Origin of the sequence: Citrobacter sp. Cf088 (genome assembly GCF_030334295.1) — a bacterium.
In the GTDB taxonomy this organism is placed as follows: Bacteria; Pseudomonadota; Gammaproteobacteria; order Enterobacterales; family Enterobacteriaceae; genus Citrobacter; species Citrobacter freundii.
Window position 1 is genome coordinate 115,343 of the sequence record NZ_JAOWEE010000037.1, and the last position, 57,671, is coordinate 173,013.

Here is a 57,671-nt window from a genome sequence, read left to right on the forward strand (position 1 = left end):
TAGCAGCGGGTTTTGCGCTGGTGGCATGGGCTACCGGTAACATGAACTTTGCCAACTATCTGCACATTCCCTATTTACGCCATGCAGGCGAACTGGTGATCGTCTGTACGGCGATTGTCGGCGCGGGATTAGGTTTCCTGTGGTTTAACACCTATCCGGCGCAGGTCTTTATGGGTGACGTAGGTTCGCTGGCGCTGGGTGGCGCGCTGGGCATTATTGCCGTGCTGCTGCGTCAAGAGTTCCTGCTGGTAATCATGGGCGGCGTATTTGTTGTAGAAACGCTGTCGGTCATTCTGCAGGTTGGCTCCTTTAAGCTGCGCGGACAGCGCATCTTCCGTATGGCGCCGATTCACCACCACTATGAACTGAAGGGCTGGCCGGAACCGCGCGTCATTGTGCGCTTCTGGATTATTTCGCTGATGCTGGTGCTGATTGGCCTGGCAACGCTGAAGGTACGTTAATCATGGCTGATTACCAGGGTAAAAAAGTCGTCATTATCGGTCTGGGATTGACCGGGCTGTCCTGCGTGGATTTCTTTCTGGCGCGTGGCGTGACGCCGCGTGTGATGGATACCCGCACAACGCCACCTGGCCTGGATAAATTGCCGGAAGCAGTTGAGCGTCATGTTGGCAGCCTGAATGATGACTGGCTGCTGGCCGCCGATCTCATCGTCGCCAGCCCTGGTATTGCCCTGGCGCATCCTTCGCTGAGCGCCGCCGCTGATGCAGGGATCGAAATTGTCGGTGACATCGAGCTGTTCTGTCGCGAAGCACAGGCGCCGATCGTCGCGATCACCGGGTCCAACGGGAAAAGTACCGTCACTACGCTGGTCGGCGAGATGGCGAAAGCGGCCGGCGTGAACGTGGGTGTTGGCGGAAATATCGGCTTACCCGCGTTGATGCTGCTTGATGACGAACGCGAGCTGTATGTTCTCGAGCTGTCGAGCTTCCAGCTGGAGACAACCTCCAGCTTACAGGCCGTAGCCGCCACCATTTTGAACGTCACCGAAGATCATATGGACAGGTATCCGTTTGGCTTGCAGCAGTACCGTGCGGCCAAACTGCGTGTCTATGAGAATGCGAAAGTGTGTGTGGTCAATGCTGATGATGCGCTGACCATGCCGATTCGCGGGGCGGATGAGCGCTGCGTGAGCTTTGGCATCAACATGGGTGACTATCATCTCAATCGTCAGCAGGGTGAAACCTGGCTGCGGGTGAAGGGTGAAAAAGTCCTGAACGTGAAAGAGATGACGCTTACCGGCCAGCATAACTATACCAACGCCCTGGCGGCGCTGGCGCTGGCGGATGCTGCGGGTCTGCCGCGGGCGTCCAGCCTGAAAGCGCTGACTACCTTTACCGGTCTGGCGCATCGTTTCCAGTTGGTACTGAATCATAACGGTGTGCGTTGGATCAACGATTCAAAAGCCACCAACGTCGGCAGCACCGAAGCGGCACTGAATGGTCTGCACGTTGAGGGTACGCTGCACCTGCTGCTGGGCGGTGACGGGAAATCCGCCGACTTTATGCCGCTGCAACGTTACCTGACTGGCGACAACATTCGTCTGTACTGCTTTGGTCGCGATGGCGCACAGCTTGCCGCTCTGCGTCCTGAGGTTGCGGAACACACTGAAACCATGGAGCAGGCAATGCGTCTGCTCGCACCGCGTGTGAAGTCGGGTGATATGGTGCTGCTGTCGCCAGCCTGTGCCAGCCTTGACCAGTTCAAGAACTTTGAGCAACGTGGTGACGTCTTTACCCGTTTGGCGAAGGAGTTGGGTTGATGCGCTTCTCTCTCCCTCGTCTGAAAATGCCGCGCGTACCGGGACTGGGTGTCCTGGCGTGGATCTTCGCGGCACTTAAAGGCTGGGTGATGGCTTCGCGTGATAAAGACGCGGACAGCCTGATCATGTATGACCGCATGCTGCTGTGGCTGACTTTTGGTCTGGCAGCGATCGGTTTTGTGATGGTGACATCGGCATCGATGCCCGTAGGGCAACGCCTGGCAGGCGATCCCTTCCTGTTCGCTAAACGTGACGCGCTGTATATCTTCCTCGCGTTCTGTCTGGCGATGGTGACGTTACGTCTGCCGATGGAGTTCTGGCAAAAGTACAGCACGACAATGCTGATCGCCTCGATCATCATGTTGTTGATCGTTCTGGTGGTGGGGAGTTCCGTTAACGGGGCATCGCGCTGGATCGCGCTGGGTCCACTGCGTATTCAGCCTGCGGAATTCACCAAGCTGTCGCTGTTCTGTTATCTCGCCAACTACCTGGTGCGTAAAGTCGATGAAGTGCGTAACAACCTGCGCGGCTTCTTAAAACCGATGGGTGTGATTCTGGTGCTGGCAATCTTGCTGCTGGCGCAGCCTGACCTTGGTACGGTAGTGGTGCTGTTTGTCACGACGCTGGCGATGCTGTTTCTCGCTGGAGCGAAACTGTGGCAGTTCATTGCCATTATCGGTATGGGGATTTCGGCGGTAGTGCTGCTGATCCTTGCCGAACCATATCGTATTCGCCGCGTAACCTCCTTCTGGAACCCATGGGAAGATCCGTTTGGCAGCGGCTACCAGTTAACGCAATCGCTGATGGCTTTTGGTCGCGGTGAGATTTGGGGGCAGGGTTTAGGTAATTCGGTGCAAAAACTGGAGTATTTACCGGAAGCGCACACCGACTTCATCTTCGCCATCATTGGGGAAGAGCTGGGTTATATCGGTGTGGTATTGGCACTTTTAATGGTATTCTTCGTCGCTTTTCGCGCGATGTCGATTGGCCGCAAAGCGCTGGAAATTGACCACCGTTTTTCAGGCTTTTTAGCCTGCTCCATCGGGATTTGGTTTAGCTTCCAGGCGCTGGTAAACGTAGGTGCGGCAGCTGGTATGCTGCCAACCAAAGGTCTGACGTTACCGCTGATCAGTTATGGTGGTTCCAGTTTGTTGATTATGTCGACGGCCATCATGTTTTTGTTACGTATTGATTATGAAACGCGTCTGGAAAAAGCCCAGGCGTTTACACGAGGTGCACGATGAGTGGTCAACCGAAGCGGTTAATGGTGATGGCAGGCGGTACCGGCGGGCATGTGTTCCCGGGGCTGGCGGTCGCGCATCATTTAATGGCTCAGGGCTGGCAAGTTCGTTGGCTGGGCACCGCCGATCGTATGGAAGCGGACTTAGTGCCGAAGCATGGCATTGAAATTGACTTTATTCGCATCTCCGGTTTGCGTGGCAAAGGTGTCAACGCGCTGCTTGCCGCCCCCGTGCGTATTTTTAATGCCTGGCGCCAGGCGCGCGCCATCATGAAGCAGTTTAAGCCTGATGTGGTGCTGGGTATGGGCGGCTACGTGTCCGGCCCTGGCGGTCTGGCAGCCTGGTCATTAGGCATTCCGGTTGTACTGCATGAGCAGAATGGCATTGCGGGATTAACCAACAAGTGGCTGGCGAAAATTGCCACTACGGTGATGCAGGCTTTTCCTGGCGCTTTTCCGAATGCGGAAGTGGTGGGTAACCCGGTACGCACCGACGTTCTGGCGCTGCCGTCGCCCGAAGTACGTCTGGCAGGGCGTGAAGGCCCGGTTCGCGTGCTGGTCGTCGGGGGTTCTCAGGGAGCACGCGTATTGAACCAGACGATGCCGCAGGTTGCCGCAGAGCTTGGTGACGCGGTGACTATTTGGCATCAGAGCGGCAAAGGTGCGCAGCAAACCGTTGAACAGGCATATGCTGACGCGGGACAACCGCAGCACAAGGTCACTGAGTTTATTGATGATATGGCAGCCGCCTACGCGTGGGCGGATGTCGTAGTTTGTCGCTCAGGTGCGCTGACGGTAAGTGAAATTGCTGCCGCAGGTTTGCCTGCGCTGTTTGTGCCTTTCCAGCACAAAGACCGACAGCAGTACTGGAATGCGCTGCCGCTGGAGAAAGCGGGCGCCGCCAAAATTCTTGAGCAGCCGCAGTTTACTGTGGATGCCGTCGCTAACACCCTTTCCGGGTGGTCGCGAGAAACCTTATTAACCATGGCAGAACGTGCGCGCGCCGCATCCATACCGGATGCCACAGAGCGTGTTGCTAATGAAGTGAGCCGGGCTGCCCGGGCGTAATTGTGGTGATGCCTTTTGCATCGCATGAACTAAGAAGTTAATGGCTAAAGAATGAATACACAACAACTGGCAAAACTGCGTTCCATAGTGCCCGAAATGCGTCGCGTTCGGCACATTCACTTTGTCGGCATCGGTGGTGCTGGTATGGGCGGTATTGCCGAAGTTTTGGCCAACGAAGGTTATCAGATCAGCGGCTCTGACCTGGCGCCGAATCCGGTGACTCAGCAGTTGACGAATCTGGGCGCCACGATTTTCTTCAACCATCGCCCGGAAAACGTGCGTGATGCGAGCGTGGTGGTGGTATCCAGCGCCATTTCTGCGGATAACCCGGAAATTGTTGCGGCGCATGAAGCACGTATTCCGGTGATCCGTCGTGCTGAAATGTTGGCTGAATTAATGCGTTTTCGTCACGGTATCGCCATTGCCGGGACGCACGGTAAAACCACGACCACAGCGATGGTCTCCAGTATCTACGCGGAAGCGGGGCTGGATCCGACGTTTGTCAACGGCGGTCTGGTGAAGGCTGCAGGCGTCCATGCGCGTCTGGGTCATAGCCGTTATTTAATTGCGGAGGCAGATGAGAGCGATGCGTCGTTCCTACATTTGCAGCCGATGGTGGCGATTGTTACCAATATCGAAGCCGATCATATGGATACCTACCATGGCGACTTCGAAAATTTAAAGCAGACGTTTATTAATTTCCTGCATAACTTACCGTTTTATGGTCGTGCGGTGATGTGCGTTGACGATCCGGTGATCCGCGAGTTGTTGCCGCGGGTCGGTCGTCAAACCACAACCTATGGTTTCAGCGATGATGCTGATGTGCGCGTTGAAGATTACCAGCAGATTGGTCCACAAGGGCACTTCACGCTGCTGCGTCAGGGGATGGCCGATTTACGTGTGACATTGAACGCACCGGGCCGCCACAATGCGCTGAACGCGGCGGCGGCGGTGGCAGTTGCAACAGAAGAAGGCATTGAAGACGACGCAATTCTGCGCGCGCTGGAAAGTTTCCAGGGCACCGGACGCCGTTTTGACTTCCTCGGCGAATTTCCGCTTGAGCCGGTAAACGGTAAAACCGGGACGGCGATGCTGGTTGATGATTATGGCCATCACCCAACGGAAGTGGATGCCACGATTAAAGCTGCACGCGCGGGCTGGCCGGACAAAAATCTGGTAATGCTGTTCCAGCCGCACCGCTTTACGCGTACACGCGATCTGTATGACGACTTTGCCAACGTGCTGACTCAGGTCGATGCGCTGTTGATGCTGGATGTATACGCCGCGGGTGAAGCCGCGATTCCGGGGGCCGACAGCCGCTCGCTGTGCCGTACGATCCGTGGTCGCGGTAAGATCGACCCGATTCTGGTATCCGATCCGGCTCAGGTGGCAGACATGCTGGCGCCGGTATTAACCGGCAATGATCTGATTTTGGTGCAGGGCGCTGGAAATATCGGCAAAATCGCGCGTTCCTTAGCTGAAATCAAACTGAAGCCGCAAAACCCGGAGGAAGAACAACATGGCTGATAAAATCGCGGTCCTGTTAGGAGGAACCTCCGCAGAGCGTGAAGTTTCGCTGAATTCCGGCGCGGCCGTACTGGCAGGGTTACGCGAAGGTGGTGTCGATGCCCATCCGGTTGACCCTAAAGATATTGATGTCACTCTTCTGAAATCTATGGGTTTTCAGAAGGTGTTTATTGCGCTGCACGGTCGTGGCGGGGAAGATGGCACGTTGCAGGGCATGCTGGAGCAAATTGGCCTGCCATATACCGGCAGCGGCGTCATGGCGTCCGCAATTTCGATGGACAAACTGCGCAGCAAGCTGCTGTGGCAGGGCGCAGGTTTACCCGTCGCGCCCTGGGTTGCATTGACCCGCTCTGAGTTCGAAAAAGGTCTTAGCGATGAAGCGGTTACAAAAATCTCTGCGTTAGGTTTGCCGCTGATTGTGAAGCCAAGCCGTGAAGGCTCCAGCGTAGGGATGTCAAAAGTTGAAGAAGAAAATGCTTTGCAGGGTGCATTAGCATTGGCTTTTCAGCATGATGAAGAAGTACTGATCGAAAAATGGCTCAGTGGCCCGGAATTTACAGTTGCGATACTTGGTGAAGAAATTTTACCGTCAATACGTATCCAACCCGCGGGAACCTTCTATGATTATGAGGCGAAGTATCTCTCTGATGAGACACAATATTTCTGCCCTGCAGGTCTGGAAGCTGAACAAGAGGCCCGTTTGCAGGAATTAGTCCTGAAAGCATGGACCGCATTGGGCTGTAAAGGTTGGGGGCGCATTGACGTCATGCTGGACAGCGATGGCCAGTTTTATCTGCTGGAAGCGAATACCTCTCCGGGTATGACCAGCCACAGCCTGGTGCCGATGGCGGCACGTCAGGCTGGCCTGAGCTTCTCGCAGTTGGTGGTAAGAATTCTGGAGTTGGCGGACTGATATGTCGCAGGCTGCGCTGAACACGCGAAACGGTGATGAAGAAGAAGTAAACTCCTCACGCCGCAATAATGGAACGCGTCTTGCAGGAATACTGTTCCTGCTGACAGTGCTGTGCACCGTGTTTGTCAGCGGCTGGGTAGTGTTGGGGTGGATGGAAGATGCGCAGCGGTTGCCATTGTCAAAGCTGGTGTTAACCGGCGAACGGCATTACACGCGCAATGACGATATTCGTCAGTCCATTCTGGCTCTGGGCGCTCCGGGAACCTTTATGACTCAGGATGTGAACATCATTCAGAGTCAAATTGAACGTCTCCCCTGGATTAAACAGGCGAGCGTCAGAAAGCAATGGCCCGATGAATTGAAGATTCATCTGGTTGAATATGTGCCCATTGCGCGTTGGAATGACCAGCATATGGTGGATGCCGAAGGCAATACGTTCAGCGTCCCAACCGGTCGGGCCAATAAGCAGGTATTACCTATGTTGTACGGACCGGAAGGCAGCGCAAGTGAAGTGTTGCAAGGGTTCCGTGATATGGGGCAGGTGCTGGCTAAGGATAGATTCACCCTGAAGGAAGCGGCGATGACCGCTCGTCGTTCCTGGCAGTTGACGCTGAATAACGATATTAAGCTCAATCTGGGCAGGGGCGATACGATAAAACGTTTGGCTCGCTTTGTGGAACTCTACCCGGTTTTACAGCAGCAGGCGCAAACCGATGGCAAACGGATTAGCTACGTTGATTTGCGTTATGACTCAGGAGCGGCAGTAGGCTGGGTTCCCTTGCCTCCTGAGGAATCTAATCAGCAACAGAATCAGGCACAGGCAGAACAACAATGATCAAGGCGACGGACAGAAAACTGGTAGTTGGACTGGAGATTGGCACCGCGAAGGTAGCCGCTTTAGTAGGGGAAGTTCTGCCCGACGGTATGGTCAATATCATTGGCGTGGGCAGTTGCCCATCGCGAGGTATGGATAAAGGCGGGGTGAATGACCTTGAGTCAGTGGTGAAGTGCGTACAGCGCGCCATTGACCAGGCTGAACTGATGGCAGATTGCCAGATTTCCTCGGTGTATCTGGCACTTTCCGGTAAACATATTAGCTGTCAAAATGAAATTGGTATGGTGCCCATTTCCGAAGAGGAAGTGACGCAGGAAGATGTGGAAAACGTGGTACATACGGCAAAATCCGTACGCGTTCGCGACGAACATCGTGTTCTGCACGTTATTCCGCAGGAATACGCCATTGACTACCAGGAAGGCATTAAAAATCCGGTAGGTCTTTCCGGCGTACGTATGCAGGCAAAAGTCCACCTTATTACCTGCCACAACGACATGGCGAAGAACATTGTCAAAGCTGTTGAACGTTGTGGTCTGAAAGTTGACCAACTGATTTTTGCCGGGTTGGCAGCCAGTTATTCCGTGTTGACGGAAGATGAACGTGAGCTGGGTGTCTGCGTGGTGGATATTGGTGGTGGTACAATGGACATCGCCGTTTATACTGGCGGGGCGTTGCGCCACACTAAAGTTATCCCTTATGCAGGGAATGTAGTGACCAGTGATATCGCGTATGCCTTTGGTACGCCGCCGAGCGATGCTGAAGCCATTAAAGTGCGCCATGGCTGTGCGCTGGGGTCCATCGTGGGTAAAGACGAAAGCGTTGAAGTGCCAAGCGTAGGTGGTCGTCCACCGCGCAGCCTGCAACGTCAGACCCTGGCAGAAGTCATTGAGCCGCGTTATACCGAGCTGCTCAACCTGGTCAACGAAGAAATTTTGCAATTACAAGAACAGCTTCGCCAGCAGGGTGTGAAACATCATCTGGCGGCGGGGATTGTGTTAACCGGTGGTGCTGCGCAAATTGAAGGTCTGGCGGCCTGCGCACAGCGCGTGTTCCATACGCAAGTACGTATTGGCGCGCCGCTGAATATCACTGGTCTGACGGATTATGCTCAGGAGCCGTATTATTCAACGGCAGTGGGGCTGCTTCACTACGGAAAAGAATCCCATTTGAGTGGTGAGGCTGAAGTAGAAAAACGCGTAACGGCATCAGTTGGCTCGTGGATTAAACGACTCAATAGCTGGCTGCGAAAAGAGTTTTAATTTTTAAAGAGACCATCGCACATTAACGGTCTCAGGCGACAGGCACAACGGAGAGAGAAACTATGTTTGAACCTATGGAACTTACCAATGACGCGGTGATTAAAGTCATCGGCGTCGGCGGCGGTGGCGGTAATGCCGTTGAACACATGGTGCGTGAGCGCATCGAAGGTGTTGAATTCTTCGCGGTGAATACCGACGCTCAGGCGTTGCGTAAAACGGCGGTTGGACAGACCATTCAGATTGGTAGCGGCATCACCAAAGGTCTGGGCGCGGGTGCGAACCCGGAAGTCGGCCGTAATGCGGCAGACGAAGATCGTGAAGCTCTGCGTGCAGCGCTTGACGGGGCAGACATGGTGTTTATCGCAGCAGGCATGGGCGGCGGTACCGGTACCGGTGCAGCGCCAGTGGTTGCTGAAGTAGCAAAAGATTTAGGTATTCTGACCGTTGCTGTCGTGACTAAGCCTTTCAACTTTGAAGGCAAGAAGCGTATGGCATTCGCGGAGCAGGGTATCACCGAGCTGTCCAAACATGTGGACTCTCTAATTACTATTCCGAATGACAAACTGCTGAAAGTACTGGGTCGCGGTATCTCCCTGCTGGATGCGTTTGGCGCAGCGAACGACGTACTGAAAGGCGCAGTTCAGGGTATTGCTGAACTGATTACTCGTCCGGGCCTGATGAACGTCGACTTTGCAGACGTGCGCACCGTGATGTCCGAAATGGGCTACGCGATGATGGGTTCTGGCGTGGCGAGCGGTGAAGACCGTGCAGAAGAAGCGGCTGAAATGGCTATCTCTTCTCCGCTGCTGGAAGACATCGATCTGTCCGGCGCACGCGGCGTGCTGGTCAACATTACTGCGGGCTTCGACCTGCGTCTGGATGAGTTCGAAACCGTGGGTAACACCATCCGTGCCTTTGCATCGGATAACGCGACCGTGGTAATCGGTACCTCTCTGGACCCGGATATGAACGACGAACTGCGTGTGACCGTTGTTGCGACTGGAATTGGTATGGACAAGCGTCCTGAAATCACTCTGGTAACCAACAAGCAGGTACAGCAGCCGGTAATGGATCGTTACCAGCAACACGGCATGGCGCCGTTGACGCAAGAACAGAAGCCGGTAGCGAAAGTGGTTAACGACAATACGCCGCAAACCACTAAAGAGCCGGATTATCTGGATATCCCTGCATTCCTGCGTAAGCAAGCTGATTAAGAATTAGCTGGAATTTGGGAATCTGCGCTCTTTGTGCTAAACTGGCCCGCCGAATGTATAGTACACTTCGGTTGGATAGTTAATTTGGCGAGATTATACGATGATCAAACAAAGGACACTTAAACGTATCGTTCAGGCGACTGGCGTCGGTTTACATACCGGCAAAAAAGTCACGCTGACGCTACGCCCTGCGCCGGCCAACACCGGGGTCATCTATCGTCGCACCGACTTGAATCCTCCGGTAGATTTCCCGGCCGATGCCAAATCTGTGCGTGATACCATGCTCTGTACGTGTCTGGTCAATGAGCATGATGTGCGGATTTCAACCGTAGAGCACCTGAATGCTGCTCTGGCGGGCTTAGGTATCGATAACATTGTTATTGAAGTTAACGCCCCGGAAATCCCGATCATGGATGGTAGTGCTGCTCCATTCGTATACCTGCTGCTTGATGCGGGTATTGAAGAACTGAACAGCGCTAAGAAATTTGTTCGCATCAAAGAGACCGTTCGTGTCGAAGATGGCGATAAGTGGGCTGAATTCAAACCGTTTAATGGTTTCTCGTTGGATTTTACCATCGACTTTAACCATCCAGCGATTGATGCCAGCACGCAGCGCTACGCGATGAACTTCTCTGCAGATGCGTTCATGCGCCAGATCAGCCGTGCGCGTACTTTCGGCTTCATGCGTGATATCGAATATCTGCAGTCCCGTGGCCTGGCCTTGGGCGGCAGCTTCGATTGTGCCATCGTTGTTGACGATTATCGCGTATTGAACGAAGACGGTCTGCGTTTTGAAGACGAATTCGTTCGTCACAAAATGCTCGACGCGATTGGTGACTTGTTCATGTGTGGTCACAACATTATTGGTGCATTCACCGCGTATAAATCCGGTCATGCATTGAATAACAAACTGTTGCAGGCGGTCCTGGCAAAACAGGAAGCCTGGGAATATGTGACCTTCCAGGACGATGCAGAACTGCCTCTGGCGTTCAAAGCACCTTCGACCGTACTGGCATAACGACATACGCTGTCGTATAAATTCGACTGGTAAATCTGGCACTCTCTCCGGCCAGGTGAACCAGTCGTTTTTTTATGTACTCATTAACGCAGCCTTTTCCAACGCAAATATTTCCCTGCCACTAGGTTAAAATAGTGTGCGATCGCTGCTTTCTTGAGCATATTTACCCATGGCCGGTTGTCATTACTGCTGTGGAGCGTACGCTTTAATGATAAGATTCGTGCGCAAAAAAAATGTTTTGCATTCGTAACCCCAAACGCAGGGTATATCAGGTGGCAAAAACGTGAGTGGAATACTGACGCGTTGGCGACAGTTAGGCAGACGGTACTTCTGGCCGCATCTCCTGTTGGGGATGGTCGCGGCGAGTTTTGGCCTGCCCGCGCTCGGTAATGCTGCTGAACCCAATACCCCCGCGAAGGCGACTGCCAGCAATCACGATCAATCCGCTAAAGTTAACTTTAGCCAGCTTGCTTTGCTGGAAGCGACTAATCGCCGCCCAAATTTTACCGTCGATTACTGGCATCAACATGCCATTCGTACGGTTATCCGCCATCTTTCTTTTGCCATGGCGCCTCAGGCGTTGCCTGTTGCCGAAGAGCCGTTGCCAATCCAGGCGCACCATCTTGCGTTACTGAATACGCTCAGCGCGATGCTGACGCAAGAAGGCACTCCGCCCGCGACAGTAAGTCGCGTGACATACGCCCACTTTACTTCTCAGGCCGCGTTTAGCGTTCCGGTCTGGATCAGCCAGCTGCAGGGTATCCGCGCTGGTCCTCAACGCCTCAGCTAAAAAAGAACCTTCCAACTTATAATTTTTGACTCCGCATCGCGGGGCGTTTGAGATTTTATTATGCTAATCAAATTATTAACCAAAGTATTCGGTAGCCGTAATGAGCGTACGCTGCGTCGTATGCGTAAAGTGGTCAATGTCATCAACGCAATGGAACCGGAGATGGAAAAACTCTCCGATGATGAACTGAAAGCGAAGACCGCTGAATTCCGCGCCCGTCTGGAAAAAGGTGCCAGCGTTGAGAGCCTGATCCCGGAAGCGTTCGCAGTGGTGCGTGAAGCGAGTAAACGCGTGTTCGGTATGCGCCACTTCGATGTTCAGCTGTTGGGTGGTATGGTGCTTAACGATCGCTGCATCGCGGAAATGCGTACTGGTGAAGGTAAAACCCTGACCGCGACGCTGCCAGCCTACCTGAACGCATTAAGCGGGAAGGGCGTGCACGTGGTTACCGTGAACGACTACCTGGCTCAGCGTGATGCCGAAAATAACCGCCCGCTGTTTGAATTCCTCGGCATGACCGTTGGTATCAACATGTCTGGCCTGCCAGCGCCAGCCAAGCGTGAAGCCTACAACGCCGATATTACTTACGGTACCAACAATGAATACGGCTTTGACTACCTGCGCGACAACATGGCGTTTAGTCCGGAAGAGCGTGTTCAACGTAAACTGCACTATGCGCTGGTCGATGAAGTTGACTCCATCCTGATCGATGAAGCGCGTACGCCGCTGATCATTTCCGGCCCGGCTGAAGACAGCTCGGAAATGTATAAAAAAGTGAACAAAATCATCCCACACCTGATCCGTCAGGAGAAGGAAGATTCCGACACGTTCCAGGGGGAAGGCCACTTCTCTGTTGATGAGAAAGCGCGCCAGGTTAACCTGACCGAACGTGGTCTGGTACTGATTGAAGAGTTGTTGGTTAACGAAGGCATTATGGATGAGGGCGAGTCTCTGTACTCTCCAGGCAACATTATGCTGATGCACCACGTGACTGCCGCACTGCGTGCGCACGTGCTGTTTACCCGCGATGTTGACTACATCGTGAAAGACGGCGAAGTTATCATCGTTGATGAACACACCGGCCGTACCATGCAGGGGCGTCGCTGGTCTGATGGTCTGCACCAGGCTGTTGAAGCTAAAGAAGGCGTAGAGATCCAGAACGAGAACCAGACGCTGGCATCTATTACCTTCCAGAACTACTTCCGTTTGTACGAAAAACTGGCCGGTATGACCGGTACAGCAGATACCGAAGCCTTTGAATTTAGCTCCATCTACAAGCTGGATACCGTAGTTGTACCAACTAACCGTCCGATGATCCGTAAGGATTTACCGGATCTGGTGTACATGACCGAAGCGGAAAAAATTCAGGCGATCATTGAAGATATTAAAGAGCGTACCGCAAATGGCCAGCCGGTGCTGGTGGGTACTATCTCCATTGAAAAATCTGAAGTGGTCTCTAACGAGCTGACCAAGGCAGGCATCAAACATAACGTTCTGAACGCCAAGTTCCATGCCAGCGAAGCGGATATCGTCGCACAGGCGGGTTACCCGTCTGCCGTGACAATCGCTACTAACATGGCGGGTCGTGGTACCGATATCGTGCTGGGCGGTAGCTGGCAGGCAGAAGTTGCCGAGCTGGAAAACCCAACTCCGGAACAAATCGCGCAGATCAAAGCCGAGTGGCAGGTTCGCCACGACGCGGTGTTAGCTGCTGGTGGTTTGCATATTATCGGTACTGAGCGTCACGAATCTCGTCGTATCGATAACCAGCTGCGTGGTCGTTCGGGTCGTCAGGGGGATGCGGGTTCTTCTCGTTTCTATTTGTCGATGGAAGATGCGCTGATGCGTATTTTTGCCTCTGACCGCGTGTCCGGCATGATGCGTAAACTGGGTATGAAGCCTGGTGAAGCCATTGAACACCCATGGGTGACCAAAGCAATTGCTAACGCGCAGCGTAAAGTGGAAAGCCGTAACTTCGATATTCGTAAGCAGTTGCTGGAATATGATGATGTTGCCAACGACCAGCGTCGTGCTATCTACACCCAGCGTAACGAACTGCTGGACGTAACTGATGTTAGCGAAACCATTAACAGCATTCGCGAAGACGTCTTCAAAGCGACGATTGATGCCTATATTCCGCCGCAGTCTCTGGAAGAAATGTGGGATATTCCGGGTCTGCAGGAGCGCCTGAAAAACGACTTCGATCTGGATATGCCGATTTCAGAGTGGCTGGATAAAGAACCTGAGCTGCACGAAGAAACGCTGCGCGAACGTATTCTGGCAAACGCAGTAGAAGTTTATCAGCGCAAAGAAGAAGTTGTGGGCGCGGAGATGATGCGTCACTTCGAAAAAGGCGTGATGCTGCAAACGCTCGACTCTTTATGGAAAGAGCACCTGGCGGCGATGGATTACCTGCGTCAGGGTATTCACCTGCGTGGTTACGCGCAAAAAGATCCGAAGCAGGAATACAAGCGTGAATCCTTCTCTATGTTTGCATCAATGCTGGAATCACTGAAGTACGAAGTGATCAGCACTCTGAGCAAAGTTCAGGTGCGTATGCCTGAAGAAGTGGAAGCGATGGAGCAGCAGCGTCGCGAAGAAGCTGAGCGTTTAGCGCAGATGCAGCAGTTGAGCCATAAAGGTGATGATTCTGCTGCGGCAGAAGAGCTGGCGGCACAAACCGGCGATCGTAAAGTGGGTCGTAACGATCCGTGTCCTTGCGGTTCCGGCAAGAAATACAAACAGTGTCATGGCCGTCTGAGCTAAGAAAATAACTTATTGAAAAGGCGCAGACTTCTGCGCCTTTTTTATGGACGATGAAAATGAAAATATTGCAGATCGCCGTCGGGATTATTCGTAATCAGCACAATGAAATTTTTATCACCCAGCGTGCGGCTGATGCCCACATGGCCAATAAGCTGGAGTTCCCCGGCGGGAAAATTGAAGCGGGCGAAACGCCGGAGCAGGCGCTGATTCGCGAACTACAGGAAGAAGTAGGGATCACGCCGACTAAAAGTTCATTGTTCGAAAAGTTGGAGTATCAGTTTCCGGACAGGCATATCACTCTGTGGTTCTGGCTGGTTGAAAGTTGGGAAGGCGAGCCGTGGGGAAAAGAGGGGCAACCGGCGCAGTGGATTGCGCAATATGCTCTGAATGCGGAAGATTTCCCGCCGGCGAATGCACCGGTCATTGAAAAGCTGATTACTGGATAATGGTGTTCGTAGGCCGGATAAGGCAACACCGCCATCCGGCAAATTATGGCGGGGGTGCTACGCTTGCCCGCCCTACGTATTAGCACAATTACTTCTGCTCCTCACTCCAGTCGTCGCTTTCCGACAGATCGCCTGAGCTTGGGATGCGTTTCTCTTCTGCAGCCCACTCTCCCAGATCGATTAACTGGCAGCGCTTGCTGCAGAATGGGCGAAACGGACTGACTTCAGCCCATACTACAGGTTTGCCACAGGTTGGGCAGTTGACGATGGTTTGTTCAGACATGTTGACTCCTTAACAGCACGCCAGTTCAAAATCGAGGCGCTCAGGCACCTGACCATTCTCGCTATCCAGCGGCATAAAGCGGATGGCAAAACGGCTCTTATGACCAGAAATTTGCGGATAAAGCTGCGAATCTAGCGGCAGCTGCAAGCGCAGCAGATCTGCATCTTCGCCGTTGTCCTGATAAAAACCATTCAGGCTGGTTTGCTTACGAAACGGCGCTGAGTTGCGAATTAAATCCAGCACCAGCGACAGCGCTTGATTGAGCGGATTCAGGCTGGCAAGCCAGGTTTCAACCTGCGCGTCACGATACGATTGCGCCAGGTGTAACCAGATATGCAGAGTCGGCAGATCGAAACTGCAGCACCCGCCAGGAATACTTAAACGTTGACGTACGAGACCAATCAGACGATCTTCGCGCAGCGTCTGTCCAATACGCGGGGCAGAAATCAGAATGCTGCCTGCACTTTTTAACTGCTGGCGCAAAGAGTCGATTCTGCTTTGATCGACGCCGGGAACTTCGACCCAGGCCTGGAGTTTACGCTGCTGTCGCTCCAGTTCTTTGAGGAGTTCGGTACGGACTTCGCCGCGTTCAAATACATCCAGTAAATCTCCGATATTGCGGAAAAAATGCAGAGCGCCGGCATGGTCAGCAATGGGTAAATTAACGGAGAGCTGTTGGATTAAAAACTCAATGCGTAGCCATGTACGCATCTTCTCATTGAGAGGGTGTTCAAAAAGGACCTGGGTGTGCATTACGGTTTTTCCTGTGAGACAAACTGCGACGCGCATTGCAAATAGAGCGCGTGCAGGCGGGCGACATCCGAGGCGATGGCTTCCGGTGCGCCATTATTATCAATAACATCGTCTGCCACGGCCAGCCGCGCTTCACGCGTTGCCTGGGCAGCAAGAATTTGTTCAACATGCTCACGTGTGACGTCATCACGCTGCATGGTGCGTCTGAGCTGGGTTTCGGGCGTGACATCCACCACGAGTACGCGGTCGGCTTTTTTATACAGCGAATTTTCCACCAGCAAAGGGACAACCCATAACAGGTAAGGTGAGGTCGCTTGCTGAAACTGGCGCTGCGTTTCCTGCTGAATAAGCGGATGGAGCAGGGCATTCAGCCAGCTTTTCTCCTCTGGGGCGGAAAAAATGCGTTCGCGTAAAATGCGCCGCTGCAACGATCCGTCTGCGGCGATAACCTCGGAACCAAAATGTTCTTCGATCGCCTTAAGAGCAAGTGTGCCGGGTTCAACCACCTGGCGCGCAATAATATCTGCATCAATGATGTTTATTCCGAGGTCAGCGAACGCATTTGCAACGGTGCTTTTACCACTGCCAATGCCGCCGGTTAAGGCTACCGTATACCTCATAGATGCCGATCCTGGAGTTTAAGTTTGATTATCAAACAGTTAAAAGTTAAGCGTGCGAAGGCGAGGCTGTTGCAGGATTAACCTACTATTCGCCAGGTAAATTTATGGGATTGTAGCGTAAAAAAAGAGAATTTCGCAGTCTTGCGCGGCATTGATTAGTGCGTATGATAGCGTCACTGGAGTTGTGAGTTTCGATTTTTCGCCATTAACCCCAGGAATCCGCACATGCGTATCGAAGAAGATCTGAAGTTAGGTTTCAAAGACGTTCTTATCCGCCCTAAGCGTTCTACTCTCAAAAGCCGTTCCGATGTTGAGCTGGAACGTCAATTTACCTTTAAGCATTCAGGTCAGACCTGGTCCGGTGTACCTATTATTGCCGCGAACATGGACACTGTCGGGACGTTTGCCATGGCAACGGCGCTGGCATCCTTCGACATCCTGACCGCTGTGCACAAACACTATTCTGTTGAAGACTGGGCCGCCTTCATCGCAGAGACTTCTGCCGATGTACTCAAACACGTAATGGTTTCAACCGGCACGTCTGACGCAGACTTCGAAAAAACCAAACAGATTCTGGCGCTCAACCCAGCGCTGAATTTTATCTGCATTGATGTGGCAAATGGCTACTCAGAGCATTTTGTTCAGTTTGTGTCGAAAGCGCGTGAAGCATGGCCGACAAAAACGATTTGTGCGGGCAATGTGGTAACCGGTGAAATGTGTGAAGAGCTGGTGCTCTCCGGTGCTGATATTGTCAAAGTAGGTATTGGCCCGGGTTCTGTATGTACCACGCGTGTAAAAACCGGCGTTGGCTATCCGCAGCTTTCTGCGGTTATTGAATGTGCCGATGCAGCCCACGGTCTGGGCGGAATGATTGTCAGCGACGGCGGTTGCACAATGCCGGGTGACGTTGCAAAAGCGTTTGGCGGCGGCGCAGACTTCGTTATGCTCGGCGGTATGTTGGCCGGTCACGAAGAAAGCGGCGGCAAAATTGTTGAAGAAAACGGTGAGAAATTCATGCTGTTCTACGGTATGAGCTCAGAATCTGCTATGACCCGCCATGTTGGTGGTGTTGCTCAGTATCGTGCCGCTGAAGGTAAAACCGTTAAGCTGCCTCTGCGCGGCCCGGTTGATAATACCGCTCGCGATATTCTCGGCGGTTTGCGTTCTGCTTGCACCTATGTAGGCGCATCCCGTCTGAAAGAGCTGACCAAACGTACAACGTTTATTCGTGTACAGGAACAAGAGAACCGCGTATTCAATAGCCTGTAAAACAGGTCGTTCTGTGAAATGCCGGATGGCGTTACGTCGCCATCCGGCATTTGAATTTATCCCACTCCGCTCATCGCATCTCCCAAATGGAAAATCGGTAAATACATCGCGACAACCAGCGTACCGATGATAAGCCCCGTAATGACCAGCAACGCAGGCTCAAGTAATGCAGCCAAATTCTCAGCCTGAGCCAGGGTTTTCTCGCCATGGTGATGCGCGAGATTGCGCAGCATTGCATCCAGCGAGCCGGAAGCTTCACCAGTTCGGACCAGCTGTATGCACAATGGGCTGAATTCACCGCTATTTTTAAGCGCTAACCAGACCGGCTTTCCGGTGCTAATGTCGTGCTGAACCAGCGCTAAACGTTGCGACCAGAAAGGGTTAGCCAGCGTTTCGGTAACGCTCTCAAGACCCTGCAAAAAGGGAATGCCCGCATTTTGCGTTAACGCCAGAACGGTGAAGATCTGCGTGAGCTTTTGCCCTCTCACCATCGGCCCTATGACCGGGAGGCTGAGCAGCAATTTCTGGCGCAGAACGAGCCAGTACGGTTTCTGATTTATCAAATGATGTGCCGCAACCGCTACCAGGCCAAGTGCTACCGCCAGCCATCCCCATTGGCTGCTATAGTGTGCGATGGTAATAATCCACTGAGTGAGGGCCGGTAGCGGGGTGTTGAATGTCTGGTAGATGGCGGCAAACTCAGGGAGTACAAACTGCAACATCGCAAATACGACCAACACCGCCATTGTGATGATGATAATTGGATAGCGCAGAGCTTTTTTAACTTTATCAGCAAGTTGCTGTTGTTTCTTTTGCTGGTAGGCGAGTTCAAAACAGCAGTCGTCCAGCTTACCCGTAAGCTCTCCGGTGCGGATCATTGCCTGGTAAAGGGGCGGAAAAACGTGTTGCCATTGTGATAGCGAGGTGGAGAGGGTAATGCCCTGTTCCATATCGTAAGCCAGCGTACGCAGTAGCGCCTGCCATTGACTGCTGGGATGCTGTTCAGCAAGCAGAGCTAGCCCTGTTGAGAGCGTTAACCCTGCTTTTAGCAATGTCGCCAACTGGTGTATGGTTTCGGCACTTCTTGTACGGCTCCAGTGCGAGGTTTTGACGCGCATACGCTTAATGCGTAGCGGCGTAATCTGTTGTTTCTCAAGAGCCAGCATTAATGACGGTCGGGTATCGGCCCATAGTGTACCTTCCAGCGATTTACCTTTGTTGTTAATGCCTTGCCAGCGCCAAAGCTGTTTAGCGGACATGAGGCATGCCCAGTACACGAATCAGCTCTTCAAATGTCGTTAATCCTTGCTCGACGGCCTGACAGCCATTCTCGAAAAGCGTTCTCCCTGATAGCTGAGCATCAGGTTCCACTCCGTCTACGGGGGCGTCACTGGCAATACTCTGACGTAATGCCGGAGTAACAGGGAGTACTTCAAACAATGCCGTACGGCCATAAAATCCGTGATAACAATGTTTGCAGCCAGGGGCCTGCCAATTCGGTAGTGGTGTAGGCCAGACAGCTTTCGGGAGTGTGATAGGCGTACTCTGACGTTGTCGGCAATGGGGGCACAACTTTCTGACCAATCGCTGTGCAATGACGAGCGTCAGCGCGGAGGCGATCATCCAGCGTGCGACCCCCATTTGTTGCAGACGCACCAGCGTTTCACTGGTGGAATTGGTATGCAGCGTAGAAAGAACCAGATGACCGGTTTGTGCGGCTTTAAGGGCTATTTCTGCTGTTTCTCCATCGCGGATTTCACCCACCATGATAATGTCGGGATCCTGACGCAACAGAGCACGTAAGACTCCCTGAAAAGTCAAACCGGCGCGTGGGTGAATTTGCGTCTGGTTGATGCCTGCGATCGGGATCTCTACCGGATCTTCCACGCTACAGAGATTAACATCTGGCGTGTTTCGGGTTTGCAGCGCACTGTACAGTGTGACCGTTTTACCGCTTCCGGTAGGCCCGGTAACCAGAATCAGCCCCTGAGGCTGCTGCAAGGCTTGCGAAAATGCGGCCAGCTGCGCGTCTTGCATTCCCAGTGCGGCGATCTCCAGTGACTGCTCGACCTGATGAAGTAGCCGCAACACGACTTTTTCGCCGTAGCGACAGGGCAGGGTGGCGATGCGAAACGAGATGGGTTCTCCTGAAATCTCAACGGTAAATTGTCCGTCTTGTGGAAGCCGATGCTCGGCAATATCCAGACTGCCTAATACTTTTAACCTTGCGGTGATGGCAATGCCCATCTCGGTCGTGACTTCCGGTAAAGCGTGGAGTACTCCATCCACACGTAATCTGATCCGATAGTAATTTTCCGCTGGCTCAAAATGAATATCAGAAGCCCGTTGCTCCAGAGCGGAATGAAACGTCTGGTTCAGCAAGTCTGCTGCGCTGGCGCTGCTTTTCGTGACTACTGCCGGGAGCATTTTCTGCGGTGTATGCGTGTGGCCTTCCATTTGCTGACGTGTCCAGCAGACAATGTCGATGCGCCGGGTGGTGGCAAAATGCAGTGCATCCAGCAGTTCGTGTGATGGGGCGTCTACGACGGCGATATGCACCACTTCATTGTCTGCATCCAGTAATATTCCCTGATAACGTTGGCATAGCGCTGTAAGCTGGGTGGTATTCATCTCTGTTCCTTAGTGGGTATCGAAGCGGAAAACATCTTCACAGGCCTGCTGCAATGCGCTGTCGTTCTGGATGATGCAGTTACGGTTCCAGCCGGTAATGCCGTTGGCATTGTCCCAAGCCGGCGTCATGGTGATGCTTAACCCGTTCAGGCTTTCCTGCCCACTAAGGCTGACAACGCCTTTTTCAATGCTCATGGCTGAGACGTAACGGGTAGTTGTTGGAGTGGGAATACCATTCGTTCCGGCATCGCAGGTATCTGTTCCTCCATGCTCCAGTGCACAGAGCTCAACCGCTGTGCGATAGGGGACAAAAGTTTGCAGCATGTCTGTCAGCGCGGCTTTGCGCAGATAGTTTTGATATGCCGGAATACCGATGGCGCTAAGAATGGCAATAATGCCAATCACCACCATGAGTTCGATAAGCGTAAAGCCTCGTTGCTTGTTCATTGTTCACTCCTTGAGTTTGCTGGCGCTACTTTGGCAAACCGACGGGAGGACGGCGAGAGACAAAAAACAGAATGGGAAGGCGGATTCCGAGGACTTTTACGAAATTACAGAATCAGACAATGTATTTGCTAAGAGGCTCGAAGAAACTGCCGGATGGCGGCGTAGATGCCGTATCCGGCTTACAGAATAAACCTGTGTAGGAGGCCCGATAAGCGAAGCACCATCGGGCAATACAATCAGCAATTAGCGAAAACGCATGGAGAGATCGAGTGCGCGAACATGTTTGGTCAGCGCGCCAACAGAGATGAAATCCACGCCTGTTTCGGCAAATTCGCGCAGCGTTTCATGGGTGACATTGCCCGAGACTTCCAGACGCGCCTGGCCGTTGGTGCGTTTTACCGCTTCGCGCATTTGGTCGGTTTCGAAGTTATCGAGCATGATGATGTCGGCTCCGGCTTTCAGCGCGTCGTCCAGCTCATCCAGGCTTTCTACTTCGACTTCAACCGGCACATCCGGGTGCAACCAGAATGCTTTTTCTACGGCCTGACGTACCGAGCCGGAAGCAATAATGTGGTTTTCTTTAATCAGGAAAGCGTCGGACAGCCCCAAACGATGATTCGCACCGCCGCCGCACAATACGGCGTATTTTAGCGCGGTACGCAGTCCTGGCAGGGTTTTACGCGTATCCAGCAGTTGGGTCTTGGTCCCCGCTAACAGGTCGACGTATTTACGCACCTCGCTTGCTACACCTGAAAGCGTCTGCACAAAATTAAGCGCGGTACGTTCACCGGTCAGTAACACGCGGGAAGGGCCGTCCAGTTCAAACAGTGGCTGATTAGCCTTAATGCTGTCGCCATCTTCGACATGCCAGGTGATGTTTACATCATCGCCAGCCAGTTGAATAAAGACCTCTTCCACCCAACGTTTCCCACAAAAAACGCCATCTTCGCGGGTGATTACGGTAGCGTGGGAGCGCATGTCTTCGGGTAAAAGCTGTGCGGTGATATCGTTATTGGCATCAACTTCTCCGCCTAAATCTTCACGCAGTGCCTGAGCGACAGCGGCAGGGATATCGAGATTTATGCGTTCCAACAGCGCGTCACGTCGGTAGTCAGGGTTATAGCGGCGAGGCGGCATGATAAAACTCCAAATTGCTAACGAATCATAAGGTGGAAACATGCTACCCTGAACCTGATATGAGCACCACCAATAAGGAGATTCTGCATGTTGTTAGACGAGGGCTGGCTGGCAGAGGCGCGACGCGTTCCCTCTCCGCATTACGATTGCCGCCCGGATGACGAAAACCCTTCTCTGCTGGTGGTGCATAATATCAGCCTGCCGCCCGGCGAGTTTGGCGGCCCGTGGATAGACGCGCTGTTTACCGGCACGATTGATCCCAACGCCCATCCTTATTTTGCCGGAATCGCCCATTTGCGTGTTTCGGCCCATTGTTTAATTCGCCGTGATGGTGAAATCGTGCAGTATGTCCCCTTTGATAAACGCGCCTGGCATGCCGGCGTCTCGAGCTATCAGGGCCGTGAACGCTGTAATGATTTCTCAATTGGTATTGAGCTGGAAGGGACGGATACGCTGGCCTATACCGACGCGCAGTACCAGCAACTAGCAGCCGTGACCAATGCCCTGATTACGCGTTATCCGGCTATTGCTAACAATATGACAGGACATTGCAATATTGCGCCCGAGCGTAAGACCGATCCCGGGCCCTCATTTGACTGGGCAAGGTTTCGCGCCCTGGTCACCCCCTCGTCGCACAAGGAGATGACATGACGCTGTTTACAACATTACTGGTGTTGATTGTTGAACGCCTGTTTAAGCTGGGTGAGCACTGGCAGCTTGATCACCGGGTTGAAGCTTTTTTCCGCCGGATTAAGCATTTCTCGATGATGCGTACGGTAGGCATGACTCTTATTGCGATGGGAGTGACGTTTCTGCTACTGCGCGCACTTCATGGGCTGCTGTTTAACGTTCCGTTGCTGGTGGCGTGGATCTTAATTGGCTTGCTGTGCATCGGCGCAGGCAAGGCGCGCCTTCACTATCACGCTTACCTGAACGCGGCCGCTCGCGATGACGCTCACGCTCGTGAGGCGATGGCCAGCGAGTTGACGCTTATCCATGGTGTTCCGCCGGACTGTGACGAGCGTGAGTTCCTGCGTGAACTGCAGAACGCGCTGTTATGGAACAACTTTCGCTTTTACCTGGCGCCGTTATTCTGGCTGATTGTCGGTGGCCCGTGGGGACCTGTGACGCTGGTTGGTTATGCCTTTTTACGTGCCTGGCAGTCCTGGCTGGCGCGCTATCAGACACCGCACCAGCGTCTGCAATCGGGTATTGATGCGATCCTGCATGTGCTGGACTGGATCCCGGTGCGTCTGGCGGGCGTGGTCTATGCGCTGTTAGGACACGGCGAGAAGGCGTTGCCAGCCTGGTTTGCGTCGCTTGCTGATCTGCATACTTCGCAATATCAGGTGCTTACGCGTCTGGCGCAGTTCTCGCTGGCGCGCGAACCTCATACCGATAAAGTCGAAACGCCAAAAGCGGCTGTTTCGATGGCGAAGAAGACCTCGTTTGTGGTGGTGGTGATTATTGCGTTGCTGACCATTTATGGGGCATTAGTATAGCGTTGTGCCGGATGGCGCTAACGCTTATCCGGCCTACAATGGAAAAACGTGTAGGCCCGGTAAGCGTTAGCGCCACCGGGCAGTGCAACAGTTTAGTTCGTATCAGCAGGCGGGATGCCAAAATCTGGCATGCCGTTTTCGTCCCAACGCACGAGCTTCAGACGAGTGTGGCGGTTTGGGTCGTACAGCGGATCGCCCTCGATTTCGGTGTAATTTCTCGCGTGATACACCAGCACATCTTCACCTTCTGGCGTTTGCGTAAAGCTGTTGTGTCCTGGCCCAAACTGGCGGTTTTCATAGCTGGTGGTAAAGACCGGGCGCGGTGATTTGTGCCAGTTCTGCGGGGTGAGCGGATCTGCGTCTAAGTCAATCCACAATAATCCCATACAGTAGTTCTCATCGGTAGCGCTGGCGGAATAGCTGATAAACAACTTGTCGCCGTGAACCATGACGGCAGGACCTTCGTTGACCCAAAAACCCCGGCATTCCCAGTCATATTCAGGATGGCTTAGCATGACCGGCTCGCCTTTAATCGTCCATGGATTTTCCAGTTCTGCGAGATAGATATTGGAGTTTCCGGCGATATCGGGCGATTTCTGCGCCCATAGATACCACTGTTTTCCCTGATGGTTAAAGGTGGTGGCATCGAGCGCAAAGGTATCAAACTGCGTTTTAATCTGACCTTTCTCCGTCCACTTTCCGGTCAGCGGATCGGCGTCGGCACATTCGAGCGCAAACATGCGATGCTGGAACATCCCCAGCTTGTCGAGCGACTGTGTGTGGGTGGCGGCAAAATAGATGTACCACTTGCCTGCCAGATGATGGATTTCGGGCGCCCAGATGAGTTGGCTCATGGGGCCGCTTTCTGGCTTGCGCCAGATGATAACCGGGGCGGCAGTGCGCAACCCTTCCAGCGAGTCGGCCCGGCGTATCTCCAGCCGGTCATATTCAGGTACTGAAGCAATGAAATAGTAGTGGCTACCGTCACGTAAGATAAACGGATCGGCACGCTGTTCAATAAAGGGATTTGGCCACTGATTCATTAGGCTTTCCTTACGGTTTCAGTCGTTTTTATATCGTGGTATTCATTCAGTTCACGGTAGTTGGCGCGGCGCTTTTCTAAATCTGTCTGGATTTGCTGCATAAACTCGCGGTCAACTTTCAGCAGACGAACCACGCCTGCAGTAATCAGGTAGCCTGCGCCCGGTATGATGGTAAACAGCAGCATAATACCGTTAATGGCGGAGTCGCTTTGCGTTTTCGCCCCAGCGTCGTAGCCGTACCAGGAGAGCAGGAAGCCGACCATCGCTCCGGCAATCGCCAGACCCAGTTTCAGGAAGAACAGGTTGCCGGAGAAGCTGATCCCGGTGATGCGTTTACCGGTTTTCCACTCGCCGTAGTCATCGACATCCGCCATCAGCGACCAGTGCAGCGGGGATGGGATCTGATGCAGGATGTTGAGCAGGAAGTAGAGCACCATAATCATCATGGTGGCTTTCGGATCGAAGAAGTAAAACGCGGCGGAGAAAATCGCCAGGATGATATTGGTCCAGAAGAACACTTTCAGTTTGCACCAGCGATCGGTTAACACCTTCGCCAACATGCTGCCGATCATCATGCCTACAACGCCAAGGCTGATAAACAACGTCGCAAATTGTGTACTCTGCTGCATAACCCAGGTCACGTAGTACATGGTGGCAGCCATGCGAATAAAGCCCGGACAGACGTTGCACAAGGTTAATAGCAGGATTTTTACCCATTGATCGTTCTTCCATACGTCTTTCAGATCGGCTTTTAAATCGTCATTGGTCGGGACGGCAGGACGGACACGCTCACGGACGGTTGCAAAGCAGAACAGGAACATACACATGCCGATGAAGGCCAGTACCGCCATCGCCATTTGATACCCTTTGGCTTTGTCTTCCCCGCCGAACCAGTCGGCCATGGGGAGCAGGGTGAGTGACAGCAGCAGAGTTGCAATGCCTACCAATACAAAGCGATATGACTGGCAGGCGACGCGTTCTTGCGGATCGTTGGTGATGACGCTGCCGAGAGAGCAATAGGGGATATTGATCGCCGTATAGGTGATAGAGAGCAGGAAGTAAGTGACAAAAGCATAGATAACTTTGCTGTTATATGTCCATTCTGGGGTGGTAAACATCAGTACGCTGAATAATGCGTACGGGAAAGCCATCCACAATAGCCATGGACGAAATCGACCATATTTGCTGCGCGTACGGTCGGCCATTGCGCCCATAATGGGATCAGTAACGGCATCAATAACGCGTACTGAGAGCAGTAATACGCCGACCAGTGCAGGTGCAAGACCAAAAATGTCTGTGTAAAAATAGTTAACAAACAACATGATGGCGCCAAAGATGATGTTGCATCCGGCGTCGCCCATTCCATAGCCAATCTTTTCTTTCACCGTGAGCTTACTGGTTTCCATCAACTGCACTCCATGAATGAAATATGGAGAGAATTATTGTCTGGTACCGGTGTTTTTGCGTTGCAGGATAACGCCGCTGATATGGACTAAACAGTCGTGAGTGGGAAAGTGTGAGGCAGGTAACAACCCCCACCTGGCGCAGGTGGGGGAGGAAAAATTAATGTGCTTTAACCGTGCCGGCGGTTTTCTGTTTGAACAGGTAACCAATGCCAAGAATAGCAATCCATACCGGGATTAAGTACACCGAGATCGCCATGCCCGGCGTCATCAGCATAATCACCAGTACTGCAGCCATGAAAATCAGGCACACCCAGTTACCCAGCGGATAGAGCAGCGCCGGGAAGCGGGTGGTAACACCCTGCTGCTGTTTGGCTTTGCGGAACTTCATGTGCGCAAGGCTAATCATTGCCCAGTTGATCACCAGTGCGGAAACTACCAGCGCCATCAACAGGCCAAAGGCAGATTCTGGCGCCAGGTAGTTGATCAGCACGCACAGAGCCGTCACCAGTGCGGAAACCAGAATGGTGTTCACCGGCACGCCGCGTTTGTCGACGTTCATCAGCGCTTTCGGCGCATTGCCCTGCTGTGCCAGACCGAACAGCATACGGCTGTTGCAGTACACACAACTGTTATAGACAGAAAGGGCAGCAGTCAGCACCACGATGTTCAGGGCATTAGCAACAAACGTGTCGCCCAGTTCGTGGAAAATAAGGACAAACGGGCTGGTATCAGCCGTAACGCGCGTCCACGGCATCAGGGAAAGCAGAACCGCCAGCGAACCCACATAGAAAATCAGGATACGGTAGATAACCTGGTTGGTTGCTTTGGGAATGCTTTGCTCCGGGTTATCCGCTTCTGCTGCGGTGATCCCAACCAGCTCCAGTCCACCGAAAGAGAACATGATAATCGCCATCATCATCACCAGACCGGTGAAGCCATGCGGCAGGAAGCCCCCCTGGTTCCACAGGTTGCTGACGCTGGCCTGCGGCCCGCCGTTGCCGCTGAACAGCAGCCAGCCGCCGAAGATGATCATCGCGACGACAGCAATGACTTTAATAATGGCGAACCAGAACTCCATCTCACCAAACACTTTCACGTTGGTCAGGTTAATGCCGTTGATAATCACGAAGAAGGCTGCAGCAGAGGCCCAGGTTGGGATCTCCGGGTACCAGAACTGGATATATTTACCGACTGCAGTCAGCTCAGCCATGGCAACCAGCACGTACAGTACCCAGTAGTTCCAGCCAGAGGCGAAACCCGCGAAACTGCCCCAGTATTTATAAGCAAAGTGGCTAAAGGAGCCTGCTACCGGCTCTTCAACCACCATTTCACCTAACTGACGCATAATCAAAAAGGCGATAAAGCCGGCAATAGCGTAACCCAGAATAATACCCGGTCCTGCAGACTGGATAACGGATGCGCTACCGAGGAATAACCCGGTACCAATCGCGCCACCCAGCGCGATTAGCTGTATATGGCGGTTCTTAAGACCGCGCTTGAGCTGATCGCCATGCTGTTGACTTTCCATCATGAAACCTCGTGTGTGGTTTTACTCTTCATATTTCGAGTACTTATTTTTTGAACTACGCAGCAATGCGTGTGTAAGTTTGCAATTCCGTTTGTTGTATTAATTTGTTTACAGATGCTTTTGATGAAATGTTGCCTTAATGCTTTTGTCTTGATCAGAATAATGATATGTGAGCGCGAATGCACCTGCTTTATGCGGGGGAGATGACGAGTTGAATAAAAAGAAACCATTTGTAAATGCGAGTTTATCTACCACAAAATTTCTATTTTGAATTTCTATTCATTAATAGTGATTTAAGTATCGATAAATAAGCAGGTGAATCGGTTCAGATGAGATAATTTTTCGTTTCAATTCCGTTAAAACTACCTCGAGGTGGGTAAATTTAACATTTGTGCATAGTTACATGTTTGAAACGTTATTTCTGTAATGTTGTTAAAATATGCCTCCTTTACTGATTTCAATCAAAACCTGTATGGACAGAAGGTGAATACTTTGTTACTTTAGCGTCAAGAACATGAAATTGGTAAGACCAATTGACTCCGGGCAAATGGCTTAAGACAGGAAATCATGGCCTACAGCAAAATCCGCCAACCAAAACTCTCCGATGTGATTGAGCAGCAGCTGGAGTTTTTAATTCTTGAGGGGACACTTCGCCCCGGAGAAAAACTCCCACCGGAACGCGAGCTGGCAAAACAGTTCGACGTCTCCCGCCCCTCCTTACGCGAGGCGATCCAACGCCTTGAAGCGAAGGGGTTACTGCTTCGTCGTCAGGGCGGTGGCACTTTTGTTCAGAGCAGCCTGTGGCAGAGCTTTAGCGACCCACTGGTAGAGCTGCTCTCCGACCATCCTGAATCCCAGTTTGACCTGCTTGAGACGCGCCATGCGCTGGAAGGTATTGCAGCTTATTACGCTGCACTGCGCAGCACGGATGAAGACAAAACGCGTATCCGTGAACTCCACCATGCGATCGAGCTTGCTCAACAGTCCGGCGATCTTGACGGTGAATCTGATGCAGTACTCCAGTATCAAATTGCTGTCACCGAAGCGGCACATAATGTGGTGCTGCTCCATTTGCTAAGGTGTATGGAGCCGATGCTGGCCCAGAACGTTCGGCAAAACTTCGAATTGCTGTATGCGCGTCGTGAAATGCTGCCACTGGTTAGCAGTCACCGTACCCGTATTTTTGAAGCAATTATTGCCGGGAAGCCGGAAGAGGCGCGTGAAGCGTCCCACCGTCACCTGGCGTTTATCGAAGAGATTCTGCTGGACAGAAGCCGTGAGGAAAGCCGTCGTGAACGCGCCTTACGCCGTCTGGAGCAACGAAAGAATTAGTGATTTTTCTGGCAGAACGTTAACCAGAAGATGTTGTAAATCAAGCGCCATATAAAGTGCGCGGCAACTAAACGCAGAACCTGTCTTATTACGCTCTCTGGCGAGAACGTAATGGGACAGGTTCCAGATAACTCAACGTATTAGATAGATAAGGAATACCCCCATGTCAGAACGTTTCCCAAATGACGTGGATCCGATCGAAACTCGCGACTGGCTACAGGCGATCGAATCGGTCATCCGTGAAGAAGGTGTTGAGCGTGCTCAGTATCTGATCGACCAACTGCTTTCAGAAGCCCGCAAAGGCGGCGTGAAAGTAGCGGCAGGTGCAGGGGCCAGCAATTATGTAAACACTATTGCCGTTGAAGATGAACCGGAATACCCGGGCAATCTGGAGCTGGAACGTCGTATTCGTTCTGCTATCCGTTGGAACGCCATCATGACCGTACTGCGCGCGTCTAAAAAGGACCTCGAGCTGGGTGGCCACATGGCATCCTTCCAGTCCTCCGCAACGGTATATGATGTTTGCTTCAACCACTTCTTCCGTGCACGCAACGAGCAAGATGGCGGCGATCTGGTGTACTTCCAGGGTCACATCTCTCCGGGCATCTACGCACGCGCATTCCTGGAAGGTCGTCTGACTGAAGAGCAGATGAACAACTTCCGTCAGGAAGTACATGGCAAAGGCCTGTCTTCCTACCCGCACCCGAAACTGATGCCAGAATTCTGGCAGTTCCCGACCGTATCTATGGGTCTGGGCCCAATCGGTGCTATCTACCAGGCTAAATTCCTGAAATATCTGGAACACCGTGGTCTGAAAGATACCTCTAAACAAACCGTTTACGCCTTCCTGGGCGACGGCGAGATGGATGAGCCAGAATCAAAAGGTGCGATCACCATCGCGACCCGTGAAAAACTGGACAACCTGGTCTTTGTTATCAACTGTAACCTGCAGCGTCTTGACGGCCCGGTAACCGGTAACGGCAAGATTGTTAACGAACTGGAAGGCATCTTCGCGGGCGCTGGCTGGAACGTTATTAAAGTCATGTGGGGCGGTCGTTGGGATGAGCTGCTGCGTAAAGACACCAGCGGTAAACTGATCCAGCTGATGAACGAAACCGTTGACGGCGACTACCAGACCTTCAAATCCAAAGATGGCGCATATGTACGTGAGCACTTCTTCGGTAAATACCCGGAAACCGCAGCACTGGTTGCTGACTGGACTGATGAGCAGATTTGGTCTCTGAACCGCGGTGGTCACGATCCGAAGAAAGTTTACGCTGCACTGAAAAAAGCGCAGGAAACCAAAGGCAAAGCAACTGTAATCCTCGCCCATACCATCAAAGGTTACGGCATGGGTGACACCGCTGAAGGTAAAAACATCGCTCACCAGGTTAAGAAAATGAACATGGACGGCGTGCGTTATATCCGCGACCGTTTCAACGTTCCTGTGACCGATGAGCAGGTTGAAAACCTGTCTTACATCACCTTCCCGGAAGGTTCTGAAGAGCACACTTATCTGCACGCTCAGCGTCAGAAACTGCATGGCTACCTGCCAGCTCGTCAGCCGAACTTCACTGAGAAGCTGGAACTGCCGGCTCTGGAAGACTTCGGTGCGCTGCTGGAAGAGCAGAACAAAGAAATCTCCACCACTATCGCTTTCGTTCGTGCCCTGAACGTGATGCTGAAGAACAAGTCGATCAAAGATCGTCTGGTTCCGATCATCGCTGACGAAGCACGTACTTTCGGTATGGAAGGTCTGTTCCGTCAGATCGGTATCTACAGCCCGAACGGTCAGCAGTACACCCCGCAGGACCGTGAGCAGGTTGCTTACTATAAAGAAGACGAGAAAGGTCAGATCCTGCAGGAAGGTATCAACGAACTGGGTGCTGGCGCATCCTGGCTGGCTGCTGCGACCTCTTACAGCACCAACGATCTGCCGATGATTCCGTTCTACATCTACTACTCCATGTTCGGGTTCCAGCGTATCGGTGACCTGTGCTGGCAGGCAGGCGACCAACAGGCTCGTGGCTTCCTGATTGGTGGTACTTCCGGTCGTACGACGCTGAACGGTGAAGGTCTGCAGCACGAAGATGGTCACAGCCATATTCAGTCTCTGACTATCCCGAACTGTATCTCTTACGATCCGTCTTACGCGTACGAAGTTGCGGTCATCATGCACGATGGTCTGGAGCGTATGTACGGTGAGAAACAAGAGAACGTTTACTACTACATCACCACGCTGAACGAAAACTACCACATGCCGGCAATGCCAGCAGGTGCCGAGGAAGGTATCCGTAAAGGTATCTACAAACTTGAAACCCTCGAAGGTAAGAAAGGTAAAGTTCAGCTGCTGGGATCCGGTTCTATCCTGCGTCACGTGCGTGAAGCAGCACAGATCCTGGCGAACGACTACGGTGTAGGTTCTGACGTTTACAGCGTGACCTCCTTCACTGAACTGGCGCGTGATGGCCAGGATTGTGAGCGCTGGAACATGCTGCACCCGATGGAAACTCCGCGCGTTCCGTACATCGCTCAGGTGATGAACGACGCTCCGGCAGTAGCATCTACTGACTATATGAAACTGTTTGCCGAACAGGTTCGTACTTATGTACCGGCTGATGATTATCGCGTACTGGGTACTGACGGTTTCGGTCGCTCTGACAGCCGTGAAAACCTGCGTCACCACTTCGAAGTTGATGCTTCCTACGTGGTAGTAGCGGCCCTGGGCGAACTGGCTAAACGTGGCGAAATCGATAAGAAAGTGGTTGCAGACGCAATCACCAAATTCAACATCGATGCAGATAAAGTTAACCCGCGTCTGGCGTAAGAGGTAAAAGAATAATGGCTATCGAAATCAATGTACCGGACATCGGGGCTGATGAAGTTGAAATCACCGAGATCCTGGTCAAAGTGGGCGACAAAGTTGAAGCTGAACAGTCGCTGATCACCGTAGAAGGCGACAAAGCCTCTATGGAAGTTCCGTCTCCTCAGGCTGGTATCGTTAAAGAGATCAAAGTCTCTGTTGGCGATAAAACTGAGACCGGCAAACTGATCATGATTTTCGATTCCGCCGACGGTGCAGCAGCTGCTGCACCTGCTCCGGCAGAAGAGAAGAAAGAAGCGGCTCCGGCAGCAGCACCTGCTGCTGCGGCGGCGAAAGACGTACACGTACCGGACATCGGCGGCGACGAAGTTGAAGTTACCGAGATCATGGTTAAAGTGGGCGACACCGTGGCGGCTGAACAGTCTCTGATCACCGTTGAAGGTGACAAAGCGTCAATGGAAGTTCCGGCACCGTTCGCGGGTACCGTTAAAGAGATCAAAATCAACACCGGCGACAAAGTGTCTACCGGTTCCCTGATTATGGTCTTCGAAGTGGCGGGCGCAGCGCCTGCTGCAGCACCGGCTCAGGCGGCGGCTCCAGCAGCAGCGGCGGCTCCGGCTGCTTCCGGCTCGAAAGAAGTTAACGTACCGGATATCGGCGGTGACGAAGTCGAAGTCACTGAAGTGATGGTTAAAGTGGGCGATAAAATTGCCGCTGAGCAGTCACTGATCACCGTTGAAGGCGATAAAGCGTCAATGGAAGTTCCGGCACCGTTCGCGGGCACCGTGAAAGAAATCAAAATCAGCACCGGCGACAAAGTTAAAACCGGTTCTCTGATTATGGTCTTCGAAGTCGAAGGCGCAGCACCTGCAGCCGCTCCAGCACAAGCAGCTGCTCCGGTTACGGCCGCAGCACCAGCGCCTGCGCAAGCCGCAGCTCCGGCCGCGAAAGCGGAAGGCAAATCTGAGTTTGCTGAAAACGACGCTTACGTTCATGCAACACCGCTGATTCGTCGCCTGGCGCGCGAATTCGGTGTGAACCTGGCGAAAGTGAAAGGTTCTGGCCGTAAAGGTCGTATCCTGCGTGAAGACGTACAGGCTTACGTGAAAGACGCTATCAAGCGTGCTGAAGCGGCTCCGGCTGCAGCAGGCGGCGGTATCCCGGGCATGCTGCCTTGGCCGAAAGTGGACTTCAGCAAGTTTGGTGAAATCGAAGAAGTGGAACTGGGCCGTATCCAGAAAATCTCTGGTGCTAACCTGAGCCGTAACTGGGTGATGATCCCGCACGTTACTCACTTCGATAAGACCGATATCACCGATCTGGAAGCGTTCCGTAAACAGCAGAACGCCGAAGCTGAAAAACGTAAACTGGACGTGAAATTTACCCCAGTAGTCTTCATCATGAAAGCCGTTGCCGCAGCTCTGGAACAGATGCCGCGCTTTAACAGCTCCCTGTCTGAAGACGGTCAGCGCCTGACCCTGAAGAAATACATCAACATCGGTGTAGCGGTTGATACTCCGAATGGTCTGGTTGTTCCGGTCTTCAAAGACGTGAACAAGAAGAGCATTACCGAGCTGTCTCGTGAACTGACCGTGATCTCCAAGAAAGCGCGTGATGGCAAGCTGACTGCTGGCGAAATGCAGGGCGGTTGCTTCACCATCTCCAGCATCGGTGGCCTGGGTACTACCCACTTCGCGCCGATTGTGAACGCGCCGGAAGTGGCTATCCTCGGTGTCTCCAAGTCCTCTATGGAGCCAGTGTGGAACGGTAAAGAGTTTATGCCGCGTCTGATGATGCCGATTTCGCTCTCCTTCGACCACCGTGTAATTGACGGTGCGGATGGTGCGCGCTTTATCACCATCATCAACAACATGCTGTCTGACATTCGCCGCCTGGTGATGTAAGCGAAAAAGCCGGCCCGACGGCCGGCTTTTTTCTGGTAATCTCATGAAGTCAGTGAGGTTATTGTGCGAAAGACAAATCGGTTGCCGTTTGTTGTTTCAAAATTGTTAACAATTTTGTAAAATACGGGCGGATAGAACGACCCGGTGGACGACGGGTATAAATTAAGAGGTCATGATGAGCACTGAAATCAAAACTCAGGTCGTGGTACTTGGGGCAGGCCCTGCAGGTTACTCTGCTGCCTTCCGTTGCGCAGATTTAGGTCTGGAGACCGTCATCGTAGAACGTTACAGCACCCTCGGTGGTGTTTGTCTGAACGTCGGCTGTATCCCTTCTAAAGCGCTGCTGCACGTAGCAAAAGTTATCGAAGAAGCCAAAGCGCTGGCTGAACACGGTATCGTTTTTGGCGAGCCGAAAACCGATATCGACAAGATTCGTACCTGGAAAGAAAAAGTTATCACTCAACTGACTGGCGGTCTGGCTGGTATGGCCAAAGGCCGTAAAGTGAAAGTGGTTAACGGTCTGGGTAAATTTACTGGGGCGAACACCCTGGAAGTTGAAGGCGAAAACGGCAAAACCGTAATCAACTTCGACAACGCGATCATCGCGGCGGGTTCCCGTCCGATCGAACTGCCTTTCATTCCGCACGAAGATCCGCGCGTGTGGGACTCCACTGACGCGCTGGAACTGAAAACTGTTCCTAAGCGCCTGCTGGTTATGGGCGGCGGTATTATCGGTCTGGAAATGGGTACCGTGTACCATGCGCTGGGTTCAGAGATCGACGTGGTTGAAATGTTCGACCAGGTTATCCCAGCTGCCGACAAAGACGTGGTTAAAGTCTTCACCAAGCGTATCAGCAAGAAATTCAACCTGATGCTGGAAACCAAAGTGACCGCCGTTGAAGCGAAAGAAGACGGTATCTACGTTTCCATGGAAGGCAAAAAAGCCCCTGCCGAAGCTCAGCGTTACGATGCTGTGCTGGTAGCTATCGGTCGTGTACCGAACGGTAAAAACCTCGATGCGGGCAAAGCTGGCGTTGAAGTTGATGACCGTGGCTTCATCCGCGTTGACAAACAGCTGCGCACCAACGTGCCGCACATCTTTGCTATCGGCGATATCGTCGGTCAGCCGATGCTGGCGCACAAAGGTGTTCACGAAGGTCACGTTGCCGCTGAAGTTATCGCCGGTAAGAAACACTACTTCGATCCGAAAGTTATTCCATCCATCGCGTACACTGAACCAGAAGTTGCATGGGTTGGCCTGACCGAGAAAGAAGCGAAAGAAAAAGGCATCAGCTACGAAACCGCCACCTTCCCGTGGGCTGCTTCTGGCCGTGCTATCGCTTCTGACTGCGCAGACGGTATGACCAAACTGATTTTCGACAAAGAATCTCACCGTGTGATCGGTGGTGCGATTGTCGGTACCAACGGCGGCGAGCTGCTGGGTGAAATCGGTCTGGCGATCGAAATGGGCTGTGACGCTGAAGACATCGCGCTGACTATCCACGCTCACCCGACTCTGCACGAGTCTGTTGGCCTGGCAGCTGAAGTGTTCGAAGGTAGCATCACCGACCTGCCGAACCCGAAAGCGAAGAAAAAGTAATTTTTCCAAAATGATAAAAAGCGGCTGAATGGCCGCTTTTTTTATGTGTTTGTTACACAATAGTGTCAAAATCTGGCAAAAATTAAGGTAAATCACCGAATTGCCAGAAAATATTTTTTCCCGTACTGCACGATACGCCCGAACCGCATGAAATCGCCATTCCAAATCAACGTACTGTTTCACAAGAAATAAATCACCGTATCTTGTCATTAGATGAAATTAATAACCCTCTAAACTAGTAGCGTGATAACAAATTGAGAGGGGAAATGATGAAACGTTTTTTAAAAGCAGCAGTAATGACTACTGTGTTTATTTCCGGCATGGCACTGGCACAGGATGCCGTCATTCCATGGGCTACCAACAGCGGTGGCACTGAAAGCACGCATATTGCGGCAATGGGACAAAATTTGAATGCGCAGCATCAGCAGATTAGCCAGACACAGGAAGGTGTGTGGGCCACAAACTCTGGCAGCATTCGAGCTGACGAAGTAGCACTTACCAGCACGAAGCCGGCGTTTAAAGGTTATCCTGAATTAATGCCGCATCAGAATTAACTCTCCCGCTCACGTCAGACAAATCCACGCTGACGTGAGCGTCGCCAATCCCAAACTACCAGTTCTGGTAGTCATCTTATTGATATCTCCACTAAAAAAAATTGCGCAACTGCCGATACTTTTTTCGCCATTGTGTGGCTACTGGCCGCGCGGTTAAGAGGCTCTGGACTCTCTATTACACGAAAAAAGGAAAATACATGTCTTTAAAAAAAATCGCGGTTGTTGGCATGATTGTCGCGACAATGACACTGACCGGTTGTGGCGCGATGACCACCGCCGTTAAAAAACGTAACCTTGAAGTGAAAACGCAGATGAGTGAAACCATCTGGCTGGAGCCTTCCAGCGAGAAGACCGTCTACATTCAGGTAAAAAATACCTCTGACAAAGACATGAGTAACCTGCAAACCCTGCTGGCAAATGACCTGTCCGCGAAAGGTTATAAAGTGACCAGCTCACCAGACAGCGCTTATTACTGGGTACAGGCGAACGTATTGAAAGCGGACAAAATGGATCTGCGTGAAGCTCAGGGCTTCCTGAAAACGGGTTATGAAGGAGCCGCGATGGGCGCAGCGTTGGGTGCGGGGATTACCGCCTATAATAGCAACTCCTCTGGTGCGGCGCTGGGTGTTGGTATCGCGGCGGGGTTGATCGGCATGGCTGCGGATGCGATGGTGGAAGACGTAAACTACACCATGGTCACTGACCTGCAGATCTCTGAACGCAGCAAAGCGAAAGTGACAACGGATAACGTTGCGGCGTTGCGTCAAGGGACATCCGGTATCAAGTTGCAAACCAGCAGCGCGCAAGGCGATCGTGCAAAATATCAGACTCGCGTCGTGTCTAATGCTAACAAAGTGAATCTGAAGTTCGAAGAAGCGAAGCCGGTTCTGGAAGCTCAGTTGGCGAAATCTGTCGCTAACATCCTGTAATTTGCTGTGGGTTGCCGGGGGGCGGCTACGCCTTACCCGGCCAACTAATCTTTCGAATTGGTATCAGGGCGCTACGGGCTGCCAGGTTTTATCCGGATGGAATGTGGTTAACGCCTGTGCTTTTTGCTGAGAATCAACGCCGAGATCGGCCTGATAGACTTTATCATCACCGTTAATCATAAAACTCATCACGCCGGTGTGATCATAGCTAACAGGCCAGGCCACCATGGCAAAACCGCTGGTTTTGTCGGGAAGGATACGAAAATGATAGCCGTGATAGCCCGTGCCAGGTTCCTGTGGACTAAAGGCCGGGCCGAGCGGGCTTGGCGCTTCGCCGGGTGAAACAGGCCAGTACAGACCATCTTTTTTCCCTTCAGAACTGACAATCTTTTGCGCGTATTTCTGGTTCATCGCAAAATAGCTCTGCTGGGCATCTACATAAGCGTGTAACGCCTCGATAGCCGCGAGTTCGTTTCGTCCAATCTCACGGGTCAGGATCTCTTCGGCCGCTTCCTTGATATCAAATTGCCAGCCTGAAGCGTTTTTGACGACCGGGATTGGCAGTTGCCAGTCGCTATCCCCGACCACCAGATGCGCGGTATTGCCGTCGACAACGGTATTATGGCGAACCTTCCAGTCGCGCAGGAAACGATCAACCGCATCAGGATCGACGCCTTCTGGCGGTAGAAAATCACGCCAGTTTTCCCCGAGCAGGTTGCTCATTGCACTTTCATTTTGCTCACTAATCGCGTTTGCCAGCGCATCGGTCGCCTGGTCTGGTGTGCTGAAGGATTGTTGTGCCATCGCGGCAGCCGAAACCATGAACAACACCATTCCACTGAGTAGTTTATTTTTCATGTCGGTTCCCTTAACGATGACGGAATTCACGGTGTTCAGCACGCCCGCCAGAAGGCTGGCGCGATGGCTGATTACGGGCGACCTGCCGGCTCTGTGCCCCTCGCTGTTGCTGCGCCTGCCAGTTGGCGGAGCGACTGTCGTTCCCGCTCAGCGCATTGGCGCGTGGCTGGCTGGTCCGTTGTTGAAGATTGCGCTGTTGCACATTGCGTTGCTGCGCCGGTTGCGTGACCCGTTTCTCCTGTCGCTGGGCGGCTGCCTGACGATTCTCACGTTGCTGTGTGCTTGTCCGTTTCGCGGTTTGCGGTTTGGTATCGTAACCACGGTAGTTATTACGTTGGGAAATTTGCTTCAGCTGTTGGCTGGATGCCTGACGCTGGGCGTCTTTCGTGCCCGTACGCGCCGTCTGTGGGAATGTTTTTCCCGTTGATTTTTCCATTTGGCTCATCGCAGCCTGGCGTTGGCTATCACGGTTGACCGGTCTTTGCTGGGTTGAACTTAAACCTGTAGCCGCGTTAGTGGAGTGGAAGCGGTTATTGAGCTGGTTATTTGGGTATGGCACACCCTCACGATAGGCCGGGTTGTGCTGCCAGGTACGGTTGGCGTCTGTCAGTCGTTGTCCACTGATTTTATTAAAGTTATCAACGTTAATATTGATGTTGTTATCACCATTACGGTTATAGCCGCCATGGTTATCCCAGTCATCATTATGATGGTGATCGTCGTCGTCATCCCAGTCGATGTTGCTGAAGATGGCATAGGTTGTGGCAACACCGAGGCTGAAGCCTAAACCATTAACGAAGCTGTTACCAAACTGCTCGCCGGGCGTTGGCGGCAGATAGGTTGGCGGATAGGCGGTGTTCGGCCAGGTACCGTAAACCGTATTCGGGTTATAGGTAGGAACGTACACCACCTGCGGATCGGCGGATTCAATTTTGATTACCGTTGGGCTTGTTGAGGCGGTCGTGGCTGTTGTGGTCGCTGAACTGGTCGTCGACTCGCTGGTGACTGTTTTAGCCGGCGCCGCTTTGGTCACGGTGGTGACTGTCTGCTGCGGTGTCGATTGCAACGCACCGGTCTGTTGCGCCAGTGCACGCAGGCGTTGAACGGAATCCATAACATCTTTTGGCTGCGCAAGGAAAGCATCGCCCAGACTTTGTACCCACGGCGGATTTTCATCCATCAGCGACATCAACTGAGGAAAGGCGACCAGCGATTTCACGCTGGGATCCCAGGGCTGGCTGGCAACGGCCTGAATGGCGGCATCGCCCTGCATTTTGGGATTGTCTTTTGACCACTGTGCGGCCTGGATGACGTTAGCCGGATAGGTTGAGGCCATCAAAATTTGCGACAGCAGCGAGTCTGGATAGAGTGCGATAGGTGCAACCCACTGATCGATTTGTGCTGCCGAGTAGGTTGGTGCCACGACGGGCGCTGTTTGGTCGGCCGGGGCAGGGGCCGCTACGGGCGCTGGAGCCGGTGCTGACGGTTGCTGTGCAACGGGGGCCGGAACTGCAGGCTCCGTAGCACGACTTTTAACGAACATCACGCCTGAGGCGGCAAACAGCCCGACACTGCACAAAAGGACAAGCAGATGTGGCTTAAGGGGCAACTTCATAAAATGACTCCAACGAGACAAGCGCTGTGCCGTGAGGCGTTCCTGTTGCCGCGAGTATTATTCACCCGTGTTAGACAGTTTTGACTTTTATTGGGGATTCACCCGGTAGGTCCGGAAAAAGAGTGTGAGGATTTATTACACAATTATATCTGATGGCTGAAAAGTCGCTGGAAAATTCAGCATCTCGCGCTTGAAAATCAACCGTTTCAGGGTGGTTTTAGGTAGCCTGAATTGCGTTCCGCCTTGCCGCTACACCATTCTTAACGATTCAGCCAATTTTTTATGTTGCTTTTTTGTAAACGGATTAACACTTAATGAAAATCCTGTTATTGTGCCTTATGCGGTACCGGGCATTTACCCTACTAACTACTGTCTCACAGGAGCGTGAAGAGAATCGCCCATCTACAAAAGCGCCGCATTATGACAATGAGAGCGAGGAGATATCGTCGTGCTAGAAGAATACCGTAAGCACGTAGCTGAGCGTGCTGCCCAGGGGATTGTGCCAAAACCTTTAGACGCAACCCAAATGGCCGCACTTGTCGAGCTGCTGAAGACCCCGCCTGTGGGCGAAGAAGAATTCCTGTTAGACCTGTTGATCAACCGTGTTCCTCCTGGCGTAGATGAAGCCGCTTATGTTAAAGCTGGTTTTCTCGCTGCCGTCGCGAAAGGCGACACCACCTCCCCGCTGGTTACTCCAGAAAAAGCCATTGAACTGCTGGGCACCATGCAGGGTGGTTACAACATTCATCCGCTGATCGACGCGCTGGATGACGCCAAACTGGCACCGATTGCCGCCAAAGCGCTCTCTTCAACGCTGCTGATGTTCGATAACTTCTACGATGTGGAAGAAAAAGCCAAAGCTGGCAACGAATATGCGAAGCAGGTAATGCAATCCTGGGCCGATGCCGAATGGTTCCTGAACCGTCCGGCTCTGGCTGAAAAAATCACCGTTACCGTCTTTAAAGTGACCGGTGAAACCAACACCGATGACCTCTCTCCGGCACCGGACGCATGGTCCCGCCCGGATATCCCGCTGCACGCGCTGGCGATGCTGAAAAACGCCCGTGAAGGTATCGAACCGGATCAGCCGGGCGTAGTTGGCCCGATCAAACAGATCGAAGAATTGCAGAAAAAAGGTTACCCGCTGGCTTATGTGGGTGATGTTGTCGGTACCGGTTCTTCGCGTAAATCCGCGACCAACTCCGTGCTGTGGTTCATGGGTGACGACATTCCTCATGTGCCGAACAAGCGCGGCGGCGGCCTGTGCCTCGGCGGCAAAATTGCACCTATCTTCTTCAACACCATGGAAGATGCGGGCGCACTGCCGATTGAAGTGGACGTGTCGAACATGAACATGGGCGACGTGATTGACGTTTACCCGTTCAAAGGCGAAGTACGCAACCACGAAACAGGCGAACTGCTGGCAAGCTTTGAGCTGAAAACCGATGTCCTGATCGACGAAGTACGTGCCGGTGGTCGTATTCCGTTGATCATCGGTCGTGGCCTGACCACCAAAGCGCGCGAAGCGTTGGGTCTGCCGCACTCAGACGTCTTCCGTCAGGCGAAAGACGTGGCGGAAAGCAGCCGTGGCTTCTCCCTGGCACAGAAAATGGTTGGCCGCGCCTGCGGCGTGAAAGGTATCCGTCCGGGCGCGTACTGCGAACCGAAGATGACCTCTGTGGGATCTCAGGATACCACCGGCCCAATGACCCGTGACGAACTGAAAGACCTGGCATGCCTGGGCTTCTCAGCTGACCTGGTGATGCAGTCCTTCTGTCACACTGCCGCCTATCCGAAGCCGGTTGACGTGACCACGCACCACACGCTGCCAGACTTCATCATGAACCGTGGTGGTGTTTCCCTGCGTCCGGGCGATGGTGTTATCCACTCCTGGCTGAACCGTATGCTGCTGCCGGATACCGTAGGTACCGGTGGTGACTCCCATACCCGTTTCCCTATTGGGATCTCCTTCCCGGCAGGTTCTGGCCTGGTGGCGTTTGCTGCAGCGACCGGCGTGATGCCGCTGGATATGCCGGAATCGGTACTGGTGCGCTTCAAGGGTAAAATGCAGCCGGGTATCACTCTGCGTGACCTGGTTCACGCCATTCCGCTGTACGCGATCAAACAGGGTCTGCTGACCGTTGAGAAGAAAGGTAAAAAGAACATCTTCTCTGGCCGCATCCTTGAAATCGAAGGTCTGCCGGATCTCAAAGTGGAGCAGGCGTTCGAACTGACCGATGCTTCCGCAGAGCGTTCTGCTGCGGGCTGTACCATCAAGCTGAACAAAGAGCCGATCGTTGAGTATCTGAACTCTAACATCGTTCTGCTGAAGTGGATGATCGCGGAAGGTTACGGCGATCGCCGTACGCTGGAACGTCGTGTGCAGGGCATGGAAAAATGGCTGGCGGATCCGCAGTTGCTGGAAGCCGACGCTGACGCAGAATACGCGGCGGTGATCGACATTGACCTGGCTGACATCAAAGAACCAATCCTGTGTGCACCGAACGATCCGGACGACGCGCGTCTGCTGTCTGACGTACAGGGTGAGAAGATCGACGAAGTGTTCATCGGCTCCTGTATGACTAACATCGGCCACTTCCGTGCCGCTGGTAAGCTGCTGGATGCGCACAAAGGCCAACTGCCGACGCGTCTGTGGGTGGCTCCGCCAACCCGTATGGATGCGGCACAGCTGACCGAAGAAGGTTATTACAGCGTGTTCGGTAAGAGCGGTGCGCGTATCGAAATTCCAGGCTGCTCTCTGTGCATGGGTAACCAGGCGCGTGTCGCCGACGGCGCAACGGTTGTCTCGACCTCTACTCGTAACTTCCCGAACCGTTTAGGTACCGGGGCAAACGTCTACCTGGCTTCTGCGGAGCTGGCGGCGGTTGCGGCGCTGATCGGCAAACTGCCGACGGCGGAAGAGTACCAGACCTATGTGGCGCAGGTGGATAAAACTGCCGTGGATACTTACCGTTATCTGAACTTCGACCAGCTCTCTCAGTATACGGAGAAAGCCGATGGTGTGATTTTCCAGACCGCGGTGTAATGCGCTAACGCGTTTTGTGTAAAAACACATCAATGCCCGGAGAAGTCTGCTTCTCCGGGCATTTTTATTTCTATTCCTTATACCCACTACGCTTTTTTTCTGCCGCGCTGCTGCGATAATTACAACAAGGCGCGATGCGGTATTGGCGCATTGCCGGGAGTAGAGGAAGACATTATGGATTACGAATTTCTGCGCGATATTACCGGGGTGGTAAAAGTGCGTATGTCCATGGGCCACGAGGTGGTGGGGCACTGGTTTAATGAAGAAGTGAAAGAAAACCTGGCCTTACTTGATGAAGTGGAACAGGCGGCGCGTGCGGTTAAGGGCAGTGAGCGCTCCTGGCAGCGAGCAGGGCATGAATACACGCTCTGGCTGGATGGCGAAGAAGTGATGGTTCGCGCTAATCAGTTGGAGTTCTCTGGAGATGAGATGGAAGAAGGGATGAGCTATTACGACGAAGAAAGTTTTTCGCTTTGTGGTGTAGAGGACTTTCTTCAGGTTGTGGCGGCATACCGCGAATTTGTGCAACAGCGTTAATTCATGCGGAGCCAGCGGGCTCCGCTATGTCTGTTACTTCACGTAGGCCAACAGGCTCAGAGAATCACGCGCCAGTGCTTTGCATTTCTTTGCCGTGGGGATGCCGATACCGCTGAGATCGCGGTAGCTGTCTTCACCCAGCGCTTTCATATTGAAGGTATCGTAATTACTCAGGTCCCACTGGTTTTGCTGGGCAAAAAAGACCAGTGCGCGACGGATCTGCCCATTAGGCAAATTCTGGTATCCACAGTCATTTTTCAGAAAAACAAAAACTGCCGTTAAATCGGCCATATCTTCGGCTTCGGACTCGCTGAGCGCGTAGCTGTTTGCGCATACGGCCATCAGGCTGCCGAACAAAACTGTTCTGAAAAACGTCTTCATTGCTTCTACCACTGCATCACGGAATTTAAACGTTAGCATACTGCGAGCGAAGCGACGACCTTTATTATTAGCCGTTCACTTGACCTTCCCGTAAGGGGAAGGCTTATGCTTAAAAGATAGCCTGCTTAAGCTGCTGAATATAAGGAAGTGATTATGCAACGTCGTGATTTTTTAAAGTACTCCGTGGCGCTGGGCGTAGCGTCAGCGTTACCTCTGTGGAGCCGGAGCGTATTTGCCGCAGACCGCCCTGCATTGCCCATTCCTAATCTGCTAACCGCGGATGCATCTAATCGCATGCAGTTGGTGGTGCAAGCCGGACAGTCGAGTTTTGCTGGTAAAACAGCGACGACCTGGGGATATAACGGCAATTTACTCGGACCTGCGGTCAAGCTGAACAAAGGGCAATCGGTGACCGTGGATATCCATAACCAGCTTGCCGAAGAGACGACGTTGCACTGGCACGGGCTGGAAATCCCCGGTGAAGTCGACGGTGGGCCGCAAGGCATAATCCCGGCGGGCGGGAAACGTTCAGTGACCTTCACGCCGGATCAGCGCGCGGCAACCTGCTGGTTCCACCCTCATCAGCATGGAAAGACCGGTCATCAGGTAGCGATGGGGCTGGCCGGACTGGTGCTGATTGAAGACGAAGAGATTCGCAAGCTGATGCTGCCTAAGCAGTGGGGAATTGATGATGTGCCGGTAATTATTCAGGACAAACAGTTCTCTGCTGATGGGCAGGTTGATTATCAACTGGACATCATGACCGCCGCAGTAGGCTGGTTTGGCGATACGCTGCTGACCAACGGGGCGATTTATCCTCAGCATGCCGCACCGCGCGGCTGGCTGCGCCTGCGTCTGTTGAATGGTTGTAACGCGCGCTCGCTGAACATTGCGGCCAGCGACAATCGTCCTTTGTACGTCATTGCCAGCGACGGTGGACTGTTGGCGGAACCGGTAAAAGTGACCGAGCTTCCTATGCTGATGGGCGAGCGCTTTGAAGTGCTGGTGGATGTCAGTGACGGCAAAGCTTTTGATCTGGTCACTCTGCCGGTCAGCCAGATGGGGATGGCAATTGCGCCATTTGATAAGCCGCACCCGGTGATGCGCGTTCAGCCGCTGCTGATTACCGCTTCCGGCACGCTGCCGGATACGCTGACATCCATGCCATCGCTGCCGTCACTGGAAGGTCTGACGGTGCGCAAGCTGCAGCTGTCGATGGATCCGATGCTCGATATGATGGGCATGCAAATGCTGATGAAGAAATTCGGCGGTCAGGCCATGGCGGGTATGGATCATGGAAAGATGATGGGCCATATGAATAATGACAATATGGACCACGGCAATATGAATCATGGCAATATGAACCACGGTGAGATGGGGAATATGCAGCATGGCAACATGGGCAACATGAAGCATGGCGGATCGTTTGATTTCCATAATGCCAACCGGATTAATGGTCAGGCGTTTGATATGAATAAACCGATGTTTGCCGCGGCAAAAGGGCAGCATGAACGCTGGGTGATTTCCGGTCAGGGCGACATGATGCTGCATCCGTTCCACATTCACGGCACGCAGTTCCGCATTCTGTCTGAGAATGGCAAAGCGCCTGCCGCACACCGTGCGGGATGGAAGGACACGGTGCGGGTAGAAGGCGGCGTGAGCGAGGTATTGGTTAAGTTTGACCATGACGCGCCAAAGGAGCATGCCTATATGGCGCACTGCCATCTGTTAGAGCATGAAGATACCGGGATGATGCTCGGCTTCACCGTCTAAACAAATCGCGCTGTGCTTATCCGGCCTGCAGAAATCTCTCGTAAGCCGGATGAGACACAGTCTCTTTACAGTGTTTCATCGCACGACTCCCACCTCCTGCAAATTCTGCTATTGCACATAAAGTAATCGCCTTTAGAGCCGATAATCATTGGGTACCCAATGTGAGTTCAATGGATGAAATACTATGATTAAAAATGTGCGCGTTATTACCGGCATTCTTCTGGTTCTCGCCATTTTCTGTTTGCTACAGGCCGTGACAGGAAGTTTTTTTTATTCTGCAGTAAACAATGATCGCCATAATTTCCAGAACTCAGGCACCCTGAATGCCCAACAGGAAAATCTGAGTGATAGCGTCAATACGCTGATTAAAACCCGGGTAACGGTAACCCGCGTAGCAATTCGTTTCTTAAAGAACCAACGCGATCCGGCCTCACTGGCGGCAATTGATACTTTGCTAAAAACGGCGAGTGAGTCGATGAAGAAGGCTGAGGGATACTTCGCGCATTATCAGTCATTGCCGCAGGTGTCGGGGCAGAATCCGCAAATTGCATCTGAAATGGAAAAACAGTATCGGCAGATGCACGACGTGATGGCGTTATCGATAGAGTATCTGCGCGCAAATAACTATCAGGCCTATGGCGATCTTGATGCTCAGAAGGCGCAAGATGAAATGGAAGCCAGCTATGACCAGTGGCGTAACGAAAATAACGCATTGCTTCAGCACGCGGCGGCGGAGAATCAGCACAGCTTTACCCGCATGCAATGGACATTAGGGGCGATTGTCGTCGCTGTGCTCATCGTTTTGGGCATGATCTGGAGTGGGTTGCAGCATATGCTGCTTAAACCCCTGGCGCAGATTATGGAGCATATCCGCATTATTACCCGCGGTAATTTGACCCATCAACTCGACGTCCAGGGACGTAATGAAATGGGGCGTTTGGCGACGGGGTTAGATGAAATGCGACAGTCGCTGATTTCGACAGTCACGTCGGTGCGTAACAGCTCAGAAACGATTCATAGCGGTGCAGCGGAAATCTCGTCAGGTAACAACGATCTGTCTTCGCGTACCGAGCAGCAGGCTGCTTCACTTGAAGAGACTGCCGCCAGCATGGAACAGCTTACTGCAACCGTGAAGCAAAATACGGACAATGCGAAACAGGCGACTCAACTGGCTAAGAATGCGTCTGATACTGCCGCGCGTGGTGGACGGGTTGTTGATACTGTCGTGCACACGATGAGTGAAATTGCCGGTAGTTCACAGCAAATTGCGCAGATCACCAGCGTCATCGACAGTATTGCTTTCCAGACCAATATCCTGGCGCTCAACGCGGCGGTTGAGGCAGCCAGAGCAGGAGAGCAGGGACGAGGATTTGCTGTTGTAGCGGGTGAAGTCCGTACTCTGGCAAGCCGTAGCGCTCAGGCAGCCAAAGAGATCAAAGCGTTGATTGATAACTCAACTCACAGCGTGGGGATGGGATCTCAGCAGGTGTCGGACGCGGGTAAAACGATGAAAGAGATTGTCGCTGCGGTCACCCGCGTGACGGACATCATGGGGGAAATCGCCTCAGCCTCAGAGGAACAGAGCCGGGGGATTGAGCAGGTGAGTCTCGCGGTCTCGCAGATGGACAGTGTCACACAACAAAACGCCGCGCTGGTAGAAGAGTCTGCCGCCGCCGCTGCTTCGTTGGAACAACAAGCTGAACAGTTACGCCTGGCCGTGGCAGCATTTCGCATCACACGCGATACCTCCAACAGTGAGCATCGGAAACCGCCTAAGGATGCTCCGCAAGCAACCTCTGCGGGGAGTACGACACAAGACCCGCATTGGGAAACGTTTTAGCCACATGCTGTCGTGCGAACCAGGTTTTGCTTAATAAGCATACAAAAAACGACGCAAACGGGTTCTCCTGTGAACTATCAGAGGAACCCGCTCTCTTTACTGGTATACTTCATCAACTGAATTGTTTGTATGCTGTCGCAAGTTTTGTGGTTAGAGCGGGTCGCCGTCTGTCAGTCGGTGTATCAACGTAAGCGCTTTCTTTCGATCTGCATGATGTGTCAACTGATAAAAATCAGTGAGTTATAGGGTTTATGAAACATACTGTTGAAGTGATGATCCCGGAAGCGGAGATCAAAGCGCGTATTGCTGAACTGGGGCGCCAGATTAATGAACGTTACAAAGACAGCGGCAGCGATATGGTGCTGGTTGGTCTGTTACGTGGCTCATTTATGTTTATGGCGGATCTGTGCCGTGAAGTGCATGTCTCCCACGAAGTCGATTTCATGACGGCATCCAGCTATGGCAGCGGAATGTCTACTACGCGTGATGTTAAAATCCTGAAAGACCTGGATGAAGACATTCGTGGCAAAGACGTGCTGATTGTCGAAGACATCATCGACTCCGGCAATACGCTGTCCAAGGTGCGTGAAATTCTGAGCCTGCGCGAGCCGAAATCCCTGGCTATCTGCACGCTGCTGGACAAACCTTCTCGTCGTGAAGTGAATGTTCCGGTCGAATTTATCGGATTCTCTATTCCAGATGAGTTTGTGGTCGGTTACGGCATTGACTATGCCCAGCGTTATCGCCATCTGCCGTATGTTGGCAAAGTGGTGCTGCTGGACGAGTAATTGGCGGGAGCGCCTGATGGCGCTTCGCTTATCAGACCTACGGCGTAGGTTTGTAGGCCGGGTAAGGCGTCTCCGCCTCCCGGCAATGTCACATTATTTATGGTTGCTGTGTTTCTGACTCAGGTTAGACAACCCCTGGCGATAGCGCTGCTCCAGCGTTTCGCGGCTGGTGGCGGTGACGTCGAGATCGCGTAATAGACCGTCATGAATACCGTAAGCCCAGCCGTGAATGGTAACTTTCTGACCGCGCTTCCAGGCTGAACGCATAATGGTTGAGTGGCCGAGGTTGTAGACCTGCTCCATGACATTTAGTTCGCATAGGGTGTCCATGCGACGTTCCTGCGGCATTTCGCCCAGCAGTGAGCTGTGTTTGAACCAGATATCGCGGATGTGCAGTAACCAGTTATCAATCAGCCCTTGTTCTTTATTTTCAATCGCCGCCTGGACGCCGCCGCATCCGTAGTGGCCGCATATAATAATATGTTCCACTTCCAGCACATCCACCGCATACTGAACGACTGAGAGACAGTTCAGGTCGGTGTGAATAACCAGATTGGCAACATTGCGGTGAACAAATAATTCGCCCGGTTCAAGACCGGTTAATCGTTCAGCGGGAACGCGGCTATCGGAACATCCAATCCATAGAAAACGCGGATTCTGCGCATGCGTCAGCGTTTCAAAAAATCCGGGATCCTCTTCTACCAGCATCTTTGACCATAGTGCATTGTTGCTGATGAGTGTATCTATGTCTTTCATGGAGTTGTACGACCCGAAGCCAGATAAATTCGATGGGCTAATATAGGGTAACTCCAGCATTAATTAAACTATATATAAAATGTCAGAACGTAAGGTAAGTAAAAAACCATGACCATTGCTCTGGAACTTCAACAACTTAAAAAAACCTATCCCGGTGGCGTTCAAGCGTTACGCGGGATAGATTTGCAAGTCGAAGCGGGTGATTTTTATGCGCTTTTGGGACCGAATGGCGCAGGAAAGTCCACCACCATTGGAATAATCAGCTCGCTAGTGAACAAAACCTCCGGGCGGGTGAGCGTCTTCGGATACGATCTCGAAAAAGATACGGTTAACGCGAAACGCCAGCTTGGTCTGGTACCGCAGGAATTTAACTTTAACCCGTTTGAAACCGTGCAGCAGATCGTGGTAAACCAGGCGGGTTACTACGGCGTTGAGCATAAAGAGGCGGTCAAACGCAGCGAATTATATTTAAAGCAGCTCGATTTATGGGAAAAACGTAACGAGCGTGCGCGCATGCTTTCCGGCGGGATGAAACGCCGTCTGATGATTGCTCGTGCTCTGATGCACGAACCAAAATTACTCATCCTGGATGAACCAACGGCGGGTGTCGACATTGAACTGCGTCGTTCAATGTGGGGCTTTTTAAAGGATTTAAACGACAAAGGCACTACCATTATTCTGACCACTCACTACCTCGAAGAAGCAGAAATGCTGTGTCGCAATATCGGCATTATTCAGCACGGCGAGTTGGTGGAAAACACCTCGATGAAGGGGCTGCTCTCCAAGCTGAAATCCGAGACCTTTATCCTCGATCTGGCGCCGAAAAGTCCGCTGCCAAAACTGGACGGTTATCAGTACCGGCTGGTCGACACTTCCACGCTGGAAGTGGAGGTGCTGCGTGAACAGGGGGTTAACAGCGTCTTCTCTCAGCTGAGCGCGCAGGGCATTCAGGTATTGAGTATGCGTAACAAAGCGAACCGACTGGAAGAACTGTTTGTTTCTCTGGTTCATGAAAAACAAGGAGATCGCGCATGATGCAGCTTTATTGGGTGGCGCTGAAAAGCATCTGGGCGAAAGAGATCCACCGCTTTATGCGTATCTGGGTTCAGACTCTGGTTCCCCCCGTCATCACCATGACGCTCTATTTTATTATCTTTGGTAACCTAATCGGCTCGCGTATCGGCGAAATGCATGGTTTTAGCTACATGCAGTTTATCGTGCCAGGGCTGATTATGATGGCGGTGATCACCAACTCGTACGCGAACGTGGCATCGTCATTCTTCAGCGCCAAGTTTCAACGCAATATTGAAGAGCTGCTGGTCGCCCCGGTACCAACGCACGTGATCATCGCCGGTTTCGTCGGCGGCGGTGTGGCACGTGGCTTGTGCGTAGGCATTCTGGTAACGGCTATTTCACTGTTCTTCGTGCCTTTCCAGGTGCATTCCTGGGTCTTTGTGGCGCTTACGCTGATGTTAACGGCGGTACTGTTCTCGCTGGCCGGTTTGCTTAACGCAGTCTTTGCTAAAACCTTTGACGATATCAGCCTGATCCCAACCTTCGTACTGACACCACTGACCTATCTGGGTGGCGTGTTCTATTCGCTAACGCTGCTGCCACCGTTCTGGCAGGGGCTGTCGCATCTGAACCCGATTGTCTACATGATTAGCGGTTTCCGCTACGGCTTCCTGGGGATTCATGATGTTCCGCTGGTCACCACGTTTGGTGTGCTGGTGGTGTTTATCGCTGCGTTTTATTTGCTGTGCTGGTACCTGATTCAGCGCGGACGCGGCCTGCGCAGCTAATTCTTTCTTCCTCTCCATGCCTGGGAGAGGAAGACTTTTGATGCTTGTCACCATTACGGATTTATCACACTGATAAACTACTTGCCTGCTAAGGAGGTAGGCAATGTTAGGTTGGGTAATTACCTGTCATGACGATAAGGCACAGGATATGCTGCATCGTCTGGAGAAAAAGTACGGCCCGTTGGCCCAATGTCAGGCTGTAAGTTTCTGGCGTGGACTCAGCTCGAATATGCTAAGCCGCATGATGTGCCATGCTCTGCATGCTACAGATTCAGGTGAGGGTGTGGTATTCCTGACGGATATGGCTGGGGCTGCGCCTTACCGTGTAGCGTCGCTAATGAGTCATAAACATCCCCAGTGTGAAGTGATTTCAGGTATCAGCTATCCATTGCTTGAGCGAATGATTTCGTCACGGGAATCGCTGAGTAGTTCTGCGTTTCGGGATTGCATCGTCGCACTTGGAGGCCCCGAAGTATCCAGCCTCTGGCATCAACAACAAAAAAATCCCCCCTTCGTGTTGAAGCATGATTTGTATGAGTATTAATCATTGGTATTGATTAGGCTTTTGCTACAATAGCCGAGGTTACTCGCCTCGGTTATCTCATATGGTTATGCGCGTTCTGTTTGTTCTGTTGCTCCTGTTTTCTGGCAGCGTCGCTGCGGCTTTGCCTGCTCGTTATATGCAAACCACCGAAGCCGCCGCCGTATGGGCGCAGATTGGCAATAAAATGGTGACGGTAGGGAATATTCGCGCCGGGCAGATCCTCGCCGTTGAGCCAATTGCCGCAGACTATTACGAATTTACCTTCGGCTTTGGCACCGGGTTTATTGATAAGGGGCATCTGGAGCCCGTTCAGGGGCGGCAGAAAGTCGATGATGGTCTGGGCGATCTCAATAAACCGCTCAGCAACCAAAGCCTGGTAACCTGGAAAGATACGCCAGTTTATAACGCTCCGGATGTCGGTAGCGCCCCGTTTGGCGTGCTGGCGGATAATCTGCGTTATCCGGTCATCAGCAAGCTTAAAGACCGACTCAACCAGACCTGGTACCAGATCCGCATTGGTGGCCGACTGGCCTATGTTAGCGCGCTGGATGCGCAGGAAGACAACGGCATCCCGGTGTTAACCTATCATCATATTTTGCGCGATGAAGAGAATACCCGCTTTCGCCATACTTCCACCACCACCTCCGTACGCGCTTTCAGCAACCAGATGGCCTGGCTCCAGGATCGCGGCTACACCACGTTGACGATGTACCAACTGGAAGGCTATATCCGCAATAGCATGAATCTCCCGGCCCGAGCGGTGGTGCTGACCTTTGATGATGGGCTGAAGTCGGTAAGTCGTTATGCTTACCCGATTCTGAAACAACATGGTATGAAGGCCACGGCGTTTATCATCTCATCACGCATCAAACGCCACCCGCAGAAATGGGATCCGAAATCGCTGCAGTTTATGAGCCTCTCTGAACTGAACGAGATCCGGGACGTGTTCGACTTCCAGTCGCATACCCATTTTTTACATCGGGTTGACGCGAATCGCCGACCGATCCTGCTGAGTCGCAGCTATCACAATATTTTGTTCGATTTCGCCCGCTCGCGCCGGGCGCTGTCCCAGTTCAATCCTCACGTTCTGTATTTGTCTTACCCGTTTGGCGGTTATAACGCCACGGCGGTAAAAGCGGCGGGTGACGCGGGATTTCACATGGCGGTCACTACGGTGAGGGGGAAGGTTAAGCCGGGAGATAATCCGTTCTTATTGAAAAGGCTTTATATTTTAAGGACGGATTCGCTGGAGACGATGTCGCGGCTGATAGTCAATCAGCCGCAGGGGTAAGGGTCGTCAGGCAACCTGTACCGGAATGGCTTTCGCGGTGCGTTTCATTTCATTGTCGCCTTCAAAGTAGGCCACTTTCGGACGCCAGGTGCGGGCTTCTTCATCAGACATGGTGACGAAGCTGGCGATAATCACAATGTCGCCAACCTCTGCACAATGCGCTGCAGCACCGTTCACCGAGATGATTCTGGAGCCGCGTTCAGCCGCAATTGCGTAGGTTGAGAAACGTTTTCCGTTGGTCACGTTCCAGATATCAATCGCTTCGTTTTCCAGAATACCGGAGGCATCAAGGAAATCCTGGTCGATGGCACAGGAGCCTTCATAGTGCAGGTCCGCCTGCGTGACTTTTACACGGTGGAGCTTGCCTTGCAGCATGGTGCGAATCATAACTTCTTTACCCTGTCGTTTATCTTGGCTAAGCAGGCGCTACTGACCTGCTTTGAGAATTTTCAGGCAGTATTGCCTGATTTTTAACCCCTGTCTACTGGGCTAATGTAACGCTTTGATTATCGATCAGACGTGCCTGACCCAGCCAGGCGGCGACCAGAATCACTGCGCGTTTACTGGTTTCTGTCAGCTCGAGCAGCGTGTCGGCGTCGCGGATCTGAATATCGTCGGCGCGAAAGCCTTTTTCATTCAGCTCGTGTTCAGCAATGGCGATAATCTCTTCCAGATCGCGTTCCCCTGCCTGCAATTTTTCGCTGATATGGCTCATTACTTTGTACAAGCCCGGGGCAACTTTACGCTGCTCTGTGGTCAGATAACCATTACGCGAGCTTAGGGCTAAGCCGTCTTTGGCGCGAATAATCGGTACGCCGACGATCTCAATGTCATACCCCATATCCGCTACCATTTTGCGGATCAGCGCCAGTTGCTGGAAATCCTTCTCGCCAAAGCAGGCGATATCTGGCTGGATCAGGTTAAACAGCTTGCTGACGATAGTGGAAACACCACGAAAGTGACCCGGACGGCTGGCGCCTTCCAGCATGGTAGACAGTCCCGGAACATCAACATAGGTATGACCTTCCGTACCTTGCGGATAGATTTCTTTCTCTGACGGTGCAAAGACAATATCAACTTTACGCTTGTTCAGTTTTTCGCAATCTTCCTGCAGCGTACGTGGGTAGCGCACCAGGTCTTCCACTCGATCAAACTGCATTGGGTTAACGAAAATACTGACGATCACCACATCAGCCTGAGCCTTTGCTTCATCAACCAGCTTCATATGACCGTCGTGCAGGTTGCCCATGGTAGGGACCAGCGCGACGCGTTTGCCTTCCTGGCGCAGACGACGAATGTGCTGGCGCAGCAGCGGCAGAGTTTCAATAATTAACACGTTGACTCCTTAATGGAAACTGTGTTCTTCACCCGGATAGACGCCGGATTCAACCTCGGTAATATACTGCCGTACTGCGGCGCGCATGTCGCCCGCTTCGGCGAGGAAATTTTTGGCGAATTTTGGAATGTGGCCACCGGTAATGCCGAACGCATCGTGCATCACCAGAATCTGACCATCGGTGACGTTACCTGCGCCAATACCAATCACCGGAATTGACAGTGCCTCGGTGACGCGTTTCGCCAGCTCAACCGGTACGCATTCGAGTACCAGGAGCTGTGCGCCTGCGGCTTCCAGCGCCAGCGCATCTGCCAGCAGAACGTCTCCGGCATCGCCACGACCCTGAATTTTATAGCCGCCAAACACATTCACCGACTGCGGCGTTAGTCCCAGATGGCCACAGACCGGCACCGCGCGCTCGGCCAGCATTTTGACGGTATCAGCAAGCCATGCGCCGCCTTCAATTTTGATCATATTGGCGCCGGCACGCATGACCGTAGCGGCATTTTCGAAGGTTTGCTCCGGCGTGGCGTAAGCCATAAACGGCAGGTCAGACAGCAGCAGGCAGTTCGGCGCGCCGCGACGGACGGCGCGGGTGTGGTAAGCGATATCTTCAACGGTCACAGGCAGGGTGGAATCATGACCCTGAACGGTCATCCCCAGGGAGTCGCCAACCAGCATCACGTTAATGCCTTCGTCAGCGAACAGTTTGGCAAAACTGTAGTCGTAGGCGGTGATGGTGGCGAAGCGTTTCTTTTCCTGTTTGCATTTCTGCAGCAAGGCGATGGTGGTTGGTTTCATCATAACCCCTGTTGGTCATAAATTGTATGAATGCAATGCGCGCATTGTAGGGGAAGAGAGGACGGAACGTTAGCCCTTTGTGGGCATATCCATCCTGATGGCGCTTTCGGGCGTCATCAGGGATAGTCGAGCGTAAAAATACCGTTGGCTTTGAAGTTGCCTGAGCCAATTTTCTGATTGCCGTCGCGTTTGAGCGTGGCCAGAAAGTTGAGCGTCAGCGACTGGTTTTTCCCGTTTTCGCTGGTGCCGTAGATATTGTCGTCGCCCGACGTATCGCGCTGCTCGCTATAGACTGAGGTGGTGTCGTTAGGCAGCAGTACCATCTGCGGGCTATAGCCGTTGGCGACGCCGCTGATCTCCACGCCGACGCCGGTGGCCTGGTTCATGGTCAGGATGTTGCCGAGCATCGTGCGGTTGCTGGCGAGCGTAGTGGTGGTCAGCGTGACGTTAATATTGCGCAGGCCGCGGCAGCCGGCGAGATTAATGGCAAACGGCACCGCGGCGGCGCCGCGAATAATCTGGTTTGGGCTGTAGCTGCCCAGGTTTACAGTGGTGCCGTTGACGCTGCTGCCGCTGGCAACCGGCTGCGTGGTGCAGGTCGGCTCGCTGACGCTAACGGCGCTGACATCAATTGTGACGTTTTGATAATAACTTTTGATACCGCTGCCGGGGTTTTCGTTCCAGATGCGTACGTGATAGTCGCCATTTTTTAGCAGGCTAATCTTCGAACTGACTGGCGTATAGGTTTGGTCGGTATAGAAGGTGATGGCCGCGTAGAACCCGAGCCCGCCCAGACTGTTGTATTGCATACCGCTGCCGCTGGTGTCGGAACAAACATGGCCGTTATCTTTGACCGTAATCACGTTGTGCATGATTCCGTCCACGACGGGCAGCGTTGAGGCGGTCACGCTGAGGGTGTATGAGCTGAACGATCGCAACGTGAGCGAGAAGTAGAGGCCGGTAATATTGGTTTTAAATAACGCTGCGCCGCCATAGCTGCCAGCGGGCACCAGCCCGGACTCGACGGATAAATGGTTGCTGGTGGCCGCGCCCGTCGAGGTACAGTACAGGCGGTCTTTGCCGCTGGACGAGCCGTGTGAGCCGTTCCAGTTGATGGTGACGTTGGCGGGGGCCAGCGTGTCGCTGCGGCTGAAGTAGACGGTTCGCCCGCTGGGGTAAGTGAAGGCGTTCGTACCGTCGCCAACCGGCCCGCCGTCCGAAGCGTAGGTGGTGCCGCCCAGCACGAACGTTTGCGTTGCGGCCTGCGCGCTGGCAGAGAACAGCAGTATTATGAGTGCCGTGCGTAAAACGGCCATCAGGCGGCGGTAAAACGGTACGCCAGGGCTCCTTCCCATTGTTATATCCTTGCTTGTCTACGATAACGCTATTGTCCGTAATAGCTTTCTCTTCCCTCAGTAGTGGGCTTGAGATTTTTCTTATCATGACACAACAAGGTCCGCGGCGTTCGAGCACTTTGTCGCTAAATATGTAACCTGTGTATTTTTGTAATGCCGGCGTTCGGGGCGACACCGCGTTCAATATCCTCCCGGCGGCAGGCCGCCGGGGCAGTGCTCAGGGGTAATCCAGCGTAAAGATGCCGTTGGCCTTAAAGTTACCGGAGCCGATTTTCTGATTGCTGTCGCGCTTAAGCGTGGCGAGGAAATTCAGGGTATGGGTTTGCACCTTGCCGTTTTCACTGGAGCCGTAAATATTGTCATCGCTCGCGGTGTCGCGCTGGTCGTTATATACCGAGGTGCTCTCGTTCGGAATGATTAGCGTTTCTGTGCTGTAGTTATTGGCCGCGCCGCGAATTTCCAGCCCGACGCCGGTGGCGTGGTTAAGGGTGAGAATATTGCCGAGCAGGGTAGCATCGGTTGCGACGTTGGTGGATGCGAGCGTGACGTTAATATTGCGCAGCCCCTTACAGCCTCCCAGGTTGATGGCAAACGGCACGGCGGTTGCCCCGTTGATGATATCGTTCGGGCTGTAGCTACCCAGGTTGACGGTCGAGCCGCTCACGCTGTTGCCGCTGGCGACCGGTTGGGTGGTGCAGGTAGGCTCGGCGACGGTCACGGCGCTGATATCGAAGGTCACATTCTGGTAATAGCCGGTAATTCCTGCGCCAGGGTTTTCATTCCAAATGCGCACGTGGTAATCACCGCTTTTGAGTAAGCTGATTGTTGAAGTTCCGGGTGTATAGGTTTGGTCGGTGTAAAACGTAATGGCTGCGTAAAACCCTAAAGTGCCCATCGATTTGTAGTTGATATCGCCAGTTTCGTTAGTTTGGCTGCAAAGGTGGCCATTATCTTGTACTGAAATAACATTTTTCATAACACCATCCCGGATTTGCAGCGTTGGTGCCGTTACAATAAGTGCATATGAACTAAAAGAACGTAAGGCGAGTGAAAAATAGAGGCCTGTAATATTGGTTTTAAATATTGCAACACCGCCATAGCTCCCCGCTGTAATGAGTCCTGATTCTACAGATAGTGATCCATTCCCCGAGCCTTGATCTGACTGGGTACAAAAAAGACTATCAGTCTCTGAACTTGAGGAACCGTGAGATCCGTTCCAGTTGATGATGACGTTTGCGGGTGCCAGTTCTGGTGTCTGGCTGAAATAGACGGTACGGCCGCCAGGGTAGGTGAGTACTTTGTTGCCATTGCCTGATGGCCCGCTAAGGTCCGAGGGGGGAACATAATTCCCCAGGGTAAAAGTCTGTATGGCATAAGCCTCGCCTGAAATAAACGCCAATGTTGCGAGCAGTATTGATATCGTCATTTGACGTGTGGTTTGCCAGAATCTGTTCTGGCGTTGATCGTATTGGCTGGTTGATATCCATTTCATTGTTCTAACCTTTTTTAAAATCAGAAAACCCACTATTCGTAATACACCGACACCAGCACGCTGGACTTTACCGGGCCGCTGACGATGGATTGGCCAGACTGTATTTTCTGCATTCGGGCGTAAAACGAATAGCGGCTGTCGGCGTAGTTGGCGGCGGTAACGTCATAGCGGCTGCGCGGCGTCCCGTCGGTATTCATCACGTTGTAAACGTTGTTGGCGTCGTTAACCGAGAAAATGACCACTCCCACGTTTTTGGCACCGTCGGCTTCGTCGTTGGCGAAAATTTGCGTCGAGCCCACGGCGAAGCTGCCGGACAGCGGCGAAAAATGGACGATGAGCGTTGAGGGCGTTTTACCGCTAACCGGCATGCAGTCTTTGACGTGTACGTAGAAGGTGCTGCCGCCTTTATAGAGATCTTCTGCGGTGATGCCGCTGGCAAAATAGTCGATGCCCCAGGAGCCGAGGCTGACCAGCCCGTTATTGTCGACCGAGACCTGACAGGTGGTGTTGACGACGTTGGCTTTGATTTCGACGTCGGTATCGGCCTGGGTCTGGGGGGACAGAAGCAAGAGGCCAACCGCCGCTGCGCCGCACAATAGTTTGCTCATCGCACGTTACTCATAGGTAATGGTAAACAGGCCCTGGGTCGAAAACGAGCCGGTGTGTAAATCAGCAATCGTGCTGCCCGAAGCCAGCACGATGCGCGCGCTGAGCGGCCACACGACGGTGGTGGTATCGCTGGCTTCGGCGAGATCGATTAACTGCTGCGCCGGGCTGGCGCAGCGCAGCTGCTTGCTGCCGCTGGCTTCAGGCGTGGCCCCCGTCCAGACTTCCGCTG

The 57,671-nt window shown here is 52.8% G+C and carries 52 protein-coding genes (2 of these 52 running past the window's edge); 31 read left to right on the forward strand and 21 right to left on the reverse strand.

Annotation, left to right across the window (positions count from 1 at the left end):
- The 13 genes from mraY to mutT form a co-directional block, all read left to right on the forward strand.
- Positions 1-461, forward strand: partial view of a phospho-N-acetylmuramoyl-pentapeptide-transferase gene (gene mraY / locus OGV71_RS04700; protein ID WP_003018774.1) — the final stretch only. The gene continues 622 nt to the left of window position 1, outside the view; only the last 461 of its 1,083 coding nucleotides appear in the window; its start codon lies beyond the left edge, outside the window; its stop codon occupies positions 459-461.
- 2 nt (positions 462-463) lie between these two features.
- Complete coding sequence (murD, locus tag OGV71_RS04705) at positions 464-1,780, forward strand: UDP-N-acetylmuramoyl-L-alanine--D-glutamate ligase (RefSeq protein WP_048219709.1); 1,317 nt, start codon at positions 464-466, stop codon at positions 1,778-1,780.
- The gene (gene ftsW / locus OGV71_RS04710) at positions 1,780-3,024 is read left to right on the forward strand and encodes a cell division protein FtsW (RefSeq protein ID WP_003018770.1); all 1,245 of its coding nucleotides are present in this window, start codon (positions 1,780-1,782) and stop codon (positions 3,022-3,024) included. Before murD ends, ftsW begins: the two co-directional genes overlap by 1 nt.
- Positions 3,021-4,088, forward strand: coding sequence for an undecaprenyldiphospho-muramoylpentapeptide beta-N-acetylglucosaminyltransferase (gene murG / locus OGV71_RS04715; RefSeq protein ID WP_003018767.1), 1,068 nt, complete (start codon positions 3,021-3,023; stop codon positions 4,086-4,088). The genes ftsW and murG overlap by 4 nt, the downstream gene beginning before the upstream one ends.
- Positions 4,089-4,139: 51 nt before the next feature.
- On the forward strand, positions 4,140-5,615 hold the full coding sequence (murC, locus tag OGV71_RS04720; RefSeq protein WP_048236139.1) for a UDP-N-acetylmuramate--L-alanine ligase: 1,476 nt from the start codon (positions 4,140-4,142) through the stop codon (positions 5,613-5,615).
- On the forward strand, positions 5,608-6,528 hold the full coding sequence (locus OGV71_RS04725; protein WP_003018760.1) for a D-alanine--D-alanine ligase: 921 nt from the start codon (positions 5,608-5,610) through the stop codon (positions 6,526-6,528). The genes murC and OGV71_RS04725 overlap by 8 nt, the downstream gene beginning before the upstream one ends.
- 1 nt (position 6,529) lies before the next feature.
- Positions 6,530-7,363, forward strand: a complete 834-nt coding sequence (gene ftsQ, locus OGV71_RS04730; protein ID WP_003018758.1) for a cell division protein FtsQ — start codon at positions 6,530-6,532, stop codon at positions 7,361-7,363.
- Positions 7,360-8,622, forward strand: coding sequence for a cell division protein FtsA (gene ftsA / locus OGV71_RS04735; protein ID WP_003018755.1), 1,263 nt, complete (start codon positions 7,360-7,362; stop codon positions 8,620-8,622). The genes ftsQ and ftsA overlap by 4 nt, the downstream gene beginning before the upstream one ends.
- Positions 8,623-8,684: 62 nt before the next feature.
- Positions 8,685-9,836, forward strand: a complete 1,152-nt coding sequence (ftsZ, locus tag OGV71_RS04740) for a cell division protein FtsZ (RefSeq protein ID WP_003018753.1) — start codon at positions 8,685-8,687, stop codon at positions 9,834-9,836.
- A gap of 100 nt (positions 9,837-9,936) precedes the next feature.
- Positions 9,937-10,854 (forward strand): UDP-3-O-acyl-N-acetylglucosamine deacetylase, encoded by a 918-nt coding sequence (lpxC, locus tag OGV71_RS04745; protein WP_003018750.1) that lies wholly within the window; start codon positions 9,937-9,939, stop codon positions 10,852-10,854.
- Positions 10,855-11,137: 283 nt separating this feature from the next.
- Positions 11,138-11,644, forward strand: a complete 507-nt coding sequence (secM, locus tag OGV71_RS04750; protein ID WP_003018748.1) for a secA translation cis-regulator SecM — start codon at positions 11,138-11,140, stop codon at positions 11,642-11,644.
- Between the two features lie 60 nt (positions 11,645-11,704).
- A complete protein-coding gene (secA, locus tag OGV71_RS04755) occupies positions 11,705-14,410 on the forward strand; it encodes a preprotein translocase subunit SecA (protein WP_003018746.1) in 2,706 nt (901 codons plus the stop codon).
- Positions 14,411-14,466: 56 nt separating this feature from the next.
- Positions 14,467-14,856, forward strand: coding sequence for an 8-oxo-dGTP diphosphatase MutT (gene mutT, locus OGV71_RS04760; protein ID WP_032950785.1), 390 nt, complete (start codon positions 14,467-14,469; stop codon positions 14,854-14,856).
- A gap of 88 nt (positions 14,857-14,944) precedes the next feature.
- On the opposite strand, the gene yacG is transcribed toward mutT, so the two are convergent.
- The 3 genes from yacG to coaE are packed head-to-tail and all read right to left on the reverse strand — an operon-like array spanning position 14,945 to position 16,512.
- Positions 14,945-15,139 carry a DNA gyrase inhibitor YacG gene (gene yacG / locus OGV71_RS04765; RefSeq protein ID WP_003018740.1) on the reverse strand — a complete coding sequence of 65 codons (195 nt, stop codon included), beginning with the start codon at positions 15,137-15,139 and terminating at the stop codon, positions 14,945-14,947.
- A gap of 9 nt (positions 15,140-15,148) precedes the next feature.
- Positions 15,149-15,892 (reverse strand): cell division protein ZapD, encoded by a 744-nt coding sequence (gene zapD / locus OGV71_RS04770; RefSeq protein ID WP_003837445.1) that lies wholly within the window; start codon positions 15,890-15,892, stop codon positions 15,149-15,151.
- A complete protein-coding gene (gene coaE / locus OGV71_RS04775; RefSeq protein ID WP_016149556.1) occupies positions 15,892-16,512 on the reverse strand; it encodes a dephospho-CoA kinase in 621 nt (206 codons plus the stop codon). Before coaE ends, zapD begins: the two co-directional genes overlap by 1 nt.
- Positions 16,513-16,737: 225 nt before the next feature.
- On the opposite strand from coaE, the gene OGV71_RS04780 reads away from it, so the two are divergent.
- Positions 16,738-17,781, forward strand: a complete 1,044-nt coding sequence (locus tag OGV71_RS04780; protein ID WP_003018732.1) for a GMP reductase — start codon at positions 16,738-16,740, stop codon at positions 17,779-17,781.
- A 56-nt stretch (positions 17,782-17,837) separates the two neighbouring features.
- Here the strand turns inward: OGV71_RS04780 and hofC are convergent, their stop codons facing one another.
- The 4 genes from hofC to nadC all read right to left on the reverse strand — a co-directional run bounded on the left by hofC (position 17,838) and on the right by nadC (position 21,996).
- On the reverse strand, positions 17,838-19,040 hold the full coding sequence (hofC, locus tag OGV71_RS04785; protein WP_204584106.1) for a protein transport protein HofC: 1,203 nt from the start codon (positions 19,038-19,040) through the stop codon (positions 17,838-17,840).
- Positions 19,030-20,412 (reverse strand): type II secretion system protein GspE, encoded by a 1,383-nt coding sequence (gene gspE / locus OGV71_RS04790; protein WP_204584104.1) that lies wholly within the window; start codon positions 20,410-20,412, stop codon positions 19,030-19,032. Before gspE ends, hofC begins: the two co-directional genes overlap by 11 nt.
- A 9-nt stretch (positions 20,413-20,421) precedes the next feature.
- Positions 20,422-20,859: a prepilin peptidase-dependent pilin gene (ppdD, locus tag OGV71_RS04795; RefSeq protein ID WP_003018724.1), complete on the reverse strand. Its 438-nt coding sequence runs from the start codon at positions 20,857-20,859 to the stop codon at positions 20,422-20,424.
- A 243-nt stretch (positions 20,860-21,102) separates the two neighbouring features.
- Positions 21,103-21,996, reverse strand: coding sequence for a carboxylating nicotinate-nucleotide diphosphorylase (gene nadC / locus OGV71_RS04800; RefSeq protein WP_003837454.1), 894 nt, complete (start codon positions 21,994-21,996; stop codon positions 21,103-21,105).
- 87 nt (positions 21,997-22,083) lie between these two features.
- On the opposite strand from nadC, the gene ampD reads away from it, so the two are divergent.
- Entirely contained in the window at positions 22,084-22,647 is a 564-nt protein-coding gene (gene ampD, locus OGV71_RS04805; RefSeq protein WP_003018719.1) for a 1,6-anhydro-N-acetylmuramyl-L-alanine amidase AmpD, read from the forward strand.
- Positions 22,644-23,498, forward strand: coding sequence for a beta-lactamase regulator AmpE (ampE, locus tag OGV71_RS04810; protein ID WP_003018711.1), 855 nt, complete (start codon positions 22,644-22,646; stop codon positions 23,496-23,498). Before ampD ends, ampE begins: the two co-directional genes overlap by 4 nt.
- 92 nt (positions 23,499-23,590) lie before the next feature.
- On the opposite strand, the gene OGV71_RS04815 is transcribed toward ampE, so the two are convergent.
- From OGV71_RS04815 to aroP, 3 genes are all read right to left on the reverse strand, one after another.
- Positions 23,591-24,541, reverse strand: a complete 951-nt coding sequence (locus OGV71_RS04815) for a glycoside hydrolase family 43 protein (protein WP_003837458.1) — start codon at positions 24,539-24,541, stop codon at positions 23,591-23,593.
- Positions 24,541-25,947: a glycoside-pentoside-hexuronide (GPH):cation symporter gene (locus OGV71_RS04820; protein ID WP_003837460.1), complete on the reverse strand. Its 1,407-nt coding sequence runs from the start codon at positions 25,945-25,947 to the stop codon at positions 24,541-24,543. Before OGV71_RS04820 ends, OGV71_RS04815 begins: the two co-directional genes overlap by 1 nt.
- Before the next feature lie 157 nt (positions 25,948-26,104).
- Positions 26,105-27,478: an aromatic amino acid transporter AroP gene (gene aroP / locus OGV71_RS04825; RefSeq protein WP_204584102.1), complete on the reverse strand. Its 1,374-nt coding sequence runs from the start codon at positions 27,476-27,478 to the stop codon at positions 26,105-26,107.
- A gap of 564 nt (positions 27,479-28,042) precedes the next feature.
- Here aroP and pdhR point away from each other — a divergent pair.
- The 6 genes from pdhR to traT all read left to right on the forward strand — a co-directional run bounded on the left by pdhR (position 28,043) and on the right by traT (position 36,618).
- Positions 28,043-28,807 carry a pyruvate dehydrogenase complex transcriptional repressor PdhR gene (pdhR, locus tag OGV71_RS04830; protein WP_003018699.1) on the forward strand — a complete coding sequence of 255 codons (765 nt, stop codon included), beginning with the start codon at positions 28,043-28,045 and terminating at the stop codon, positions 28,805-28,807.
- Between the two features lie 163 nt (positions 28,808-28,970).
- Entirely contained in the window at positions 28,971-31,634 is a 2,664-nt protein-coding gene (gene aceE / locus OGV71_RS04835; RefSeq protein ID WP_003837462.1) for a pyruvate dehydrogenase (acetyl-transferring), homodimeric type, read from the forward strand.
- A gap of 14 nt (positions 31,635-31,648) precedes the next feature.
- Entirely contained in the window at positions 31,649-33,535 is a 1,887-nt protein-coding gene (gene aceF, locus OGV71_RS04840) for a pyruvate dehydrogenase complex dihydrolipoyllysine-residue acetyltransferase (protein WP_286532762.1), read from the forward strand.
- A gap of 175 nt (positions 33,536-33,710) precedes the next feature.
- A complete protein-coding gene (lpdA, locus tag OGV71_RS04845; protein WP_003018686.1) occupies positions 33,711-35,135 on the forward strand; it encodes a dihydrolipoyl dehydrogenase in 1,425 nt (474 codons plus the stop codon).
- Positions 35,136-35,404: 269 nt separating this feature from the next.
- On the forward strand, positions 35,405-35,689 hold the full coding sequence (locus OGV71_RS04850) for a hypothetical protein (RefSeq protein ID WP_060855471.1): 285 nt from the start codon (positions 35,405-35,407) through the stop codon (positions 35,687-35,689).
- Positions 35,690-35,886: 197 nt separating this feature from the next.
- On the forward strand, positions 35,887-36,618 hold the full coding sequence (gene traT / locus OGV71_RS04855) for a complement resistance protein TraT (RefSeq protein WP_003837465.1): 732 nt from the start codon (positions 35,887-35,889) through the stop codon (positions 36,616-36,618).
- 63 nt (positions 36,619-36,681) lie between these two features.
- On the opposite strand, the gene OGV71_RS04860 is transcribed toward traT, so the two are convergent.
- On the reverse strand, positions 36,682-37,476 hold the full coding sequence (locus OGV71_RS04860) for a DUF2950 family protein (protein WP_016149562.1): 795 nt from the start codon (positions 37,474-37,476) through the stop codon (positions 36,682-36,684).
- Positions 37,477-37,486: 10 nt separating this feature from the next.
- Entirely contained in the window at positions 37,487-39,091 is a 1,605-nt protein-coding gene (locus tag OGV71_RS04865; RefSeq protein ID WP_204584098.1) for a DUF3300 domain-containing protein, read from the reverse strand.
- A gap of 448 nt (positions 39,092-39,539) precedes the next feature.
- Between OGV71_RS04865 and acnB the strand changes: the two genes are divergently transcribed.
- Positions 39,540-42,137 (forward strand): bifunctional aconitate hydratase 2/2-methylisocitrate dehydratase, encoded by a 2,598-nt coding sequence (acnB, locus tag OGV71_RS04870; RefSeq protein ID WP_003845763.1) that lies wholly within the window; start codon positions 39,540-39,542, stop codon positions 42,135-42,137.
- Positions 42,138-42,311: 174 nt separating this feature from the next.
- Positions 42,312-42,674, forward strand: coding sequence for a protein YacL (gene yacL / locus OGV71_RS04875; protein ID WP_003018670.1), 363 nt, complete (start codon positions 42,312-42,314; stop codon positions 42,672-42,674).
- A 33-nt stretch (positions 42,675-42,707) separates the two neighbouring features.
- Here yacL and OGV71_RS04880 read toward each other — a convergent pair whose 3' ends face one another.
- Positions 42,708-43,055 carry a YacC family pilotin-like protein gene (locus tag OGV71_RS04880; protein ID WP_003018667.1) on the reverse strand — a complete coding sequence of 116 codons (348 nt, stop codon included), beginning with the start codon at positions 43,053-43,055 and terminating at the stop codon, positions 42,708-42,710.
- Positions 43,056-43,208: 153 nt separating this feature from the next.
- Between OGV71_RS04880 and cueO the strand changes: the two genes are divergently transcribed.
- The 3 genes from cueO to hpt all read left to right on the forward strand — a co-directional run bounded on the left by cueO (position 43,209) and on the right by hpt (position 47,456).
- On the forward strand, positions 43,209-44,828 hold the full coding sequence (gene cueO / locus OGV71_RS04885; protein ID WP_286532765.1) for a multicopper oxidase CueO: 1,620 nt from the start codon (positions 43,209-43,211) through the stop codon (positions 44,826-44,828).
- A 184-nt stretch (positions 44,829-45,012) separates the two neighbouring features.
- Positions 45,013-46,668 (forward strand): methyl-accepting chemotaxis citrate transducer, encoded by a 1,656-nt coding sequence (gene tcp / locus OGV71_RS04890; protein WP_204584094.1) that lies wholly within the window; start codon positions 45,013-45,015, stop codon positions 46,666-46,668.
- Between the two features lie 251 nt (positions 46,669-46,919).
- Positions 46,920-47,456 (forward strand): hypoxanthine phosphoribosyltransferase, encoded by a 537-nt coding sequence (gene hpt, locus OGV71_RS04895; RefSeq protein WP_003018658.1) that lies wholly within the window; start codon positions 46,920-46,922, stop codon positions 47,454-47,456.
- A gap of 93 nt (positions 47,457-47,549) precedes the next feature.
- On the opposite strand, the gene can is transcribed toward hpt, so the two are convergent.
- Complete coding sequence (gene can, locus OGV71_RS04900) at positions 47,550-48,212, reverse strand: carbonate dehydratase (RefSeq protein ID WP_003018654.1); 663 nt, start codon at positions 48,210-48,212, stop codon at positions 47,550-47,552.
- 108 nt (positions 48,213-48,320) lie between these two features.
- Between can and OGV71_RS04905 the strand changes: the two genes are divergently transcribed.
- From OGV71_RS04905 to OGV71_RS04920, 4 genes are all read left to right on the forward strand, one after another.
- Positions 48,321-49,247, forward strand: coding sequence for an ABC transporter ATP-binding protein (locus OGV71_RS04905; RefSeq protein ID WP_003837480.1), 927 nt, complete (start codon positions 48,321-48,323; stop codon positions 49,245-49,247).
- Positions 49,244-50,014 (forward strand): ABC transporter permease, encoded by a 771-nt coding sequence (locus OGV71_RS04910; RefSeq protein WP_003018647.1) that lies wholly within the window; start codon positions 49,244-49,246, stop codon positions 50,012-50,014. The genes OGV71_RS04905 and OGV71_RS04910 overlap by 4 nt, the downstream gene beginning before the upstream one ends.
- A gap of 103 nt (positions 50,015-50,117) precedes the next feature.
- A complete protein-coding gene (locus OGV71_RS04915; RefSeq protein ID WP_003837482.1) occupies positions 50,118-50,558 on the forward strand; it encodes a PTS sugar transporter subunit IIA in 441 nt (146 codons plus the stop codon).
- Between the two features lie 61 nt (positions 50,559-50,619).
- The gene (locus OGV71_RS04920; RefSeq protein ID WP_071696605.1) at positions 50,620-51,849 is read left to right on the forward strand and encodes a polysaccharide deacetylase family protein; all 1,230 of its coding nucleotides are present in this window, start codon (positions 50,620-50,622) and stop codon (positions 51,847-51,849) included.
- 6 nt (positions 51,850-51,855) lie between these two features.
- On the opposite strand, the gene panD is transcribed toward OGV71_RS04920, so the two are convergent.
- From panD to OGV71_RS04955, 7 genes are all read right to left on the reverse strand, one after another.
- Positions 51,856-52,236 (reverse strand): aspartate 1-decarboxylase, encoded by a 381-nt coding sequence (panD, locus tag OGV71_RS04925; RefSeq protein ID WP_000621526.1) that lies wholly within the window; start codon positions 52,234-52,236, stop codon positions 51,856-51,858.
- Between the two features lie 94 nt (positions 52,237-52,330).
- Entirely contained in the window at positions 52,331-53,185 is an 855-nt protein-coding gene (gene panC, locus OGV71_RS04930; RefSeq protein WP_071696606.1) for a pantoate--beta-alanine ligase, read from the reverse strand.
- Between the two features lie 9 nt (positions 53,186-53,194).
- Positions 53,195-53,986, reverse strand: a complete 792-nt coding sequence (panB, locus tag OGV71_RS04935) for a 3-methyl-2-oxobutanoate hydroxymethyltransferase (protein ID WP_071696607.1) — start codon at positions 53,984-53,986, stop codon at positions 53,195-53,197.
- A gap of 116 nt (positions 53,987-54,102) precedes the next feature.
- On the reverse strand, positions 54,103-55,341 hold the full coding sequence (locus OGV71_RS04940; protein ID WP_286532768.1) for a fimbrial protein: 1,239 nt from the start codon (positions 55,339-55,341) through the stop codon (positions 54,103-54,105).
- 217 nt (positions 55,342-55,558) lie between these two features.
- Positions 55,559-56,317 carry a fimbrial protein gene (locus tag OGV71_RS04945; protein WP_257651223.1) on the reverse strand — a complete coding sequence of 253 codons (759 nt, stop codon included), beginning with the start codon at positions 56,315-56,317 and terminating at the stop codon, positions 55,559-55,561.
- A gap of 548 nt (positions 56,318-56,865) precedes the next feature.
- On the reverse strand, positions 56,866-57,441 hold the full coding sequence (locus OGV71_RS04950; RefSeq protein WP_286532771.1) for a fimbrial-like protein: 576 nt from the start codon (positions 57,439-57,441) through the stop codon (positions 56,866-56,868).
- 6 nt (positions 57,442-57,447) lie between these two features.
- Positions 57,448-57,671, reverse strand: the 3' portion of a protein-coding gene (locus tag OGV71_RS04955) for a fimbrial protein (RefSeq protein WP_071696611.1). It continues 367 nt past the right edge of the window; only the last 224 of its 591 coding nucleotides appear in the window; the start codon falls outside the window, past its right edge; it ends in the stop codon at positions 57,448-57,450.

Excerpts from the sequence above, each read along its gene's own strand:
- ftsZ (WP_003018753.1), top strand. The coding sequence starts at position 8,685 with ATGTTTGAACCTATGGAACTTACCAATGACGCGGTGATTAAAGTCATC.
- hofC (WP_204584106.1), bottom strand. The coding sequence starts at position 19,040 with ATGTCCGCTAAACAGCTTTGGCGCTGGCAAGGCATTAACAACAAAGGT.
- OGV71_RS04860 (WP_016149562.1), bottom strand. The coding sequence starts at position 37,476 with ATGAAAAATAAACTACTCAGTGGAATGGTGTTGTTCATGGTTTCGGCT.
- can (WP_003018654.1), bottom strand. The coding sequence starts at position 48,212 with ATGAAAGACATAGATACACTCATCAGCAACAATGCACTATGGTCAAAG.
- OGV71_RS04940 (WP_286532768.1), bottom strand. The coding sequence starts at position 55,341 with ATGGGAAGGAGCCCTGGCGTACCGTTTTACCGCCGCCTGATGGCCGTT.
- yacG (WP_003018740.1), bottom strand. The coding sequence starts at position 15,139 with ATGTCTGAACAAACCATCGTCAACTGCCCAACCTGTGGCAAACCTGTA.
- hpt (WP_003018658.1), top strand. The coding sequence starts at position 46,920 with ATGAAACATACTGTTGAAGTGATGATCCCGGAAGCGGAGATCAAAGCG.
- mutT (WP_032950785.1), top strand. The coding sequence starts at position 14,467 with ATGAAAATATTGCAGATCGCCGTCGGGATTATTCGTAATCAGCACAAT.
- OGV71_RS04945 (WP_257651223.1), bottom strand. The coding sequence starts at position 56,317 with ATGAAAAATGTTATTTCAGTACAAGATAATGGCCACCTTTGCAGCCAA.
- cueO (WP_286532765.1), top strand. The coding sequence starts at position 43,209 with ATGCAACGTCGTGATTTTTTAAAGTACTCCGTGGCGCTGGGCGTAGCG.
- coaE (WP_016149556.1), bottom strand. The coding sequence starts at position 16,512 with ATGAGGTATACGGTAGCCTTAACCGGCGGCATTGGCAGTGGTAAAAGC.
- murC (WP_048236139.1), top strand. The coding sequence starts at position 4,140 with ATGAATACACAACAACTGGCAAAACTGCGTTCCATAGTGCCCGAAATG.
- aroP (WP_204584102.1), bottom strand. The coding sequence starts at position 27,478 with ATGATGGAAAGTCAACAGCATGGCGATCAGCTCAAGCGCGGTCTTAAG.
- aceF (WP_286532762.1), top strand. The coding sequence starts at position 31,649 with ATGGCTATCGAAATCAATGTACCGGACATCGGGGCTGATGAAGTTGAA.
- ftsW (WP_003018770.1), top strand. The coding sequence starts at position 1,780 with ATGCGCTTCTCTCTCCCTCGTCTGAAAATGCCGCGCGTACCGGGACTG.
- zapD (WP_003837445.1), bottom strand. The coding sequence starts at position 15,892 with ATGCACACCCAGGTCCTTTTTGAACACCCTCTCAATGAGAAGATGCGT.
- gspE (WP_204584104.1), bottom strand. The coding sequence starts at position 20,412 with ATGAATACCACCCAGCTTACAGCGCTATGCCAACGTTATCAGGGAATA.
- nadC (WP_003837454.1), bottom strand. The coding sequence starts at position 21,996 with ATGCCGCCTCGCCGCTATAACCCTGACTACCGACGTGACGCGCTGTTG.
- OGV71_RS04880 (WP_003018667.1), bottom strand. The coding sequence starts at position 43,055 with ATGAAGACGTTTTTCAGAACAGTTTTGTTCGGCAGCCTGATGGCCGTA.
- ppdD (WP_003018724.1), bottom strand. The coding sequence starts at position 20,859 with ATGAACAAGCAACGAGGCTTTACGCTTATCGAACTCATGGTGGTGATT.
- OGV71_RS04820 (WP_003837460.1), bottom strand. The coding sequence starts at position 25,947 with ATGGAAACCAGTAAGCTCACGGTGAAAGAAAAGATTGGCTATGGAATG.
- OGV71_RS04865 (WP_204584098.1), bottom strand. The coding sequence starts at position 39,091 with ATGAAGTTGCCCCTTAAGCCACATCTGCTTGTCCTTTTGTGCAGTGTC.
- OGV71_RS04910 (WP_003018647.1), top strand. The coding sequence starts at position 49,244 with ATGATGCAGCTTTATTGGGTGGCGCTGAAAAGCATCTGGGCGAAAGAG.
- panB (WP_071696607.1), bottom strand. The coding sequence starts at position 53,986 with ATGAAACCAACCACCATCGCCTTGCTGCAGAAATGCAAACAGGAAAAG.
- traT (WP_003837465.1), top strand. The coding sequence starts at position 35,887 with ATGTCTTTAAAAAAAATCGCGGTTGTTGGCATGATTGTCGCGACAATG.
- aceE (WP_003837462.1), top strand. The coding sequence starts at position 28,971 with ATGTCAGAACGTTTCCCAAATGACGTGGATCCGATCGAAACTCGCGAC.
- yacL (WP_003018670.1), top strand. The coding sequence starts at position 42,312 with ATGGATTACGAATTTCTGCGCGATATTACCGGGGTGGTAAAAGTGCGT.
- murG (WP_003018767.1), top strand. The coding sequence starts at position 3,021 with ATGAGTGGTCAACCGAAGCGGTTAATGGTGATGGCAGGCGGTACCGGC.
- panD (WP_000621526.1), bottom strand. The coding sequence starts at position 52,236 with ATGATTCGCACCATGCTGCAAGGCAAGCTCCACCGTGTAAAAGTCACG.
- lpxC (WP_003018750.1), top strand. The coding sequence starts at position 9,937 with ATGATCAAACAAAGGACACTTAAACGTATCGTTCAGGCGACTGGCGTC.
- OGV71_RS04950 (WP_286532771.1), bottom strand. The coding sequence starts at position 57,441 with ATGAGCAAACTATTGTGCGGCGCAGCGGCGGTTGGCCTCTTGCTTCTG.
- tcp (WP_204584094.1), top strand. The coding sequence starts at position 45,013 with ATGATTAAAAATGTGCGCGTTATTACCGGCATTCTTCTGGTTCTCGCC.
- ampE (WP_003018711.1), top strand. The coding sequence starts at position 22,644 with ATGACGCTGTTTACAACATTACTGGTGTTGATTGTTGAACGCCTGTTT.
- ftsQ (WP_003018758.1), top strand. The coding sequence starts at position 6,530 with ATGTCGCAGGCTGCGCTGAACACGCGAAACGGTGATGAAGAAGAAGTA.
- OGV71_RS04920 (WP_071696605.1), top strand. The coding sequence starts at position 50,620 with ATGGTTATGCGCGTTCTGTTTGTTCTGTTGCTCCTGTTTTCTGGCAGC.
- murD (WP_048219709.1), top strand. The coding sequence starts at position 464 with ATGGCTGATTACCAGGGTAAAAAAGTCGTCATTATCGGTCTGGGATTG.
- ftsA (WP_003018755.1), top strand. The coding sequence starts at position 7,360 with ATGATCAAGGCGACGGACAGAAAACTGGTAGTTGGACTGGAGATTGGC.
- OGV71_RS04905 (WP_003837480.1), top strand. The coding sequence starts at position 48,321 with ATGACCATTGCTCTGGAACTTCAACAACTTAAAAAAACCTATCCCGGT.
- ampD (WP_003018719.1), top strand. The coding sequence starts at position 22,084 with ATGTTGTTAGACGAGGGCTGGCTGGCAGAGGCGCGACGCGTTCCCTCT.
- OGV71_RS04725 (WP_003018760.1), top strand. The coding sequence starts at position 5,608 with ATGGCTGATAAAATCGCGGTCCTGTTAGGAGGAACCTCCGCAGAGCGT.
- lpdA (WP_003018686.1), top strand. The coding sequence starts at position 33,711 with ATGAGCACTGAAATCAAAACTCAGGTCGTGGTACTTGGGGCAGGCCCT.
- secA (WP_003018746.1), top strand. The coding sequence starts at position 11,705 with ATGCTAATCAAATTATTAACCAAAGTATTCGGTAGCCGTAATGAGCGT.
- OGV71_RS04915 (WP_003837482.1), top strand. The coding sequence starts at position 50,118 with ATGTTAGGTTGGGTAATTACCTGTCATGACGATAAGGCACAGGATATG.
- OGV71_RS04815 (WP_003837458.1), bottom strand. The coding sequence starts at position 24,541 with ATGAATCAGTGGCCAAATCCCTTTATTGAACAGCGTGCCGATCCGTTT.
- pdhR (WP_003018699.1), top strand. The coding sequence starts at position 28,043 with ATGGCCTACAGCAAAATCCGCCAACCAAAACTCTCCGATGTGATTGAG.
- OGV71_RS04780 (WP_003018732.1), top strand. The coding sequence starts at position 16,738 with ATGCGTATCGAAGAAGATCTGAAGTTAGGTTTCAAAGACGTTCTTATC.
- OGV71_RS04850 (WP_060855471.1), top strand. The coding sequence starts at position 35,405 with ATGAAACGTTTTTTAAAAGCAGCAGTAATGACTACTGTGTTTATTTCC.